The organism is Fibrella aestuarina BUZ 2 (genome assembly GCF_000331105.1).
Lineage (GTDB): Bacteria > Bacteroidota > Bacteroidia > Cytophagales > Spirosomataceae > Fibrella > Fibrella aestuarina.
The window spans coordinates 6,220,245-6,270,814 of sequence record NC_020054.1; the positions used below are offsets into that span (position 1 = coordinate 6,220,245).

The 50,570-nt window shown below is 56.5% G+C and carries 39 protein-coding genes and 2 rRNA genes (2 of these 41 cut by a window edge); 17 read left to right on the forward strand and 24 right to left on the reverse strand.

Going from position 1 to position 50,570, the window contains the following annotated elements; genetic code table 11:
- Window positions 1-45, forward strand: partial view of an ImmA/IrrE family metallo-endopeptidase gene (locus tag FAES_RS25765; protein ID WP_041258406.1) — the end only. Its footprint begins 255 nt before the window's first position; the window shows 45 of its 300 coding nt (coding positions 256-300); the start codon falls outside the window, past its left edge; the stop codon is at window positions 43-45.
- 45 nt (window positions 46-90) lie between these two features.
- Here FAES_RS25765 and FAES_RS25770 read toward each other — a convergent pair whose 3' ends face one another.
- Window positions 91-1,248, reverse strand: coding sequence for an ROK family transcriptional regulator (locus FAES_RS25770; protein ID WP_015334139.1), 1,158 nt, complete (start codon window positions 1,246-1,248; stop codon window positions 91-93).
- Between the two features lie 183 nt (window positions 1,249-1,431).
- Here FAES_RS25770 and FAES_RS25775 point away from each other — a divergent pair, with 183 nt between their 5' ends.
- The 3 genes from FAES_RS25775 to FAES_RS25785 all read left to right on the forward strand — a co-directional run bounded on the left by FAES_RS25775 (window position 1,432) and on the right by FAES_RS25785 (window position 3,935).
- Window positions 1,432-2,247: an alpha/beta hydrolase gene (locus tag FAES_RS25775; protein ID WP_015334140.1), complete on the forward strand. Its 816-nt coding sequence runs from the start codon at window positions 1,432-1,434 to the stop codon at window positions 2,245-2,247.
- A gap of 235 nt (window positions 2,248-2,482) precedes the next feature.
- Window positions 2,483-3,337, forward strand: coding sequence for a class I SAM-dependent methyltransferase (locus tag FAES_RS25780; protein WP_148289452.1), 855 nt, complete (start codon window positions 2,483-2,485; stop codon window positions 3,335-3,337).
- 154 nt (window positions 3,338-3,491) lie between these two features.
- The gene (locus tag FAES_RS25785) at window positions 3,492-3,935 is read left to right on the forward strand and encodes a hypothetical protein (protein WP_229364537.1); all 444 of its coding nucleotides are present in this window, start codon (window positions 3,492-3,494) and stop codon (window positions 3,933-3,935) included.
- Between the two features lie 117 nt (window positions 3,936-4,052).
- Here FAES_RS25785 and metG read toward each other — a convergent pair whose 3' ends face one another.
- On the reverse strand, window positions 4,053-6,197 hold the full coding sequence (gene metG / locus FAES_RS25790) for a methionine--tRNA ligase (RefSeq protein ID WP_015334143.1): 2,145 nt from the start codon (window positions 6,195-6,197) through the stop codon (window positions 4,053-4,055).
- Between the two features lie 365 nt (window positions 6,198-6,562).
- On the opposite strand from metG, the gene FAES_RS25795 reads away from it, so the two are divergent.
- The 3 genes from FAES_RS25795 to FAES_RS25805 are packed head-to-tail and all read left to right on the forward strand — an operon-like array spanning window position 6,563 to window position 10,711.
- Window positions 6,563-7,222, forward strand: a complete 660-nt coding sequence (locus FAES_RS25795) for a response regulator (protein WP_015334145.1) — start codon at window positions 6,563-6,565, stop codon at window positions 7,220-7,222.
- Window positions 7,223-7,247: 25 nt separating this feature from the next.
- A complete protein-coding gene (locus tag FAES_RS30245; RefSeq protein ID WP_148289453.1) occupies window positions 7,248-7,757 on the forward strand; it encodes a hypothetical protein in 510 nt (169 codons plus the stop codon).
- 29 nt (window positions 7,758-7,786) lie between these two features.
- The gene (locus FAES_RS25805) at window positions 7,787-10,711 is read left to right on the forward strand and encodes a T3SS effector HopA1 family protein (RefSeq protein ID WP_015334147.1); all 2,925 of its coding nucleotides are present in this window, start codon (window positions 7,787-7,789) and stop codon (window positions 10,709-10,711) included.
- A gap of 9 nt (window positions 10,712-10,720) precedes the next feature.
- On the opposite strand, the gene FAES_RS29335 is transcribed toward FAES_RS25805, so the two are convergent.
- The 7 genes from FAES_RS29335 to FAES_RS29340 all read right to left on the reverse strand — a co-directional run bounded on the left by FAES_RS29335 (window position 10,721) and on the right by FAES_RS29340 (window position 22,146).
- Window positions 10,721-12,610: a tetratricopeptide repeat-containing sensor histidine kinase gene (locus FAES_RS29335; protein ID WP_015334148.1), complete on the reverse strand. Its 1,890-nt coding sequence runs from the start codon at window positions 12,608-12,610 to the stop codon at window positions 10,721-10,723.
- Between the two features lie 137 nt (window positions 12,611-12,747).
- The gene (locus FAES_RS25815) at window positions 12,748-14,256 is read right to left on the reverse strand and encodes a S41 family peptidase (protein WP_015334149.1); all 1,509 of its coding nucleotides are present in this window, start codon (window positions 14,254-14,256) and stop codon (window positions 12,748-12,750) included.
- Between the two features lie 51 nt (window positions 14,257-14,307).
- The gene (locus tag FAES_RS25820) at window positions 14,308-15,459 is read right to left on the reverse strand and encodes a helix-turn-helix transcriptional regulator (RefSeq protein ID WP_015334150.1); all 1,152 of its coding nucleotides are present in this window, start codon (window positions 15,457-15,459) and stop codon (window positions 14,308-14,310) included.
- 8 nt (window positions 15,460-15,467) lie between these two features.
- Window positions 15,468-16,607: a 5-(carboxyamino)imidazole ribonucleotide synthase gene (locus FAES_RS25825; RefSeq protein WP_148289454.1), complete on the reverse strand. Its 1,140-nt coding sequence runs from the start codon at window positions 16,605-16,607 to the stop codon at window positions 15,468-15,470.
- Window positions 16,608-16,868: 261 nt separating this feature from the next.
- The gene (gene nadB, locus FAES_RS25830) at window positions 16,869-18,452 is read right to left on the reverse strand and encodes an L-aspartate oxidase (RefSeq protein WP_015334152.1); all 1,584 of its coding nucleotides are present in this window, start codon (window positions 18,450-18,452) and stop codon (window positions 16,869-16,871) included.
- Between the two features lie 135 nt (window positions 18,453-18,587).
- Window positions 18,588-21,014, reverse strand: a complete 2,427-nt coding sequence (locus FAES_RS25835) for a TonB-dependent receptor (protein WP_015334153.1) — start codon at window positions 21,012-21,014, stop codon at window positions 18,588-18,590.
- Between the two features lie 154 nt (window positions 21,015-21,168).
- Entirely contained in the window at window positions 21,169-22,146 is a 978-nt protein-coding gene (locus tag FAES_RS29340) for a T9SS type A sorting domain-containing protein (RefSeq protein WP_015334154.1), read from the reverse strand.
- A gap of 202 nt (window positions 22,147-22,348) precedes the next feature.
- Between FAES_RS29340 and FAES_RS25845 the strand changes: the two genes are divergently transcribed.
- The 9 genes from FAES_RS25845 (at window position 22,349) to FAES_RS25885 (ending at window position 33,876) form a co-directional block, all read left to right on the forward strand.
- A complete protein-coding gene (locus FAES_RS25845) occupies window positions 22,349-23,827 on the forward strand; it encodes a DASH family cryptochrome (RefSeq protein WP_041258409.1) in 1,479 nt (492 codons plus the stop codon).
- Between the two features lie 123 nt (window positions 23,828-23,950).
- Window positions 23,951-24,637, forward strand: coding sequence for a TIGR04283 family arsenosugar biosynthesis glycosyltransferase (locus tag FAES_RS25850; protein WP_041258410.1), 687 nt, complete (start codon window positions 23,951-23,953; stop codon window positions 24,635-24,637).
- A 146-nt stretch (window positions 24,638-24,783) separates the two neighbouring features.
- Window positions 24,784-27,897: a SusC/RagA family TonB-linked outer membrane protein gene (locus FAES_RS25855; protein ID WP_015334157.1), complete on the forward strand. Its 3,114-nt coding sequence runs from the start codon at window positions 24,784-24,786 to the stop codon at window positions 27,895-27,897.
- A 131-nt stretch (window positions 27,898-28,028) separates the two neighbouring features.
- Window positions 28,029-29,576, forward strand: a complete 1,548-nt coding sequence (locus FAES_RS25860; protein WP_015334158.1) for a SusD/RagB family nutrient-binding outer membrane lipoprotein — start codon at window positions 28,029-28,031, stop codon at window positions 29,574-29,576.
- Window positions 29,577-29,666: 90 nt separating this feature from the next.
- On the forward strand, window positions 29,667-30,437 hold the full coding sequence (locus FAES_RS25865) for a DUF4397 domain-containing protein (protein WP_015334159.1): 771 nt from the start codon (window positions 29,667-29,669) through the stop codon (window positions 30,435-30,437).
- 123 nt (window positions 30,438-30,560) lie between these two features.
- Entirely contained in the window at window positions 30,561-31,664 is a 1,104-nt protein-coding gene (locus FAES_RS25870) for a BamA/TamA family outer membrane protein (RefSeq protein WP_041258411.1), read from the forward strand.
- Window positions 31,665-31,855: 191 nt separating this feature from the next.
- A complete protein-coding gene (locus FAES_RS25875) occupies window positions 31,856-32,446 on the forward strand; it encodes a LemA family protein (RefSeq protein ID WP_015334161.1) in 591 nt (196 codons plus the stop codon).
- A 106-nt stretch (window positions 32,447-32,552) separates the two neighbouring features.
- The gene (locus FAES_RS25880) at window positions 32,553-32,978 is read left to right on the forward strand and encodes a TPM domain-containing protein (RefSeq protein ID WP_015334162.1); all 426 of its coding nucleotides are present in this window, start codon (window positions 32,553-32,555) and stop codon (window positions 32,976-32,978) included.
- Window positions 32,979-33,081: 103 nt separating this feature from the next.
- On the forward strand, window positions 33,082-33,876 hold the full coding sequence (locus tag FAES_RS25885; RefSeq protein WP_015334163.1) for a TPM domain-containing protein: 795 nt from the start codon (window positions 33,082-33,084) through the stop codon (window positions 33,874-33,876).
- Between the two features lie 10 nt (window positions 33,877-33,886).
- Here the strand turns inward: FAES_RS25885 and FAES_RS25890 are convergent, their stop codons facing one another.
- The 10 genes from FAES_RS25890 to FAES_RS25935 form a co-directional block, all read right to left on the reverse strand.
- Window positions 33,887-34,459, reverse strand: coding sequence for a hypothetical protein (locus FAES_RS25890; protein WP_015334164.1), 573 nt, complete (start codon window positions 34,457-34,459; stop codon window positions 33,887-33,889).
- Window positions 34,460-34,555: 96 nt separating this feature from the next.
- Entirely contained in the window at window positions 34,556-36,271 is a 1,716-nt protein-coding gene (locus FAES_RS25895; RefSeq protein ID WP_015334165.1) for a long-chain-fatty-acid--CoA ligase, read from the reverse strand.
- Between the two features lie 112 nt (window positions 36,272-36,383).
- A complete protein-coding gene (locus FAES_RS25900; protein WP_015334166.1) occupies window positions 36,384-37,067 on the reverse strand; it encodes a pirin family protein in 684 nt (227 codons plus the stop codon).
- Window positions 37,068-37,070: 3 nt separating this feature from the next.
- Window positions 37,071-37,598, reverse strand: coding sequence for a hypothetical protein (locus tag FAES_RS25905; protein ID WP_015334167.1), 528 nt, complete (start codon window positions 37,596-37,598; stop codon window positions 37,071-37,073).
- A 61-nt stretch (window positions 37,599-37,659) separates the two neighbouring features.
- On the reverse strand, window positions 37,660-38,661 hold the full coding sequence (gene nadA / locus FAES_RS25910) for a quinolinate synthase NadA (RefSeq protein WP_015334168.1): 1,002 nt from the start codon (window positions 38,659-38,661) through the stop codon (window positions 37,660-37,662).
- Between the two features lie 62 nt (window positions 38,662-38,723).
- Entirely contained in the window at window positions 38,724-39,383 is a 660-nt protein-coding gene (locus FAES_RS25915; protein ID WP_041258413.1) for a Uma2 family endonuclease, read from the reverse strand.
- 105 nt (window positions 39,384-39,488) lie between these two features.
- Window positions 39,489-40,322: a carboxylating nicotinate-nucleotide diphosphorylase gene (gene nadC / locus FAES_RS25920; protein WP_015334170.1), complete on the reverse strand. Its 834-nt coding sequence runs from the start codon at window positions 40,320-40,322 to the stop codon at window positions 39,489-39,491.
- Window positions 40,323-40,439: 117 nt separating this feature from the next.
- Window positions 40,440-41,486, reverse strand: coding sequence for a galactitol-1-phosphate 5-dehydrogenase (locus FAES_RS25925; protein WP_015334171.1), 1,047 nt, complete (start codon window positions 41,484-41,486; stop codon window positions 40,440-40,442).
- Between the two features lie 39 nt (window positions 41,487-41,525).
- Entirely contained in the window at window positions 41,526-42,479 is a 954-nt protein-coding gene (locus tag FAES_RS25930; RefSeq protein ID WP_015334172.1) for a D-2-hydroxyacid dehydrogenase, read from the reverse strand.
- A 112-nt stretch (window positions 42,480-42,591) separates the two neighbouring features.
- A complete protein-coding gene (locus FAES_RS25935; protein ID WP_015334173.1) occupies window positions 42,592-43,110 on the reverse strand; it encodes an NADH-quinone oxidoreductase subunit B in 519 nt (172 codons plus the stop codon).
- A 737-nt stretch (window positions 43,111-43,847) separates the two neighbouring features.
- On the opposite strand from FAES_RS25935, the gene FAES_RS25945 reads away from it, so the two are divergent.
- Window positions 43,848-44,084: a hypothetical protein gene (locus tag FAES_RS25945; protein ID WP_015334174.1), complete on the forward strand. Its 237-nt coding sequence runs from the start codon at window positions 43,848-43,850 to the stop codon at window positions 44,082-44,084.
- Window positions 44,085-44,204: 120 nt separating this feature from the next.
- On the opposite strand, the gene FAES_RS25950 is transcribed toward FAES_RS25945, so the two are convergent.
- The 5 genes from FAES_RS25950 to FAES_RS25970 form a co-directional block, all read right to left on the reverse strand.
- A complete protein-coding gene (locus FAES_RS25950; protein WP_015334175.1) occupies window positions 44,205-45,863 on the reverse strand; it encodes a GMC family oxidoreductase in 1,659 nt (552 codons plus the stop codon).
- Between the two features lie 48 nt (window positions 45,864-45,911).
- On the reverse strand, window positions 45,912-47,411 hold the full coding sequence (glpK, locus tag FAES_RS25955; protein WP_015334176.1) for a glycerol kinase GlpK: 1,500 nt from the start codon (window positions 47,409-47,411) through the stop codon (window positions 45,912-45,914).
- A 7-nt stretch (window positions 47,412-47,418) separates the two neighbouring features.
- A complete protein-coding gene (locus FAES_RS25960) occupies window positions 47,419-48,204 on the reverse strand; it encodes an outer membrane beta-barrel protein (protein ID WP_015334177.1) in 786 nt (261 codons plus the stop codon).
- A 150-nt stretch (window positions 48,205-48,354) separates the two neighbouring features.
- A 5S ribosomal RNA gene (rrf, locus tag FAES_RS25965) occupies window positions 48,355-48,465 on the reverse strand.
- A gap of 119 nt (window positions 48,466-48,584) precedes the next feature.
- Window positions 48,585-50,570, reverse strand: a 23S ribosomal RNA gene (locus tag FAES_RS25970); it runs 866 nt beyond the window's last position.

The window sequence follows — 50,570 nt, forward strand, 5'->3', positions numbered from 1 at the left end:
GAAGCGATGGCCGACGCTTTCGCCGAAACCCTGCTGAACGCCTGACGCCAACGCCCCGATCGGGCATACACTGTGACGCACGCCAATGCATTAAGGCGCAAACACCTTATCGATTACCAGTGCGTAGGCACCGAGCATTTCGGCTTTTTCGCCCAGCGGCGAGACCTGAAATTCGCAGTCGGCCAGGAGCTGAGGCAGGCTATGCAGGCTCAGGCCGCGGATAATCGGATACTTCAGGTATTCGCCCACGTCGATAAACCGGCCACCCAGAATGAGCAGTTCGGGGTTAAACACCTGAATGAGCATGGCCAGGGCTTTGCCCAGTTGTTCGCCCATCTCCGACAGCAGCTCGATCACGAGCCGGTCGCCTTGTTTAGACAGGGCGAGCAAGTCGCGATACGGCAGGTAGCGACCCGTTTTTTCGGCGTAACTTTCTTCCAGTGCCGCCCCCGACACCACCGTCGACAGGCAGCCTTTTTTGCCGCAGATGCACAGTTTATCATTGTCGAAAAACGTAACGTGCCCAAATTCACCCGCGAAGTAGGAATGACCATTGTGGATCTGCCCGTTCGAGATCAGGCCCACCGCCAGCCCCCGGCTCAGGTTGACATACACCACATTCTGTTTGTCGCGGGCCAGCCCGAATACCTGCTCGCCCATCGTCATGAAGTGCGTATCGTTGTCGATATACACCGGGTAGGGCCACAGCGTTTCCAGCCGTTCGGTCAGCGGTTCGTCGAAGTTCAGAAACGAGTAGCTAATGCCTTTGGCGTGGCTGACCCGGCCCGTTATGCCGATGCCTACGCCCAGAATCGTTTCTTCAGCAATGCCTTTATTTCGGATAAGCGTCGGCACCGTTCGGGCCACAAAATCAAAGGCTTCGTCGCGCTGGCTGATGTCGAAATTGTCCGTCTCGTAGTCGTAGATTACCTCATGGTGCAAATTGATGATACTCATTCTGAACGACTTAAGCAGCAATTCGACCCCGACGATGTAGCCCTGATCGGGGTTCAGGTTATAGACCGTTGGCCGACGACCACCCGACGATTCTTTTTTGCCCGACTCGATCAGGATATTTTTATCGACCAGTTCGTTGACAAATTTGATCGTGGTTGGCAAGCTAAGCCCGCAGAAATCCCGGATTTCGAGCACCGTTTTCCCTTTTTCTCGCAACAGGTATTGGATGATTTTTCGGGTTTGCAGGCTTTGATTATTGCCAGCGCCCAGATTCTCAAGAAAACGTCTCATTCAGTGTACCAACTAAGCCGAACGTAGTTTCGGTAGCCCAAGCAAAGATAAACTTCAGCCCTAAAAAAAGGCTATCGGTGGCCTTGGCGGGTGGCGCTGCTGCGGGCGTTGGCTCATGGTCACCAGGCCGTTTCCTGTTACCTTGCAAGCCCCACAACATATACGACCAACCCTATACGCACGATGCCGTTCCGCACCCTTCAACGCTCCGACCCGCGCTTCGAGTCCGACGGGTTGATGCAGATCACCGTTAAAACCCCCAACCTGCGCGGGCGCGGCGACATCACCCTCTGGCTACCACCGACCGAGTTGGTTGGCCATCAACCGCTCCCGCTGGTCGTGCTGCTGCACGGCGTCTATGGCAGCCATTGGTCCTGGGCGCAGCAGGGCGGGGCTCACCACACCGCGCACCGGCTCATCGGCGACGGGCAGATCAAACCCGTTGCGCTGGCTATGCCTTCCGATGGGCTTTGGGGTGACGGCAGCGGCTACCTGCCCCACAACACCTACCAGTTTGACCGCTGGATTCTGGACGATGTACCCAACGCCGTTGCCGAAGCCGCCACCGCCCGTGGGTACGTTGTCGATACGAGTGTGCTCTTCCTGGCGGGGCTGTCGATGGGCGGCTATGGCGCGTTGCGGCTGGGCATGGCCCATCCCGACCGTTTCCGGGCCGTGAGCGGGCTTTCGTCCATCACCGATTTGCCCCAACTGGCGCAGTTTGTCGAGGAAGAACTGGCGCAATACGCCCAAACCGACCCGACCGAGCAGAGCGTGCTGGCCCTGGCGCTGAAAAACCGGGCAAGCCTCTGCCCTATCCGTTTCGATTGCGGCGTCGATGATCCACTTATCCAGCCCAACCGCGACCTACATAAGGGCCTGCTGGCGGCAGACATTGACCACCTGTATGAGGAATTTCCCGGCGGACACGAATGGCCCTACTGGGAAAAACACGTGGCGGATACACTGCTCTTTTTCGAAAAAATCAACCAGCAATAAGCGGATTTTCACCAACAATCAATTGGCCCGATCTACACGTAAAAGCTAGTTTTATGTAGTCTATATTTTTCTGTTATCCTTCCCTAATTAGTAAGACGAGAGAACAGAAAAAAGCGTCAAATGGGCAAATTCGTTAGGTACGATAAACTAGCAATCAATCGACCTATTTCTTACTGACCGGCGAGCATTTACCTGTGGATAAATGTAGTTAGTCAACGGTACATCACCCTACCTGATTAGTCCTGACGTTTATGGTGTTCATCTAAAAAACACCGACATGAATCCGAACAAAGCGTTGTGGGAAAAAGGCGATTTTACCCGAATTGCCGAGACTATGCGGGAAAGTGGCGAAGCGCTGGTTGGCAAACTGGGTATCACAAAAGACTTCACTATTCTTGATCTGGGCTGCGGCGACGGCACCACGGCCATCCCCGCCGCCCAACTTGGCGCAACCGTCCTGGGCGTCGATATCGCCCGGAACCTCGTTGATGCCGGTAACAGGCGGGCCGAAGCAGCCGGCCTCGCCAACTGTCGGTTTCAGGAAGGCGACGCCATCGACCTGAGCGGCCTCAACGATCAATCATCCGATCTGGTTATCAGCATCTTTGGTGCCATGTTTGCCCCAGACCCGTTTGCTGTGGCGCGGGAGATGGTCCGCGTGACCCGCCCGGGTGGGCGCATTGTTATGGGGAACTGGATCCCGGGTGACCCCACGGTGGTTGCACAGACCCTAAAGATTAGCTTTGCTTATACGCCTCCCCCGCCCGAGGGGTTTATCAGTCCCATGTTGTGGGGGTCGGAAGAACACGTTGTCGAGCGCTTCGGGGCGGCGGGTATAGCCCGTGAACAGATCACCTTCGAGCGGGATACTTTTACGTTTAATGCCCCGTATCCGCCAGCTGAATTCGTAAACGTTTTCAAAAAATTTTACGGCCCTACCATGAATGCCTTCGAGGCGGCGGAGAAAAATGGCAGAGCCGCAGAATTGCAGCATGAACTGACCGTTTTATTCAACAGTCTCAATAAAAGTAATGAGTATGATACGACATGCCTGTCTGCTACGTACCTGCGCGTAACTATCAATCGATAAACAAGTTGATTATTCTGGCAGTCTATAGTTCGAGTTATGAATAGCCGCGTTTTTTTCTAATCGTTTGGCGGCTAAAATATCAATGCATGGTCAACATCGCTGGGTTCCACAATTGGGATGCATTGGGTACGTAGTCAGGTCACCTCCTGTTGTTTTGGCGTACCTTTGCCACGTACCTGACGCCACGCGCATGACGACCAACACGATCTATACTTTATTAATCGACGCGGCCACGGAGCAGATTCAGGGCGACTGGACGATCTGCCGCCTCACGGTCCATTTTCTGAGCGACCCCGCCAACCATGCCACCGACATCGAGTTTGCCGGCACGTACCTGGACCCAACCGGCGAAGACCACCCACTTACGACCGACTTTGCCGACGAAGTGACGGAGGCCATGCAGCAGCTTTATCAAAACCGGAAACGCGACGGCCATCCCCGCGCCAACGTGCTTCAGGTCGACTTTTCGCCATCGGGCCAATTCACCACGGCCTACTCTTGGGATCAGGAAATGCAGGACGAAGACGAGCATTTCAGCAACGGCGGCACCGCCAAAGAATGGGAGGCTATCCGCGCCGCCAAATACGGGAATCCTTAAACGCAAAGTGCGCCAAGGAAACGCGAAGGGCGCAACGAGTTTTTGGCAGAATAGATGTCTGTCATAAAAACTCGTTGCGCCCTTCGCGTTTCCTTGGCGCGCTTCGCCTTCAGCTACTTACGATACCGTCCCGCCGTTCCAGACCGCTTTGTGCGGCGGCAGCAAGGCCAGGGAGCCGTCGGCGTCTTCGGCCATCAGGATCATCCCCTGCGACTCCTGCCCCATCATCTTGCGGGGAGCCAGGTTGGCCAGGAACGTCACCTGCTGCCCAATCAGCTCTTCGGGCGTGAAATGCTTGGCAATCCCGCTCAGGATCTGCCGGCCGCCCATGCCATCATCTACGCGCAGCTTCAGCAGTTTATCGCTTTTTGGCACACGCTCGGCTTCGGTGATAGTGCCGATGCGGATGTCAAGTTTCACGAAGTCATCATACGTGATGGTGTCTTTCGGGGCAGGAATGGTCGTTTCAGCGGCCTGTTCGAGCGCCTCGGGCGTACCATCGGTGGGGGCGCCCGAAATCGGGGCACCGGCGTTGTCGATTGCGTTCATTGCTTTGGTTTTGTTGAGTTTATCGATCTGAAGTTGAATGAAATCGTCTTCGAGTTTGGCGAAGAGCAATTCGGCCGGGGCCAGCTGGGTGCCCTCCACCAGCAGATCGGCGCGGCCCGCGTTGGTCCAGTCGAGCTTTCGGTCGGGGCTTGCCATCAGGTTAAGCTGAGCGCGGAGCTTTTCGGCCGTAAACGGCAGGAAGGGCTCGCACAGAATCGCCAGGTTGGCCGCAATCTGCAGCGCCCGGTTCAGCACTGTGTTGGCCCGTTGCGGGTCGGTTTTGGCGACCTTCCAGGGTTCGGTTTCGGCAAAATACTTGTTGCCCAGCCGCGCCACGTCGAGCAGCAAGCCCAACGCCTCCCGAAACCGGTACTGCTCGATGGCCTGCCCGATCCGGTCGGGATACTGCGCCAGTTCGTCAAGCAATGCATGGTCCAGCGCCAGTTGGGTTTCGTCGTCAGACACCGATGTACCTGGCACCACGCCCCCGTTGAACTTGTGCGTGAGCACCACCGCCCGGTTGACGAAGTTGCCCAGAATAGCCACCAGTTCCGAATTGTTGCGGGTCTGGAAGTCTTTCCACGTAAACTCCGAATCTTTGGTTTCGGGCGCGTTGGCCGTCAATACGTACCGCAGCACATCCTGTTTGCCGGGCAGGTCGTCGAGGTATTCGTGCAGCCAGACCGCCCAGTTGCGCGACGTGCTAATCTTGTCGCCTTCGAGGTTCATAAACTCGTTGGCAGGTACGTTATCGGCCAGAATCAGGCTCCCTTCGGCCATGAGCATGGCGGGGAAAATGATGCAGTGGAAGACGATGTTATCCTTCCCGATGAAGTGCACCAGCTTGGTATTCTGATCTTTCCAGTACAGCTCCCAGTCGCGGCCCTGCTCGGCGGCCCATTCTTTGGTCATGGAAATGTAGCCGATGGGGGCGTCGAACCACACGTACAGCACCTTGCCGTCGGCATCGGGTAGTGGCACCTTAATGCCCCAATCGAGGTCGCGGGTCATGGCGCGCGGGCGAAGGCCCTCTTTTAGCCACGACTGGCACTGCCCAAACACGTTCGTTTTCCACTCGGTATGGCTGTTTACGTAGGCCTCGATATCGGGCTGCATCCGATCGAGGGGCAGGTTCCAGTTTTTGGTTTGCCGTTTTACGGGTTTCGAGCCGGAAAGCGTCGAGTGGGGCTCAATCAGTTCGTTCGGGCTGAGGGCCGTACCGCAGCGTTCGCACTGATCGCCGTAGGCATTGGGGTTGGCGCAGACGGGGCACGTACCCACGATGTAGCGGTCGGCCAGAAACTGGTTGGCCACTTCGTCGAAATACTGCTCGGTTACTTCCTCGTCGAAATAGCCTTTGTCGTACAGTGTCGTGAAGAACTGCTGCGACGTTTCGTGATGAACCGGGTTTGACGTGCGCGAGTAGATATCGAACGAGATGCCAAACTGCTCAAACGAGTCTTTGATCTGCGTGTAATACTTATCGACCACCTGCTGCGGCGTCATGCCCTCTTTTTTGGCCCGGATGGTGATGGGTACGCCGTGCTCGTCGGTACCGGAGATAAACGCCACATCGCGGCCCGTGCTGCGGAGGTAGCGCACATAGATGTCGGCGGGCAGGTAGCAACCCGCCAAATGACCGATGTGGATCGGCCCGTTGGCGTAGATGAGCGCCGCCGTAACGGTAAATCGTTGTGGATTTTCGAGGGGCATATCAGACCGTTTAACATTCGCGGTGTAGCATTTGGCGCTGTTCGTAAACGAACCCGCGTTAAACACCAGCCAACAAACGTCAAACTCATTTTCGTTGGGCCGCAAAATTAGCCAATTCAGGCGCTAACTGGTTACGTCGCCCCGGCGGATTCACGCCTTTATCCTGATTCGGTAACGTACCAAGACACACCCGACGGTAAAGGCGCGTTGCTGACGTATCCATTTCGAGAAATCGGGATTGATTTTGTCAATACTACTTAAAAATACTGTCCAGACAGTATACGGCTAACTCACTCAGGTTCATACATTTGCTCAGCTACTAACCATGTAGTATACAGTCCCTTCCCTTTGCTCTACCTACTCCAATGGCACCCATCCACATCTTAGTTGCCGACGATCACCCGATTGTTGCCGATGGCCTGCGCATGCTCCTCGAATCAGTCGACGGGTTCGAGGTAGTCGGCACGGTGTATAATGGCTGGCAGGCACTGAACTTCATCACGACCAACCCGGTCGATGTGGTCCTGACCGATTACCAGATGCCCGTGTTATCGGGGTTGGCGATGGCCAGTAAAGCGCGGGAACGCGATCTGAAAACCCGCCTTATCATGCTCACCATGAACGAGGACCCGCAGTGCATCCGCGATGCGCTTGAAGTGGGCATGGCCGGGTACGTGGTGAAAAGCGCCGAAAAGCCTGAGCTCATCAAGGCGATCCGGTCGGTACACGCGGGCGAACGCTACCTCAGCAGCCGCATTCAACGGCAGCTTGCCGAATCAGACAAACCCCGCCCGACGGATGAGCCCACGACCCTCGACGAAGTGGCCGCCCTTACCAGACGGGAGCTGGAAATTCTGAAACTGATTACCGACGGCCTCACCAACATCGAAATTGGCGAACAGCTCTACATCAGCAGCACGACAGTCGAAACCCACCGCCGCAACCTGATGAAAAAGGTGGGCGTCAGCACCGCTATCGGTCTCATGCGCTGGAGCCTCCGCCACGGCCTCGTCAATGGCCTTTAACAACAGCACACTAACGCGTACCTTCATGACACTCACCCAGGTTACCTCTATCGACGAAGTTGTCAAATTCTTCTCTGCTAATCCCCACGACAGGCAACCCGCCCCCGCAGACGTCGTGGAATTAGTAGCCTCTACGAAACCCGTCGAGCCCAATAATACACTTTACTGGGACGTTTGGCGAACCGATTACGCCAACAACACAACCCGATACCCATTTATCAGTGGCCAAGCGCAACTAATGCTGAGCCGACAGATCAAGATTGGCAATGATCCGTTTTCGGCAACCCTCATTTTTCCTTTTGATCTCACCGTCACTATCGCCAAGGTAGTAATCGATCAGCAGAAGGATGAGATGACGATATGGGTGTACAAAAGCGCCCGTTACTGGCAGTACATCCGTAGCCTGGGGCGGTCTGTGGCCCGGGTCTTCGAAGATTTCCGCCCTGATAGCCTGACCATTGGCATTCAACTGTTGGCCCAAATGGATTCGCAGACGCCGAGCCACACCGAAACAGCCGCCGCGCAGCCTGACTAAACACCACTCATCTTCAGCCTGTTTAAACGATGTTATTTTCTGGTTATCAGTTGGGGATTCATTTGCTCAACTCCACCTCTGAGTCGGTTTTGCTCGACCGGGCAGCCGTCGTTAAAGGGGATGAACGGGTTGACGTCTACGAGGCTCGGCTCAATTCGGTTAAGCCTACCCGAAACAGCACCTTTACGGTTGGCGGTCCGGTCGGCAGTACGTCGACCCGCTTTCTGGTCAAGCAACCGCAATTCAACGAAGCCGGGATGCTCTCCAGCCTGCGTAATGAAGTGTACATCCTTCAGTTATTACAGGCCGCCAAGATCAAGCAAGCTGACCTGTTTGTCGGTTTCGATCGGTTTCAATACCTGCTTTTTCAGCAAAGCATTGACGGTATCACCCTCAATGCAAACGCGTTGCCACAAACGGATGTCCTGGTCAGGCTGTGCCGCCAGCTTGGGCCGCTGCTGTCTCAGGTTCACGCCATCAACCTCAAAGCCCTCGAGACACCCAAGCAGAACAGCGAGGATGCAGACAAACCGGCTCAATGGCCTAACCAGTTTGGTTACCGGAAACCGCTTTTCTTCGTATTGGCCATCCGCGACCTGAACGATCTGCTAGCCAATAACCCCAATCTGAACCAACAGGAAGTCATTCACCGGCTGACTAGGGAACGAAAAGAAGATGACCCGGAAAATGGCGAGCAGTATACCACCCTATTGAAGACTATTCAGACATGTACCTGGGAGCAGCACGCCCTGATTCATTACGACTTCAAGCTGGAGCACCTGCTGCTTAGCGATCAAAACGACATTAATGCCCTGATCGACTGGGAAATGGCCGACCTTGGTGATATTCACTGGGATCTGGCAACCGTTTGGTACGAGCTGCTGCGGCCGTTTATGATTACGAGTCGCCCGGTTGATACCGTCTTTCGAGCTAGTCTTGAACCGCTGAATCAATTGCTGGCCACTTACCAGTTTGCCGCCCCTGTCGATGTCTTCAAGCTAAGGCAGTTTCTGGGGATTGTGTTACTTCAGAAGTGTTTTTACAGCGCCCTGGGCGATGACCTCGAACTGGATCGGGGCCGCCAGTGGCTCGACCTCGCCGATACGCTACTGACCACGAAAGGATCGGCCTCACTCCCCGACCCGCTGCCCAGCCAACCAACCCACTTTACCATAAAGCTGGCTGCCCCTCCGCAAAATCGTCCTTCGCGCCACATCAACCCAAACAGCACCCGCGGGTCTTTGGGTGACGTTGATGAGCTGGTGAACACGTTGATCGAGCGACACGACGACATTTTATTGAAGGGACTACCACTACGCGAGTTTATTTACCAATGGTACAACGGGAATCTCGACCGCCCGCTCGAAACGTCGGCCAAAGCGGAGATTGCCAAGCCGCCCCGGGTTGGTAACGAAATTCTGCTCGAAGATTATTGGTGGCGGGTCGAAGGTGTTTCGAGAAGCAACAACCAAGTGATCCGGAAAAGCAGTTGCCGACGGATGGCCACGCCCGGTACGTTTGTTTACCTGAGCCATGACGCCCGCAATCTACAGACGGGGGTAGCTTCCTACGTGAAGCACATCTTCCCCAATTTTGTCGTGCGGCCCAACGACGCCCGCGACGACCGCAACGACCTGTGGGTGAATGGGTTACTGCAACTCCCGCAGGACTTCGCCAACTGGGTTCGCTTTTACTTCAATCTGAAAGGTAATTTCGACGGTATCAACCTCTTCATCGACACCCTGTCGGCCAAACTGAACGAACGGCAGATTCCCTTCCAGTTGAAGTTGCGTAACTCGCTGGCCAGCTACACCCGTTCCGACTCAGCCATCCTGTTTATTCACCGTCAGCACACCAGCGCGGCCCTCGATTCGATCACCTACACGTATCACGTGCTTAGTAAGGCCGGGTTTATTGATGACTCAGCATCGCCCAAGTTCACAAAAACGATCGGTGCGTTTGGCGGATTGTCATATGCCGAGAATCCGCCTCATGCAACCCTGAGTTTCGGCACGTGGCGCGCTCAGTTGATTGCAGAAGCCATCGGAGATGATTTTTTAGCGACGACAATACCCGCCAGCTCGATACCGTCTTTACGGAAGCAGCTCAAGGAGAAAATCACCGACACGCTTCAGCGTGAAGGCTTCAACGTCTTTGAACTGTATCGCAATCCGTTCCCCAGCGAAGGCGAGTTCAAATACCGGATTGATAAGTTTGCTGACAGGCTTGAAACTCCCGCCCTGCTGGATGTGGGCCTGGGTACGTCGATCACGTTTCTACCCCAGCAACGTTTTTTGAAAGCGGCCCGCGACGTTGGCTTTACCCTCTGCCGGGAAGCCGTCTGGTACGGCGACGCCTGTACGTGGTTCTGCTTCCAGAAAGACGAAGCGGGTGCTTACCTATTCGCAACGGCAACACGGGCAGAGCAGCTAGGCATTGCCTTGTTTCTTGCCCAATTGGCGCTACTCTGCCCCCAGGAGCGCATCTTCGTCGAATGCCTGCGGGGCTGTTTTCCCGACTACTCTGAGCCACTTAAGGAATGCATCGAAAAAATCGTAGACGCGATTCGTAACCTGCCCAGCCAGCTTGCCGTTCCCACCACGAATCAGACCGTCGATTACCTGGTATTGCGGGCGGTACTCTATGGATCGCTAGATGCTGCTGAACGTCGGAAAAGTCTCCCGCTCGCCGAAGCCCTGCTCACTAAGTACATAAACCGACGCATGCCCTTTCCCAACGGGTATGTGGTCGATGCCAACAATTTGGTGAGCAGTGAATTTAATCCCACGTTGACTCATGGGCTGGCAGCGTTAGGCTACTTTTTCCTCCTGTTCGTCGAAAATCCAGACGTAACGATCGAAGACCTTGGAAAACTGTACGACACGTCGAGTTTGCATGGTCTGATCAACTGGCGAGACGCCTGGCAGTGGAAGCCGTATGAATATTTGCTATAAGCTAGCCGATCAGGTAGTTACCGGAACCATAATCTCGACACAATTGCCGACGGGGTCAGCCGGGTAGTGATGCAGCGTGGCACCAATGTTTTCGGCCCGACTTAACACGCTGGACAACCCCTTGCCTTTTCCATTGCCCTTGAAATCATACACCTGGCCGTTATCGTGCAGCTCGATCATCGTACCCTCGTTGGTTTGGTTGGTGAACGCGATAATGACCTGCGTGGCTGTCGAGTGCTTCATCAGGTTGGTGGTGAGCTCAAGCAGGATGCAGTACAGCTCAATGTCGGTTTGCTTGTTGAACTGGGGGGTTGCGTCGGCAATGAGCTTGAACTGCATGCGTTTGTTCACGTTCAGATCGGCTACCAGATTCGACAGCGCGGCGTAGAGGCCCTTTGTCTCCAACACAGCGGGTAGCAGGTTGTGCGAGATGTTGCGCACTTCATGGTAGGCATCGCCTAGTAGTTCAAATACGCGCTGATACACCTGCTGTTCCGCCGGATGCAGAACGTCGGTATCAATGGCCTGCATCTGAAACCGAATGCCCGAGATCATGCTGCCAAGATTATCATGGAGCTCAGACGCTACTCGTCGGCGCTCCAGCGTCTGGCCGCGCGTCATAGCCGTTTTGATCTCATCGTAGGCCGCCTGCAACTGCCGGGTACGTTCTTCTACCCGCCCCTCCAGCTCCTGATTGAAGGCTGTCAGCCGGGTGTTAGCCTGCTCAATTTGCTCATTTTGCTGAGCGATTTTGCGGTTTTTCCGGCGCAAAAGCCGTTGGTTAAACACAAAATAGAGCAGAAATAGGCAAGCCGCCGCTACACCTACCATCAGGCTCGTTGTCCGGAAGCGTTCCTTGGTCAGTTCGGCTTCTTTTTTCTCGTTTTCGTAGGCGTAACGAAGCCCATCGATGCTTTTCTTCTTGAGGATTTTGTCGTTGATCAGCTTCAGCGAATCATACCGCTCGAGGTCCCTGATCGACTCACCGAGCAGGCCGTTGGCTTTTTCAGCTCTGTAGGCGGCATCGGCAATGTACGCCCCGAAAAACGGTTGGGCGGCGGGCGTCATCTGCTTGGCCAGATTGGTCAGTTCGAGCGCTTTTACGTTGTTGCCCATACCCAGGTAAGCCAGTGCCTGTTCGCTGATCGCGAAGGCCTTATTGTCAGGCGTACGTTGACCGAAGTAGGCAATCGAGCGCTCCAGGTAGTCGATACTTCGCTGCCAGTGGCTGGCTTTGCGCTCTGCTGATCCCAGGTTTGAGTAGGTCCAGGCAAGGGCCAACGAATCCTTCCGCCGGTGTGCGTCACGAATCACCTCCAAAAACAGAGAACTGGCCTTCCCATAGGCTGCCAAATTCATGTAGCAGAGCCCGATGTTGTTTTTAACTATTACATAATCGCGGGCGGTGGCGATGCGTGGGTTGCCCTGCTCAATAGCCAGCGTCTTTTTATAATGCATCATCGCCAGCCTATATTCTTCGAGCGAGAAATAACAGGTCCCTAGCTGGCTGTGGCAACGGGCGAAAAATGCCATGGGTGCCTCGGTCCGCTCGCCCGTTTTGAGGGCGTCGATACACTGGTCGATGGCCTGATAGATGTAGTTCTTGCGAAAGAGCAGTATACCCTGATACAACTGCTGCCAGGGCTGGGCGGCGGTCCAGCGGTGCGCGGCGATCAGCTGACGGGTACGTTGCAGGTACGTGTCGGCCAGCGTGTCGTTTTTTTCGAGCAGCACCAGTTCCCACAGGGTTTGCAACCGGGCTGTGTCGTTGCGGATCGACGTACCCGGCGCTGGCAATCGGGTCAGGACGGCCCGCAGGCTATCCAACCGATTTGCCGACTGCGCGACGGATGGCGCGCAGCAAACCAATACTAAGAACGCCGCCAGAGCGACTCGCATAGCAGGTACGTCGTTTTGGGTCTGAATATAGCCGAAAACGACGTACCTGCTATGCGAGTCGCTCTGGCGGCGATCTTAACCCTTGGCGTAGCATCAGGCCGATGATGGGGCTGGGTACGTTGCGGGCGGCTACCGGCTCACTTCCCGCCCTTCCGGATCAGTTCCTTTGTGTAGGTCAGCACCGAGTCCGTGTGGTTCAATACATCGTCGAGGGTGAAGCTGACGGCGTGGTCGGGCAATGTACCCCGTCCTTTCTGAAGGGGCTCGGGCACGGCGTTGCGGTACGAAACGAGCGGCGTGGTAACCTGGATACCCGACTGAGGCAGCGTCAGGTGAACGAAACTGCCGCCGTTGCCTCCTTCATACGCCCCGCCTGACTCTTCGCCGATAAACGTTCCGACCCGGTTGGCATGGGCCACGGCCAGAAACTCCGACGTCGTTGACGCGCTCGCTCCGTCCATCAGGATATACACGTTCCCTCGAAATCGGTTGGGTTTAGGCGTGAACCTAGCGCTGCTCCCTTTAAGCGTGAAGGTGCCGTCGGCTTCGCGTTCCAGTTCGTTTTTCACGTTCTTACGATTCGCTTCCGATAAATCAGAGAACTTGATAAACTCCGACTCAATATCGTTGGTGAGGCTGTGTTGCCGGGCACAATACTGGACCGCCGTATCTGCTTTCGCCAGGTACCGGAACAACTCAATCCCCTGACTGTCCCAGCCGCCGGGATTGGCGCGGAGATCAACGATCAAGTGCTGAATCCCCTTTTTAGTCAGCGTAGCCATGAGCTTGTCCATGAAGGCGTTAAACACCGTGACGGCTTCGGCACTGCTGTTTACCCCCCTTCCACCGAAACTATCGATCCGGAGGTGGGCCGTTTGAGGTACGTCGTCGGGAAAAGTGACGCGCCAGGGGTGCCGGGTTGGTTTCGTATTGTACCACGCCAGCATCTGTTTGTTGACCGCCAGCTTTTGCATCTGGCTGAAAGCGGCCGTGAAAGCCATGGCCGGTGCCTCCACGCGCACCGTATCGCCACTCAGGTTCTTGAACGTGAGGCGATACGTATCGGGTTGGTCGATAAACCAGTAATAAAACAGATTAAACAACCAGCCTTTCATCGCCTGGCTTCTGGAGGTCTGGATGAACCCATCGTCCCAGTGGTAGGGCTCCAGTATGGCCTGAATCGCGTTGATAGACTGGCCGTTGATGGTTAGTAGTTCATAGCCAGGTTTTACACGCTCATCAACCGAAAACAGCACGTAAGACTTGTTTTGGGTTGGTACCATGAAGAAAGGCAGTGTTTTCCAGGTGCGTCTGAACAGGTTGTCGAAGTCTTTGTGCGGTAGCGCATGCGTATGCGCACACCGGATACTGGCCAGAAGCCCCTCAATTTTCCCGTAAAATGCGTAGAAAGGGAGTGGGTGTTGTAGCTGACCGGCCAGGCTATCCAGCCGCGCCTGCATAACGGGCCGGGGTACGTAGCGATACAGACCGGGGTGCGTTTCCTGTAGCAGTCGGCGCAGGTAGGCCACGTCGGCCTGCATGGCAGCGGGTGTCAGGCGGCGCGTTCGGAGCGAATCGCTCTGTGGAAAAGCGATGGTGGCATGAATGCCTAAAAGCAGGGCTGTGAGGAGGCGTACCGTTTTCATAGCTGTTGGTCATTTCTGCCAAAGCAAGGCCACGTAGCCACCTCAGACTGCTCAAATCCTGATTTGATTGCTGTTTTTGCCCGATTGCTGGGCGTATTCTTTCGGCGAAAAGCCGGTTAGCTGCTTGAAGACCCGCTGGTAGGTTGCCTGCGAGTTGAAGCCGCACGCAAAGGCAATGCCCGTGAGCGTGAAATGGGCATAGGCGGGGTCGGTCAGGCGCCCTTTCACGGCCTCGACCCGATAGGCATTTACAAAGCCGTTGAAGTTGGTCGCCTGGTGTTGGTTCAGGACGGCCGAAATCAGCTTGGGGTTGAGTTGCGTATGCCGGGCCAGTTTATCGAGGGTCAGTTCGGGATCCAGATAGATCCGGTCGGTTTCCATCGCATGGGTCAGGGTAGCGGCCACCTGCGTTACCGTTTCGGCGGCCAATTCCGCCCCGCTGGTCTTGGTGAGCATTGGCTCGGTTTCTTCACGCGCCCACTGATAACCACGCAGCCCCAGCCAATAAATCAGCACGGTGATGGGTACGTAGACAAGGTGCCAGCCAAGCTGTTCAATCAGCGGGACGCGCCAGCCGGGAATCAGGTACGTTAGCATAAACAAAAGCCAGATCGCCTGCAAGCCGATGATTCCATTCATGAACTGCCGCAGCCAGTTGCGTTTCCGTTGCGTCGCTTCGGTGCCTTGCGCCGACTGCTCGAACCGAACCAGCTTCAGCCGGGTCAGAATCAGGTATGTCGTTAACGAAAGCCAGCGCGGGATGTCGGCATAGGTATCATACGCCTGCATAGCCTGTCCCCAGTCGGGGCCGTTTGCCTTCGGAATCAGGCCCGCCAGCCAGCCGATAGCGAATGTCCAGCCGATGATGGGCTTTCCCCAGTCAAGCAGCACGGCGTAGAAATGCCGCCGTTCGGGCCGGCCCAGCCGGAATGCCGGGTCCAGGACCGACTGCGTATAGAAGTAGATAAGCGGTCCCAACGGCATCACCATGATCCACGGGATCAAATCGAGCGCGGCGCCAATCCAGGGATGTACGATTGGCACGCTCATGGCGAAGCTCATCAGGGCCAGGAAAAACAGCAAGGCTCCCAGCAGCCGATTCGATACGCGACGCCCTTTCCGACTAAACCACAGCAGCCCCGCCAGGATGAACCCCTGTACTGTTCCAAGCAGCAGAATCAGGTCGAGCGGGGCGATGGTCATGGGTCTTGTCAGTGGCTGATTACCCGGATGCTGTCTTTCACGAGCAATGCTTTCTCTTTCAGCGCCGCCACCGACGCATCGAGCACGGTGATGTGGCCCATTTTACGGCCGGGGCGGGTCTGGGCTTTACCGTAGAAGAACGGCGACACACCGGGCATGGCCAGCAACGTACCCAGCCCTTCATACTGCGCCGGGCCGCTGTAGCCAGGATCGCCCAGCAGGTTCACCATCGCGGCGGGGCCGTGGGCGGTGGTGTCACCCAGGGGCAGGTTCAGAATGGCTCGCCAATGTTGCTCAAACTGCGAGGTGCGGTTGGCCCGGATGGTATGGTGACCACTGTTGTGGGGGCGCGGGGCCACTTCGTTGATAAGCACCTTACCCTGCTTATCCAGAAACAGCTCAACGGCCAGCAACCCAACAATGCCGTAGGCCTCGGCAACTTGCCGGGCAATAGCCTGCGCCTGCTCGTCGACGGCGGGTGTAATGTCAGCGGGAGAAAAAAGAAACTCGACCAGGTTCAGTTCGGGGTGAAACGCCATCTCGACCGTTGGGAAGGTACGTACCTCACCATCCGCATTTCGGGCGACGATGACGGCCAGCTCTTTCTCGAAATCGACGGCTTTTTCGAGCACGCCGGGCGCGTCGAACGCTTTGTTAGCGTCGGCAGGCGTAGCAATACGCTGTACGCCGCGCCCATCGTAGCCATCGCGACCCAGCTTATGAAAAGCGGGAAGCAGTTCAGGTACGTCCTGCGCGAGCTGGGCGACGTGGGCCCGATCGTCGGTCAGGATGAAGTCGGCCGTGGGCAGGTTGTGCGCCTGGTAGAACCGCTTTTGGGTACGTTTGTCCTGAATCTGGCGGATGACGTGCGGCTGCGGATACACGCGCTTACCTTCCCGCTCCAGAGCCTCAAGCGCGTCGACGTTCACTTTTTCAATCTCGATGGTCAGTACGTCGACCGCCTGCCCGAACTGGTACACGGTGTCGTAGTCGGTGAGTGCCCCGACGGTAAATTGGGTGCAGAGGTCTTTGCAGGGTGCCTGCGGATCGGGGTCAAGGCAGTGAATGCGCAGGTTCCAGTCGATACCCGCCTGAATAAGCATGAGGCCCAGTTGCCCCCCGCCCAGTATGCCGATGGTTTGATTCATGAATGAGGATGAGTACGTGGATGACGTGGATTTTCGGGATGAGCGCGGATTGGAGGAAAAGCGGGTATGAGAGACTAGTAGACGGCATTTTGTCATCCCGACGTCAGGAGGGATCTTGACGCATCCTTGCTTGTAAGCCAGGGTACATCAAGATCCCTCCTCGCGTCGGGATGACAAAAACAATTACAAACACTCCTCTCAAAAGCCACGCTCATCATACTGATCCACGTCATCCGTACGGTCCGCCGCAGCGGTTCCCAGCTATTTTACGTTGTCGATATTAAAATGCAGCCCCCGGTTGTCGCGGCGCGACATGGCGGCTTTAATGACTAAATAGGCCACTTCGATCATGTTACGCAGTTCGGTGATGGGCACTGAAACCTTCGACTGACGGTACAGTTCTTCGTGTTCAATGTACAGCAGTTCGAGGCGATCCATAGCCCGTTTGAGACGCCGATTGGAGCGCACAATGCCTACGTAGTTCGACATGATGGCTTCCAACTCACGCTTGATCTCCGTCACCAGCACCAGTTCTTCGGGATGGGTGGTGCCGCTATCATCCCAGGCCGGGATCTCCTGGTGAAGCTGCGTTTCCTCAAACTCCTCGACCGACTTCTCGTAGGCGCGGTGCCCGAACACGATCGCCTCCAGCAAGGAGTTAGACGCCAACCGATTGGCCCCATGCAGGCCGGTGCACGCACACTCACCCACGGCGTAGAGGTGGTGGATGTTGGTACGGCCGTACTCATCGACCCGAATGCCGCCACACATGTAGTGCTGCGCCGGCACGACGGGAATAAAATCTTTCCGCAGGTCGAGGCCGAGTTTGTCTTTGCAGTAAGCGGTGATGTTGGGGAAGTGCTCGATGAATTTCTCGTAATCGCAGTGGGTCACGTCGATGTAGACGTGCTGTGAACCCGACTTTTTCATCTCGGAGTCGATGGCGCGGGCCACAATGTCGCGCGGGGCCAGTGAGAGGCGGTCATCGTAGTTTTCCATGAACGTCTCTCCCTTTATATTTTTCAGAATACCGCCGAAACCCCGCACTGCCTCCGAAATGAGGAAGTTGGGTTTCTTGCCGGGTTCGTAAAGCGCCGTGGGGTGAAACTGGATAAACTCCATGTCCTTACAGATCCCTTTGGCGCGGTAGGTCATGGCGATACCGTCGCCAGTCGCAATAACCGGGTTGGTCGTATTCTGGTACACCTGCCCGATTCCGCCCGTGGCGACGAGCGTCGTGCGGGCCAGAAACCGCTCGACCTGCCCGGTGTTGGTGTCGAGCACAAATGCCCCAAAGCACTCGTTGTTGGAGTCGTAGCGGTGTACCGTTTCGCCCAGGTGGTGGCGCGTGATCAGGTCGACGGCGAAGTAGTGGGTAAAGATTTCGATGCTCGGGTACAGCTTGACGGTGTCGAGCAGGGCGCGTTCGATTTCGGCCCCGGTCACGTCCTTGAAGTGCAGAATCCGCTTGTCGGAGTGCCCGCCTTCTTTGGCCAGGTCGTAGTCGCCGTCGGCTTCTTTATCGAAGCGGGTGCCGTAATCGATCAGTTCCTGAATTCGTTGCGGGGCTTCGCGCACCACGATCTCCACGATCTCCGGATCGCTCAGGTAATCGCCCGCCACCATCGTGTCATGGATGTGCTTTTCGAAGGTATCGTCGGGCGACCATACGCCGGCAATCCCGCCCTGCGCGTACTTGGTGTTGGTTTCGTCGGCCTGTACTTTGGTGATCACGCCAATCCGCACGTCGCGCCCTTCCTGCTTATAGTGCCGGGCCAGTTTGGTCGCGTAGCTCAGCCCCGCAATGCCGGAGCCGATGATCAAATAATCGAATGAGTGGGGCATCAGGTTTACCGTTTAGTGCCTCAAAGATCGTTATCCGCCGGTAACTTTATAACCAGTAAGGGCTCCGTTGCGCGATATCCCCCAGATACGGCACAACGGAGCCCTTTTTGTGTGGCGTTTATTTATCGTAGACCCCTACCAGTTCCACGACAGCGTGGCCGATACCTGACGGGGCGCGATGGGGTTAATGCTGTTGTCGTCGTGTACGTTGTAGCTGAGTTGATTCAGCAGGTTGGTCACGTTGGCGCGGATAGCGTAGCGGGCCCGAACGTACCCAACCGAGGCGTTCAACTGCGTGTAGGCGGGCAGTTCGATCAGCCGGTAGGTGTCATTGGCCACGGTCACCCGCGTTGAGCGGCCCGCCTGCCGTTCGCCCACATAGAAGGCCGTGAAGCCCAGTTGCAGGCCCTGCCCGAAGCCGGGGCGTTGCAGCGTGTAGAACAGGCTCGCGTTGGCCGTGTGGTTGGGGTTGTAGCGCAGCAGGCTCCCCACGATGTAGGTGTTGCTTTGCGTGTAGCGCGTTTCGTTGTAGCTATAACCCGCCAGGAACGAGAACCCACGAATGGTCTTGCTTTTCACGTCGACTTCCACGCCCCGGCTGGTGACTTCACCCGCCAGTTCTTTAATGTTGGCGTTGGTGTTGCCGTTTTCGAGGCTCGTCTGGGCCAGGTTGCTGTTCTTGATCTGGTACACCGTGGCGTTAGCCGACAGCAGCCCGTTGAACAGGTCATTCTTGATACCGGCTTCGTACTGGTTGATGAACGAGGGCGGCAGCGCGTTGCCCGCTACATCGACGCCCGTGTTCAGGGCGAATGAGTTGGCGTAGCTCACAAACAGGGCGGTTGTCTCGCGGGGTTGGTACACCAGCCCGAAGCGGGGCGTAAAGGCGTCGTCGAAATTACTGGTTGTGGTAGCCTTGTTGTCGTTCAGCGTCGTGACGGTGCTGCCCGTTTGCTGGTAGCTCCAACGTACCCCGGCCAGTACTTTCAGTTTGTTGGTTAGCGCAATCAGGTCCTGCACATACACCCCGGCCCGGTCGATCGGGGCCTGTGTCAGCTGGCGGGCAGTCAACGTGGGGATGTCAGTACGAAGGCGGTACTTGGCCGGATTAAATACGTTGATGGTGTCGTATTTCGCCAGCGGGTTAAACGCCGTCGTGTTGGTGCGGTAGCTGTCGGCGTCGGCCCCGATCAGCAGCGTGTGTTTGATGGTGCCCGTGCTGAATTGCCCCGTCAGGTCGATTTGGCCGATATAGTATTTTTCATCGACCTGGGTACGTTGGATACCGCGCTGCCAGTCGCCGTTGGTTTTGATAAACTGGCTGCTGGCGTTGGGGCGCGTGGTGCCAAATTGGTCACTGCTGAAATCCTGCAAGCCGCCCGTGGCACGTACCTGCCATTGGTCGGTCAGGCGGTGGGTCAGCGTGGCGGTTACCCCCGTCTGGTTTACCTGGTTGTAGCCCCAGGCAGTGCCCAGAAAACGGTTCCGGGGTACGTCGGGAATGGCATAGTTGATCGCGCCGATACCGAAGTCGAGCGTCCGTTTGTCGCGGAGGTAATCAGCTTCGACCAACAGTTCGGTACGGGTACCGATTTTGGCCAGGATCGACGGGTTCAGGTAGATTCGCTCGCCGCGCACATCGTCGCGGAAGCTGCGGCTGTTTTCGTAGGTACCGTTTAGGCGTACGGCAATGTTCTGCGTCAGGCCCGTGTACACGTCGAACGAGGGCTTGTAGAACCCAAAGCTACCAACCCGCATCGCTACCTGCCCGCCCGACTCAAAGCGCGGTTTTTTGGTCACCAGGTTCAGTATACCACCGGCGGCTACGTTACCAAACAAAATGGCCGACGAGCCTTTGAGTACCTCAACCCGCTCCAGCGATGATACTTCGGGCATAACGCCGTTGTTGAACCGAACGCCGTTTTTGAAGGTATTGCTGCTGCCGAAGGCAAAGCCCCGGGCCGAGATTTCTTCCTGAAAACCGCCCGTGCTGCCCGAGATATAGACCCCGTTGGTATTGGCCAGCACATCGCTGAGGCGCAGGGTCTGCTGCCGGTCGAGCACGTCGCGCTCCACCACGGCCACACTTTGGGGCAAATCCATTGGCTTAATCGCCACTTTGCCCACCGTTACCGGCACCTGATTGGTCGATTTGTAGCCCTTCACCAGTACCTCGCCGAGTTGACGAGCCGTTTCGGTCAGCGTCAGGTCGAGTTGCGCGTTTTGCCCGGCCGTTACGGTGATGGTCTGCTCCTGCGTTTGCAAGCCCACAAACGACACCACCAGCGTGTGCTCGCCGGGGGCCAGGTGGCGCAGGTGGTAGCTCCCATCGTCGGCGGTGGTAGTGCCTTTAGCGGTGCCTTTCACCGTAATGGACACGTAAGCGGCGGGTTGGCCGTCCTGCGTGACGATGCGGCCGTGTACGCTACCACGCTGGTTATCGTCATCGTCGTTAGCCAGGATATAGGTTGGCACCGACCGGCTAATGGCGTGACAGGGATTGAGTACAGGTAATAAAAGAGAAAGGAATATGGTGGCGTTGGTACGTATCGAAATCGTCATGCGCTAATCAATACTTCTATTTAGACTTAGTATTGATAGTGCAAAGGTTGACTCTATTTAGATTCAATCAAAACAATTGAGGAAAAATTATAGAATTTGTCTAAATAGTAGAAATCATAGGCCCAGCCTGCGTCTTTATGGCTGCGTATAAACCCTATTTAACCAAAATGCGCTTAGCTACGACCCCGCCGGGATGACGAGCTGTCAGCAGATAAATGCCTACAGTTGGCGCGGGTAAGATCAGGGTTATTTCACCGGTTGGGGCCAGCTGGGCGCCAACGGCAATAGCACGCCCCTGAATATCTGTTAACTGGTAAGTGGCCCCGTCGAGGCCTTGCGGAATCAGACGCACCTCATTTCCCTGCACCGGGTTTTCCAGGACCATTAGTGCCGGTTGAGCCTCGTCGCGCTGAACAGCCACGGGCCGCCAAACCGTAGACCGCCCATCGTGGTCAAGCTGGCGTAGACGGTAGTAGCTAGTGCCACCCAGCGGCTGCGTGTCCAGCAAGCCATATTGCCGACGTACCTGACTAGTGCCACTAGCCTCTACGGCGCCAACAGGCAAAAATTCACCCAGGTCACGACTCCGTTCAACCACAAACCGGGCGGCGTTCTGCTCGCTGGCCGTTTGCCACGATAGCGACACGTAGCGGCCCTCCGGCGTAGCCCGAAAGTATGTTAGTTCAACGGGTAGCGCACCAGACAGCCCGCGGTTAGTCATCACATCCGGGCCATCAATTGCCGCGGCCCCGTTCATCCGGTACGAATAACTAGTTGGGGCCGTCCCGATGGTGATAAGCGAATTGGCATTCTGGCCCCTCACCGTCGACCCCGCCCCTACAATGACCGTCGACTGATTATTTGACAACAGCAACGTGTTATTGCCCCGAACGTCTAGCGTGGTGTTGTTGCGAACGATAATCGTTACGTTTCCACTGATCGTAATCGCGCTGGTAATGGTCAGGTCGTGCTGAATAATGATTGTACCCGAAAACGTCCCGGACGGCGCCGCGCCGCAGCTCCAGACAGCGTTGGTTGCCCAGTCACCCGCACTGGTGGTTGAGCAGACTTGTGCTTTGGCGGTAGTTAGCAGCCAGATACTGAACAGACTGATCAATAGACCTTGTTTCATGGTAGCACTGGTTATGGTGGAGCACAAGATATACTTAAGTAAAACCAATAAACACGCCACATAAAGCGATTGTTAGTTTCCGTATACATAATTAGTAGCGGGTGGCGTCATGGGCATTGCTTCGCCGGTTCCTTGTCGATGACCGTTAACTTTTGAGAGCAGGCAGCAGTTGAGAATGTATCGATTCATTCAACAACTCAGTATGACCTCGCACAACCGGATTCTCTATTGGTTTCGTAACGATCTGCGCCTGCACGACAATGAGGGCTTTGCGGCGGCCTGTATGCAGGCTCGGCAAGTACTGCCCGTTTATGTGTTCGACCCGGCAGCCTTTCGTTTGCTACCCACGCTCAACTTGAAAAAGACGGGGCTGCTACGGACCAATTTCCTGCTCGAAGCTGTCGCCGATCTGCGAAGCAGCCTCCGCGCCCGAGGCGGTGATCTGATTGTGCGGGTGGGTGATCCGGCCCGCGTGCTGGCCGATCTGGCCGAAGAGATTGAGGCCGACGCCATCTACGCCAGTAAAGAAGTGACCTCGGAAGAGACCGACGTGGAGTCGGCCCTGTCGAAGCGGTTGAAACCCCTTAACATCGACATCGAATTTTTCTGGACCAGTACGCTCTACCACGTCCGTGACCTGCCTTTCAATGTGGTCAAGCTGCCCGATGTATTCACGGCCTTCCGTCAGCAGGTCGAAAAGCACGTTCAGGTACGTTCCCTCGTCGCGACGCCCGACCGGATTAACCTCGCGGGCCATATTGAAGCGGGGTCGCTTCCTACGCCCGATACGTTTGGGTTCGACGCTGAGACGCAGGCAGTGGCGGCGAGGCCCGATAACCGCGCTGCCGTGCCGTTCAAGGGGGGTGAATCGGTAGCGCTGGCCCGGCTGAACGCGTATATCTGGGGACGCGAGCTACTCAAAACCTACAAAGAGACCCGGAATGGCCTGTTGGGCGAGGATTATTCGAGTAAGTTCTCGGCCTGGCTGGCGCACGGTTGCCTGTCGCCCCGGCAGCTTTACCACGAGATCAAACGCTACGAACAGGAGCGAGTAGCCAACGAGTCGACGTACTGGCTCATTTTTGAGTTGATCTGGCGGGATTTCTTCCGCTTTGTCGCCCTCAAATTCGGCACGCGCATCTTCAAACCATCGGGCATTCGGTACGACATCACCAAAAAGTGGGACCATGATCTGGCTCTGTTTCACCAGTGGACCGAGGGCCAGACGGGCATTCCCTTCATCGACGCCAACATGCGGGAACTGCGTCGGACGGGGTTTATGAGCAATCGGGGACGCCAGAACGTAGCCAGCTTTCTGGTCAAAGACCTCGGCATCGACTGGACCTGGGGCGCTATGTGGTTCGAGAGTCAGCTAGTCGATTACGACCCGTGTAGTAACTGGGGCAACTGGAATTACCAGGCCGGTGTCGGCAACGATCCCCGCTCGGGCAACGGCAATCAACCCCGCTATTTCAACATACTCGGTCAGGCTAGCCGCTACGACGAGCAGGGCGCCTACGTGAAGCACTGGCTCCCCGAACTCAGCAATGTACCGGCCGACAAGGTCCATCAGGTATCGACCCTCACTCCCGCCGAACAAACGGCCTACGGAGTAACACTGGGCAACCAGTACCCGCTGCCCATCGTCGACCCCGCTAAGTGGCAGGCGGAAGCACGGTGACTGTATAATGTACCATGTATGATGTACGATGCACAATGGGCTCACGCGCTACCATTGTTCATTGTGCATCATACATTGTACATTCGCCAATCCCTACCGCACCGCATTACCGTACATACCTACATGAAGCTCAGTGTCATTATTCCGGCTCTGAATGAAGAGGCAACCATTGCGCAGGTGGTTACTGATGCCATTACGTTCTCCGACAACCAATTGGTCGAGGTGATCGTCGTCGATGGAGGTAGCCGTGACCAGACGGTTGAGCAGGCTCGCCGCGCTGGCGCTACCGTGCTGACCTCGCCCCGACCGGGCCGCGCCGCCCAGATGAACCACGGTGCCGCCCATGCCACCGGTGACGTCCTTTATTTTGTGCATGCCGACGTTCGGCTCCATCCCGATTTCCTGACTGACATCCGGCAGGCTATTGCCGATGGGTTTCCGGCAGGTCGCTACCGTTTTCGCTTCGATTCGGACCACCTGCTGCTCCGGCTCAACAGTTATGCCACGCGCTTTGGTGGGGTGGCGAGCCGGGGTGGCGATCAAACGCTGTTTTTACAGCGCGATCTGTTCGATAAACTGGGCGGGTTCGATGAGCGATTCGTCATTATGGAGGATTTTGACATCATCACGCGGCTGGAACAAATGGCCCGCTTTGCCATTATTCCGAAGAATGTGGTTGTGTCGGCCCGGAAATACGAGCGAAACTCCTGGCTACGCGTGCAACTGGCTAATCTGATGGCCGTCGTGCTCTTCAGGTGCCATGTATCACCCAATCGGATTGCGAAGACGTATAAACAACTGTTACACTAGGTTACAAACTGATTCATATACTTAACTACTTATAACTAGTTCATAAATTTTAATACAGGCAACTACTTAGCATCCTTTTAATCCTGTCAGCCTATAGACAAATTTGTTGCTGACAAGCATTATCATTTCATTAATCTTCCTCAACTATGGAGCAATCGCTACGTCGATTCCTGCTGCTTGTGGTGGTGTTTGGCCTTTCGCTAGGAATGGCCATTGCACAGAACCGCGAGATCAGGGGCAAAATCACATCGGCCGAAGACAATTCACCCGTTCCTGGCGCCAGCGTTGTTGTGCTGGGTACGTCGCGCGGCACCACCGCCGACGCCGACGGTAATTTCCGCATTCAGGCCAACGCCGGCCAAACCCTTCGCATCAGCTTCATCGGCAACAAGTCACGCGACGTAGTCGTTGGTACGACCGACGTCATCAACGTTTCGCTGGCCCCCGAAGCCGGCAATCTTAACGAGGTCGTGGTTACGGCCCTGGGGATCAAACGGGAAAAACGGCAGCTAGGGTACGCCACTGCCGAAGTGAAAGGCGACGAACTGGCCGCGTCGCAGCGCGACAACTACATCAACGCCCTTCAGGGCCGTGTAGCTGGTTTGCAGGTGGCTACGTCGAGCGGCATGCCTGGTTCGTCGTCGACGGTGCTCATTCGCGGTGTCAACTCGATCAGCGGCAACAACCAGCCCCTGTACGTAATCGACGGGATGCCCATCAGCAACAACACCGCCGCCAGCAACAGCTTCGTAGCCTCGAAAAACTCGGCTACCTCGTTTGAAAACCGCACCGTCGACTTCTCGAACCGGGCGCAGGACATCAACCCGAACGACATCGAGTCGATCACGGTGCTGAAGGGTCCCGAGGCGGCCGCGCTCTATGGCGTTGATGCGGCCAACGGGGCCATCATCATCACGACCAAGAAAGGTCGGGCGGGTCAGGGCCGGATCTCGTACAGTTCGACGTTTACCTGGCAGCAGCCGGGTCCGCTGCCGCAGGTGCAGCGCGTATATGGGCAAGGGAACAACGGCCTGTCGCAAAACTCCAGCTTCGCCGCGTTTGGTCCCCGCTACACGGAAGCCGACACGCTCTACAACAACAGCGAAGGTTTCCTGCGCACGGGCCTGGGGCAGCGCCACAACCTCGCGTTCGACGGCGGTACCGACCGCTACACCTACCGATTCTCGGCGGGTTATCTGAGCAGCCAGGGGGTTATTCCGACCACCAACCTCAAGCGTTTGAACCTGACGCTGGGCGGCACGGCCAAAATCACCGACAAGCTCTCGCTCGAATCGACGATTCAGTACATCAACACCGACAACGTGAAGGTGTCGAAAGGGGCCAACAGCTTTTTGCTGGGTCTGCTATCGTGGCCGGCCAACGACGACATTCGGGAATACATCGACCCAACGACCGGTCTGCGCAAACGCGTGACGACAGCCAACACGGAGGTCGAGAACCCGTATTTCGACGTCAACAAAAACCTGCTTCGTGACCGCATCAACCGGGCGATCACCAACGTTGGTCTGAACTACACCTTCACTGACTGGCTGACCTTTACGGGCCGCGTCGGGCTGGACGTGTATTCGGGCAACTACCTCATCAAATACCACCCGCAGTCGAACCGCGCTGGCGGTGTGATCGCGGGCTCGCTCGATCAGGCCACCGACAACGGCCGGGTCTTTACGGGCCAGTATTTCCTGACGGCCAAGAAGCAATTTGGCAAGGTGAGTACGTCGTTGCGCGTGGGTCAGGCGATCTACGACAACGAATCCAACACGCTGGCAACCCGGGGCGAGAAGTTCCTGAACCCTGAGTTTACGTCGATCAACAACACCGACCCGCTCACGCAGAAATCGCTGTCGACGCTGGCCCAACGGCGGCTGATCGGTGCTTTTGCGGATGCCACCATCGGCTATGACGATTACCTGTTCCTGACCGTAACGGGCCGTAACGACTGGAGCAGCACGTTCCCGGCCGCCAACCGCTCATTCTTCTACCCCTCGGCTTCGTTGAGCTTCGTGTTCACCGATGTGCTGCCCGACGGCGGTTTCCGCAAGGCGCTGAGTTCGGGTAAATTCCGGGTGTCACTGGCGCAGGTAGGTAAAGAGGCGCCCGCTTACAGCACCAACCAGGCTTACGAAAGCCAGACCACCACGGGCGGCGGCTTCAGCTACGGCTTCACCGCACCCAACCCCTTCCTGCGCCCCGAGAAGGTCAATTCGTTTGAAACCGGTTTTGCGCTTCAATTCTTCAACGGCCGGCTGGGTCTCGACGCGGCTTACTACCGCACCACGAGCCGCGACCAGATCATCCGCGATCTGCGCATCAGCTACGGTACGGGCTTCGTCCTGAAAACCATCAACGGCGGTAGCCTCTTTAACGAAGGGGTCGAACTGTCACTGACGGCCGAGCCCATCCGCCAGCCCAACTTCTCGTGGTTCTCGACGCTGAACTTTACGAAAACCAATAGCCGTTTGCAAACCCTGCCCAACGACCTGACGGAGTTCTATAACTCAGACACCTGGGTAGCCTACAACATCCGGAATGGTGCCCGGCCGGGTGGCCCGCTGACCACGTTGACGGGTAACTCATACCTGCGTAATGATCGGGGCGACATTCTGATCAACCCAGCAACGGGTCTGCCCATCACCGAAACCGTTTGGCGCGTCGTGGGCGACCGGAACCCTCATTTCACCATGGGTTTCCTGAACACATTCCGCTACAAAAACCTGTCGCTCAACCTGCTGCTCGACATCCGCAAGGGGGGCGACGTGTTTAATGGCACCGAAGATTATCTGTACCGCAACGGATTGAGCACCAAAACGCTGGACCGCGAAACCCCGCGCGTTATTCAGGGTGTGCTGAAGGATGGGCTGGAAAACACGGCCAACCCGACGCCGAACAATATCCAAGTGATTCCCTACTACAGCAACGGCTTCTACGGCTCAGCCAACACGACCACAGCTACTCTGGCCGACGAGACCTTCATCGAGCGGAACGTAAACTGGCTGCGGGTGAAAGAAGTGACGCTGCGCTATGCCCTGCCACCTACGGTACTGGCCAACTCGCGGGTGTTCAAATCGGTGAGCGTGTTTGCCACCGGCACCGACCTGCTGCTGCTGACCAACTACACGGGTGGTGACCCCGGTGTGAACGCCAGCAACAGCGTGACGGGGGGCTCGGGTGGTTATGGCATCGACTACGGCAACATTCCGCTGCCACGCGCCTACAACGTCGGTATCAGCGTCGGATTCTAGACAAACTAGTCCTCGGTTCACGATTCACTGTATTCTGTTTACTGTCCTCTGTTAGCTGGCGCAAGCCTACTCCAGCGTTAGCCAACAGAAGACGGTGAACACCGAACCGAAGACAGCAACCCTCTTTAATTATGAAATTCAAATCATACATCGCTATCCTGTTTGTCGGGATGGCCCTGCTGTTGAGTAGTTGCGAAGACTACCTCGACATCAACCAGAACCCCAACAACCCCACGGATGTGGAAGCGGCTCTGTTGCTCGCTCCCATCCAGAACCAGTATGCGCTGGGGATTCAATTCGACGCCCGCTACATCGGCCGGTACGTGCAGAACTGGCAAAATGCGGCCCTGGTCAATGACCCCTGGGATCTGCACGGGTACGTTCCGGCCAGCGATGCTGGTGGCGAACTGTGGCGGAACGTCTACTGGCGCGGCGGGCGTAACCTGCTCAACCTGATCTCCGACGCGCAGGCGAATCAGAAATGGGATTACGCGGGCGTTGGGCTGGTATTGCAGGCCTGGGGCTGGCAGATGCTAACCGACGTCCATGGCGAAATCATCCTCGACGAAGCCTATGACCTCGATCCCAACAAGAACATCTTCAACTACAACACGCAGCCGGAGGTATATGCCAAAGTGCAGCAACTGCTGACCGACGCCATTCAGAACCTGAACCGGGCCGATGGCAACGTGTCGTCGGTGCAGCTGGCGCGGGGTGACCAGATTTACAAAGGCGACCGGATCAAGTGGAAACGCTTTGCCTACGGGCTGCTGGCGATCAACGCACACCACCTCTCGAACAAGAAAGGGACATACAACCCCGACAAGGTGATGCAGTACGTCGATAGCTCGCTGGTGAGCAACGCCGACGATGCCGTGATGAACTTCAACGGCCTCAGCACCGCCGATGCCAGCTTTTTTGGTCCCATCCGCCAGAACATGAACTCGTTTGTGCAGTCGAACTACGTGCTACGGCTGCTCGATGGCACGGTGACCACGGTAAAAGATCCGCGCCTGCCGATCATGCTCGTTCCCAGCGTCGACGGCGTGTACCGCGGCCTGAATCCGGGGCAGGGGCAGTCAACGGCGGCGTCGGCACCCGTGGCCTCGCGGACGGTGAACGTGTGGGGCCTGCCCGTCAACGTAAACCCACCCGTGGGTACGTTGGGCCGGTTCCTGTTTACCGACAAAGGGCCAATGCCACTGATGACCTACGCGCAGTTGCAGTTCATCAAAGCCGAAGCAGCCTTCATCAAGGGCGACAAGGCAACGGCGCTGGCCGCGTACAAAAAAGGCATCGACGCGCACATGAGCGCCTCGTATGTGAACGTACCTGCCGCCGACCGCACGGCCTTCCTCAACAACCCACTGGTGGTGCCAACCGTAGCCGCCAACCTGACGCTCGGCCAGATCATGTCGCAGAAATACATTGCGCAGTGGGGCTGGGGCTTCCTGGAGCAGTGGGCCGACCTGCGCCGTTATAATTACGGCGTAGGCACCGACGCTTTCCCGACGTTTGCGCTGCCTAACACCTTCTACGGCGACAACGGCGGCAAGCCGGTACAACGGCTGCGCCCGCGCTACAACTCCGAGTATGTCTGGAACATCCCGGCGCTGACCAAGATCGGCGGTTTCGATCTTGATTTCCACACCAAACCCGTGTGGTTCACTCAACCTTAATTCGTTTGATGTCCAGGGTTTACGGTTTGACGTTGGCTGTGCAAGCGCACAAACGTCAAACCGTAAACCCCAACCGTTAAACCTCTTTCTATGAAACACCTTCTGTATCTCGTCGCGTCGGTAGGGTTGCTATTGGCTTCCTGCGAGAAAAACGCGTTGTCTATTCCGGCCGATGTGGTTACCTCGGGAGCCCGGCTGAAGCTCATCAACGCCGCACCCGATCTGCCGGGTGGTATCGAACTGGCCATCAACGGCAAAAAATTCAGTGCCAACGCGCCGAGCGGTGCCACGGCTACCAGCCCCGGCTTTGCCGTCGGCCTGCCGTTCAACAGCACCTACCCCGGCACGGGCAGCAACTACGCCATCGTGTCGCCCGGTTCGGTATCGCTTAGCCTGACGTCGCCCGCCACCACGACGGTAGCCAGCGCCACGGCCATTGGCGCCACCACCGCCACCCTCGACGACAACGCATATTATTCGCTGTTTGTGGTGGGCGCCGGTGCCCAGCCCGAAACCGTCCTGCTGAAAGACGAGCTGGCCCCACTGAACCCGACGACCAGTTTTTACGTCCGGTTTGTCAACCTGATTCCGGGGACCACCACCTACGATGTGCTGCTGGCAGATGGCACGACAGTCGTTGCCCGGCAGGTAGCGTATAAAGCCGCTTCGTCGTTCATAACGGTTCCGGCCATCGGTAGCCAGTCGTTTTTACTGCGCGCTACGGGTTCGGCCACCAACATCGGCACGACCTATGCCTTCAATAGCGCCAACGATGGCCGTGTGCTTACCCTGTTTGCCCGCGGCGTAACCGGCCGGACGGGCACCGCAGCACCGGCCCTCAACGGCTACGTGAACCGGTAGCACCAGTTATACACCTACTGATCAGAACGGCCAGCCCCTCCAACGGGCTGGCCGTTTCTTGTTTGGCCCCTACCTGTAGGTGGGCGCCAAAACCTTCGGGGGGCGTTCGGCGTATAGATGAGTATGTATGCGTCGCTCCTGCTCACCACACTCCTATCCTGCACCCCACCCGACTCGACGGCCCCGCCGAAACGGTTTAGTCTGTTACCACTGCCGGTTGTTTATTATACGCCTGAAACCCGGCTGGGTTATGGCGTAGCCGCTACGGCCACCTTTCGGTTCCGGGGCGATACGGCGCGCTATGTGCGCCCCTCGCAGGTTACGCTGGGGGCGGTCTACACGCAGAATAAACAACTACTCTTTTACCTGCCCTTCCAGATCTTCTACAAAAACAATCTGTACTTCGCCAACGGCGAGTTGGGCTACTACAAATACAATTACTTTTTCTTCGGCGTGGGTCAACGCGACGTACCCAACGAACTCTACGGCGTCAATTTTCCGCGTGTTCGGGTGAATGTGTTCCGGCGTATTTCGAAGCCAGATGCCAGCAGGCCGGGGCGGGGCCTGTATGCGGGACTGCGCTACCAATACGAACACTACGCCATCACCAGCGTCACGCCCGATGGGCTCCTGGCCACAGGCAACGTACCTGGCGGCCTGGGCAGCGTGCTGTCGGGCGTGGGGACGGGCCTTTTCTTCGACTCACGCAACAACGTCTTCTACCCAAGCCAGGGTCTCGTTGCCGACCTGTCGTTTCTGAGCCAGGGTAAAGCCGTGGGCAGTGGGGTACGTTTCGACCGTTGGGTAGCCGACGTGTCGTCGTACCATTCGTTAACCCGTCGGACGACGCTGGCGTTCAACTATGTGCTTAGCGTCACGACGGGCGGAGTAGCGCCGTTCAACGCCTTATCGCTGCTGGGTGGCACCAAACGAGGACGAGGCTACTACGAAGGCCGCTACCGGGATGATAACCTGGCTTTGTTGCAAGGCGAACTGCGCCTGAACGTGTGGCGGCGACTGGGTGCCGTTGCCTTCGGGTCGGTAGGTACGTTGGGAAATCAACGCGATTTCCTGCGACTCGACGACCCCAAAGCGGCTTACGGCGTAGGCCTGCGTGTTCGGGTTAACCGGGACTTACTCAACGTCCGGCTCGACTACGGGCGGGGCGTTCCCTACACCGGCACCGGGTCCAGCGGCGTGTACCTGACTATTGGTGAAGCCTTCTAAAACGCATGAGTAAACCGTTCACTGAGTAACCTTACTCAAGCTCAAAAGTAGGTCCCGTTTGTCCGTGCGTAGGCCCGTTTGGCATTGGCTAGCACCTACCCTTGATAAATGCTTATCGATAATTCATAACTGTTACTAGCTTTGGCGCGTTTACTGGACCGAAACCATTTCAAGCAAACCACGCAAACACCATGTCAAGAGGATTAATTATTTTCGTCGTTGTGGCTGCCCTGTTGGGTATGTATGGCTGTAGCTCATACAACGGCTTAGTTGATAAAGACACGCAGGTCGACAAGTCCTGGGCCAACGTGCAGACACAGTACCAACGCCGCGCCGACCTGATCCCGAATCTGGTAAAGACGGTTCAGGGAGCCGCTAATTTTGAGAAAAGCACCCTGCAAAGCGTCATTCAGGCCCGCGCCAACGCTACTGGCATCAACCTGAGCGCCGACCAGCTCACGCCCGAGAATATCCAGAAATTCCAGGCCGCGCAAGATCAGCTCAGTGGCTCACTCTCGCGCCTGTTGGCCGTTGCCGAAAGCTACCCACAGTTGAAAGCCACGCAGAACTTCTCGGAATTGCAGGCCCAACTGGAAGGCACCGAAAACCGGATTTCAGTGGCCCGCAACGATTTCAACGGCGTCGCTACCGAATACAACCGGTCGGTACGGTCTTTCCCGAACAACATTTTCGCGGGTATCTTCGGGTTCAGCCGCAAGGGCTTATTCGAAGCCAGTCAGGCCGCCCAAACTGCCCCCACGGTTGATTTCGACACGAAATAAAAAGCATCTTATAATGTACAATGCATAATGTACAATGGGTGGGACAGCAGACCGCTAGCGCGAAGCCATTGTTAATTGTGCATTGTACATTATACATTAATCACCTATGACCCTCTCTCCAGATCAGCAGGCGCAGTTGATGGCCGCCATTCGGCAGGCTGAGCGCGACACCTCGGGCGAAATTCGGGTGCATTTGGAAGAGCAATGCCCGGACGGTGACCCCGTCAAGCGCGCCATCGCCGTATTCAAGCACCTCGGCATGCACCAGACGAAGGAGCAAAACGGGGTGCTGTTCTACGTGGCATATGGCGACCGCAAATTTGCCGTCGTGGGCGATACGGGCATTGACGCCAAAGTGCCCGCGGGCTTCTGGGATGGTACCAAAAGCCTCATGCGGCAGCACTTCGCGGCTAATGATCTGGTGACAGGCCTGAGTCTGGGCGTCGAGCAGGCGGGGCAGCAACTGAAGCAGTACTTCCCCTGCGCCCCCGACGACGTCAACGAGCTCCCCGACGATATCTCGTTCGGCTAAGCACACCGAGCCGAAGCGCCAGCTTTGGCCCTACTGAAACCACCTGTTTGTAAACTACTGAAGCTGGCGCTTCGACACGACACGCCTTGTGAACGCACCTACTTTGCATACACGTCCCCTTTTGCTGCTTATCTGGGCGATCGGCCTGCTGGTTGCACCGCACCTGTGGGCGCAGCAGGTTCCCGATGATAAATTACCCGCCCGCCCGGCACCACCCCGTTTGGTCAACGATCTGGTGGGGATGCTATCCCCCGGTGAGCAGGTGCAGCTGGAGCAAAAGCTAGTGACCTACAACGACTCGACCTCGTCGCAGGTGACCATCGTGATTGTCAAATCGACGCAGCCCTACGAACCCGCCGACTATGCCTTCTCAATCGGGCGGAAGTGGGGTGTGGGCCAGAAAGGTAAAAACAACGGCCTGGTGCTGCTTTGGGCCACCGGCGACCGGAAGATCTATATCGCCACCGGCCGGGGGCTGGAAGGTGCCATTCCCGACGCCATTGCCAAGCGCATTGTCAGCCAGATTATTGCCCCCAATTTCAAGCAGCAACAGTATTACCAGGGCCTCGACGAAGCCACGACCGAGATATTCCGGCGGGCCAGCGGCGAGTATAAGGCCGACCCGGCCGATACCGAAGAAGGCAGTCCGGTGGGTACGTTCCTGATCATCGCGTTCATTATTTTCTTCCTCTACATCTTCATCAAATCGCGCGGTGGTGGCCGGGGCGGCACCGGCTATCGCGGGGGTGGCGGTCCCGTTTTCTTCCCCTACAGCACCTTCTCAGGCTGGGGCAATTCCTCGGGCAACTGGGGCGGTGGCGGCAGCAGCGGCGGCGGTGGCTTTGGTGGATTCGGCGGCGGCGACTTTGGAGGCGGCGGCGCGGGCGGCGACTATTAAGGTTGCGCGCTTATTGCACCGTTCCTTCTACGTCGAACGCTTTTTTATCGGCGATGACCAGGTGCTGAAAACCGCTCAGGCGGTAATGCTGAATGGCCCATTGGTCGGCCTGATTCAAGCCGCTTTCCAGCACGATTCGCCGCTCCGAATTGTAGAGCGGGTTTTGGGTAGCCAACGTAGCCTCGATGCGTCGGGGTTGGTGCGTGGCCGAATCCAGTTGTACCATCAACCGACGAACGGTCAGGTTTTTCTCCGTCGGTTTCAGCGTGTACAGGTACGTTAGCGAATCGGGGCGGGCCGTGGCGTAGCTTTGCCGCAGGGCAGGCTTGTTGATATCGGCCTGCTTGAACAACTCCAGTTCGCGGCTCCAGTTGAGGGTTTTCAACGTCAGATGTTGCGTATTGCCCGCCATCTGAGCACGTTTGATCACCGTTGGCTTTACTTTCGATAAGGCGGCAATTTGCTTATCAACGTACCCAGCCACATCATAATAGGCCGGAACAGCCTGTTGCTGCGTCGATTTCTCACAAGCCGATGCGCCCAGAAGAGCAGCGAAGGCAGCCACGTATTTCACACAAACCATACTGATTGATAACGCATTAAGCAAAAACGAATAGAGCCGGTCGATGACCGGCTCTATTCGTTACATTTTCGGCTCAGAAACAATTCCCGATAAGCCTTACTTCGTTGGGGTCTTGGCCAGTTCTTCGTCGCGCAGGGGCTTCCGCAGAATCTTGCCTACGTTCGATTTGGGCAGTTCAGTACGGAATTCAACGAGCTTGGGCACCTTATAACCCGTCAGGTTTTCTTTGCAATAGCCTCGCACCTGCTCTTCGCTCAGGGCCGGGTCTTTTTTCACGACAAATACCTTCACGGTCTCGCCTGACTTCTCGTTGGGAACGCCAATGCAGGCGACTTCGAGCACGCCGGGGCACTGCGACACCACCTCTTCAATTTCGTTGGGATACACGTTGAAACCCGACACCAGAATCATGTCTTTCTTGCGGTCCACGATCTTGAAGAAACCGTCGGCATCCTGAACGCCCACGTCGCCGGTCTTAAACCACTCGCCTTCCATCACCTTGGCGGTTTCGTCGGGTCGATTGTAGTAGCCTTTGAACACCTGCGGCCCGCGCGCCCAGATTTCGCCGGGCTGGCCAAGCGGGGCCTCAGTCCCGTCGTCCTGCACGCATTTCATGTCAGTGCTCGGCCAGGGAACGCCGATCGTGCCCACACGCGAGGTGCCATCGACGGGGTTGGAACTCAGTACCGGCGACGTTTCCGACAGGCCGTACCCTTCGGCAGGTACGTTGCCGGTCATCTTTTGCCAGCGATCCGCCACCGACGTTTGCAGGGCCATGCCCCCCGCCGACGTTACTTTCAACTGGCTCCAGTCGACCTCGTTGATGCGCGGGTGGTTGAGCAAGCCGTTGTACAGGGTATTCAGACCGGTAAAGGCGGTTACCTTATATTTTTTCAGATCGTCGATAAAGGCGTTGAGGTCGCGCGGATTCGTGATAAGCAGGTTCATGCTCCCGCTTTTCAGCGCGGCCAGCGCATTGGTTGTCAGCGCGTATACGTGATAAAGCGGCAGCGCGGCAACAATAATACCCTCACCCGCCGGGATCCCCGCCGGTGCCATCCAGGCGTCCTGCGCCTCCACGTTGGCGATGATGTTCCGGTGCGTCAGCGCGGCCCCTTTTGAGACGCCCGTGGTGCCGCCCGTATACTGCACAAAGGCCAGATCGGTGTTTTTGATGCTGACCGGTTGCATCGGCTGCCGACTGCCGCGGCTCAGGGCGTCGTTGAACGAAATGGCGCCGGGCAGGCTGTAGGCCGGCACCAGCTTCTTCACATACTTCACGACGGCGTTGACGATCTGCTTCTTGGGAAAGCCCAGCCGGTCGCCAATCTCCGTGACGACCACGTGCTCAATGTCGGTTTGGGCGATGATCTTTTCCAGGTTACTGGCAAAGTTGGCCAGAATGACAATCGCCTTCGCGCCCGAATCCTTAAACTGATGCTGCATTTCGCGGGGCGTATACAGCGGGTTGGTGTTCACGACGGTCATACCCGCGCGCAGAATCCCGAACATGGCGATGGGGTATTGCAGCAGATTGGGCATCTGCACCACCACGCGGTCGCCCGGTTTCAGGCCCAGTTCATGTTGCAGAAACGACGCAAATTGCTTCGACTGTGCTTCGAGCTCGGCAAAGGTGATCTGCTTGCCCATGCAGGCATAAGCGGGCCGGTCGGCATACCGACGGCACCCATCTTCGATCAGCGCAGCCAGCGAGGGGTAAGCGTCGGGGTTGATTTCAGTAGGTACGCCCTTCGGATAGAACTTGGTCCAGGGTCGGGCGCGGTCCAACGTATTGATGGTTGTCGATTCCATGTAGGTGCTTGGGGCAGTTGTAGATTATCTATCAAAAATACGATTAAAGCCAGAAAGGTTTTGACCGTACTGACAAATAAGCCATTAGAAGCCAATTAGTCTCGTTTGTCGCTTATAACGTTAGCAGAACCAGCACGGCGTTATTGGAGAGCGCTTCAAACTCCAGCACGTCGGCCTGCCGGTAGTGCAACGACAGTCCATCGCCCGACTGTAGCAGCCGGTTGGCCACCTCGAACGCGCCCTGCACGATATAGACGAATACACGCTGCTCCGCCGTATCGATGGCTATCGAGGCATCATGGCGCCCATCGAACCGGCCAATGTAACCGGCCTGCTTACCCGCTTGCCAGAATGGCAGCAGTTGATTAGGCACCGATAGATCGAACGTCGTTGGGGCGGAAGCGACCGTCGAACCCGGCTTTACGTGCAGGCCAAGGTGCAGAAACTGAATCGTCTCGGTTTCGTACGGATTGATCAGGGTGTAGGGTTGGCCGGGAGCCAGCGGCAACGTACCTGCCTGTCCCGGTTCCAGAAACTGCGTGCTTCCGCCAAGCTGGTATTCCAACCCACCCACAAGAGGCAGCAAAACGACCGTAGCAACCTCCTCAGCCGACGAAACCAAACTGGCAGCGGGGGCTAGTCGCTCGTCGTTCAACCAGACCAACGGGCCAAACGGCTCGCGCCCTTCGGCCGTATAGCCAACGACGTTGAAGGTGAATAGCCGTTGCGCGCCGTTGGCCTCGGTATAGCCGCGCTGATCGGCCACAAAAATCTGCGCTTCGGTGCGGGTATCCATCAATCAGTGGAGCTCGGGACGGTAGGGTTGAAACGACCAGATACTAGTGGTCGGCGGCAGGGCAATTAGTTCGGTGCTGATGTCGCTGCCCGCCTGCCAGTCGGCGCGTTTGTCGCCAATGGCGAGCAGCAGTTGGTCGGCCACGGTATCAAACCAGGTGAGCGGATCACTATAAAAGTAAATAGCGATCTGGTGCGCCTCTTTCTGCGTCACATGCGAGGCTACGATCTCGAATTTGAAGTTCGTAAACGGCAGGCACGGCTTTCCGAAAGCGTTGACTACGTCGGGCATGATTTGCTCCAACTGGCGCAGGTAACCCACTGCCACCCGGCTCGTCAGGTAATGCAGTTGCTCGGCGTTGGGTACGTTGGCCAGCAACTCTCGGAACGTGGGATATTGCCCCGCCGGGTCATACTGCTGCGCCTGCATGTAGAACTCCTGGTGCGTGTCGTCGAACACCGCCTTATCCCACGGCTTTGTCGACGCCGCGTCGATCCGTTTCTGGTAGCACAGCCGAATGAGTCCTTTCATACAGTCAACTAGAAAACCTATAAGGTTTCTAAAACCTTATAGGTTTGGGGTAAGCTATAGCTCACTTACTCATTTCCAACATGCGCAGCACCGAGGCTTCGGCTTTTACGCGCACCTCTTCCGGTACGTGGATTTCGGGCAGTTCGTAGTACAGCGTGTTGTACAGCTTTTCGAGCGTGTTCATCTTCATGTACGGGCACTCCGAGCAGGCGCAGGTGTTATTTTCATTGGCCGGGGCCGGGATGATCTTCTTGTTCGGAACCGCCTGCCGCATCTTGTGCAGAATACCGGCTTCGGTACCCACGATAAACTCCGTTTCAGGCTGCTCGACTACATAGTTCAGCAGTGCCGTGGTCGAGCCCACAAAGTCGGCGTGGATCAGGATGTGCTCCTGGCACTCGGGGTGGGCGATGAACTTGGCGTTGGGATACTTAGCCCGCAGGTCGTTCAATTTTTCCAGCGAAATGTCGATGTGCACGATGCAGGCGCCATCCCACAGCACCATATCGCGACCCGTCTTCTTCGATACAAACCGACCCAGGTTGGCGTCGGGTGCGAAGATGATTTTCTGATCGGCAGGCAGACTCTGCACGATTTTCAGCGCGTTGGACGACGTAACGATGATGTCGGACAGCGCCTTGATCTCGGCCGAACAGTTGATGTACGACAGCACGATATGGTCAGGGTACTGCGCTTTGAAGGCGGCAAACTTATCGGCGGGAGCCGAGTCGGCCAGCGAGCAGCCCGCGTTCATGTCGGGGATGATCACTTTCTTGTCGGGCGACAGAATCTTGGCGGTTTCGCCCATGAAGTGTACCCCGCAAAACACGATAATGTCGGCGTCGGTCGCGGCTGCCTGCTGACTCAGGCCCAGGCTATCCCCGACGAAATCGGCCAGGTCCTGAATGTCTTCGTCGACGTAATAGTGCGCCAGAATGACGGCGTTTTTTTCCTGCTTCATCCGCCGGATACCGTCCATCAGTTCCTGTTTATCTCTCGGTGCCGACCGGCTAACGTACCCGATCTGGCGAACTTCCTCTTCAATAGTGAGTGGCATTGTCATGGTGCTGACGACTATAAAATGAATATTGTATGATGAACAATGACGAGCGGCAGCTGTTGGCTTCAGCTCAACAACGCACGTAACGCCATTACATTGGCGGTGTTATCAAAAAGTGACTTGACCGGAATGGCGAATTCCGACAACACGGCACTGCTTACCGACTGACTCACCCGGAACGTACCCGTAGCGGCGTAGGCTTCCGTATCGGCGTCGATCGAGAAGGTTTCGACCGTCTGCCGTGTTGGGTCGATGATCCAATACTCCGCTACGCCGTGGGCTGCGTAATCTTCAAACTTTACTTCCCGGTCGTTCTTTTTCTTGCTTTCCGACAGCACTTCCACAACCAGATCGGGAGCTGGGTAATACAGCGAGTCGGGGGCTATAGACGCCGCCTTTTCTGGGCCGAAATAGCAGATGTCGGGCTCATAACTATTACGACTTAGCTCGACTAAAGCCTTCTCAACCCGGACTGCGCCAAGGTTATGCGCACTGACAAACACATTTAGCAACGTACCCAGATGCATAACAACCAGATTGTGCTTATCTAACGCCGGTGAATGCACAACGATTTCGCCGTTGATAAACTCGGTTTTCATATCCTCGTCCATCCATTCGTAGAACGCCCGTCGGCGGTTCTGTTCTTCGTGCAAAATCGCCTGCACCTGCTGAATAATCTTGGGTGCCTGCGATGATTCCAGTAATTGAGCAGCCAGTTCGGTCATGGTGGCACTTGGTGTTAATGTATACTGAACAATGTACAATGAATAATGGCTCCGCTCAGCCATGCTCTATCACTTATTGTACATCGTGCATTGTTCAGTATACATTCAAAAAGCTTTCAGGCTCAGGTCCAGGCTTTTGACGTGGTGGGTCAGGGCACCCGACGAGATATAGTCGACGCCGGTTTCAGCGTAGGCGCGTAGGTTGTCCATGTTGATGCCGCCCGACGCCTCGGTGATCACACGCCCGTTGATGAGGCGTACCATATCGCGCAAATCGGCCGGGGCGAAGTTATCCAGCAGCATGCGGGTCAGGTGCCCTACGGCGAGGGCTTCCTCCACTTCGGCGCGGTTGCGCACTTCTACCTCGATAGGCAGGTTACGGCCCGTATCGGCCAGATATTGCACCGCCTGCTGTACGGCTTTGGTCAGGCTTCCGGCATAATCGACGTGGTTGTCTTTGATCAGGATCATGTCGTAGAGCCCGAAGCGGTGATTGACCCCACCACCGATTTTCACGGCCATCTTTTCGCAGATGCGGAAATTGGGCGTGGTTTTGCGGGTGTCGAGCAGTTTGCAGCGGGTGCCTTCCAGCACATTGACCATCTGCCTCGTGTGGGTGGCGATGCCGCTCATGCGTTGCATGCAGTTGAGTACCAGCCGTTCGGCGGTCAGAATGTTGCGGGCGTTGCCAGCCACCGTCAGCACGATATCGCCGGGTTTGATGGGTGAGCCGTCGGTCATCAGCACATCGACCTGAAACGCCGGGTCGACTTCATGGAAGATGGCCTGCGCGACCTCCACGCCCGCCAGGATACCGGCTTCTTTCACCAGCAGGCGGGCGCGTTTCTGCGCATCGGCCGGAATGGTACTGAGTGAGGTGTGGTCGCCGTCGCCGACATCTTCTGCCAGCGCCAGGCGGATAAATTCAGTGAGTGTCATGGAATGAAAGAGTGAACGAGATAAAGAGCGAACGAGTGAGCGTTGCTACAGAACGTACCCAGGCCAAGCCTTCACTCTTTCGCTCTTTATCTTTTTCACTCTTTGGTTTCCCCAAATCTACGGCTTTAACACCACCTTTATCAACCCCTTCTCTTTGTCGTACAGGCGCCGAAACCAGTCGGCACCTTCGGCGAGCGGCGCTTCGGCACTGAGAATGGCCATCACGTCGATGCGGCCACTGGCGATCAGATCGAGCGCGGCTTCGTATTCACCGTTGATGGCACAGGAGCCCTGCAAGCGTATCTGCCCCGTCACGATGGTCTGTAACGGAATCTCGATGGTTGGACTGAGGTTGCCAACGAGCGTGACCGTGCCGCCCCGCCGAACGCAGGCAATGGCCGTTTGCACCGCCGGACTAATACCCACGACCTCAAACGAGATATCGGCCCCGCGACCGTGCGTGAGCCCGCGTACCTGATCGGGTACGTTGCCCGCATCGGCACGAAGCGTGTGCGTGGCACCCAGTTTCTGGGCCAGTTCGAGACGTTCGTCGGCGAGGTCGATGGCGATGATCTGCCCGCAACCGGCCAGCTTCAGCGCCTGAATCACAAACAGCCCGATCATCCCCGCGCCGACCACCACCGCCGTGTCATTGACCTGAATGGGCGTTACGCTGAGGGCGTGCAGGGCCACCGCCACCGGCTCAACCAGCGCGGCCTGCGTGAAGCTCACCCCCTCGGGAATGGCATACAGAATATGCTGCGGCACCACCACGTATTCGGCAAAGGCACCGTTTCGCTTAAAACCGGGCCGGTCCGGCGTTCCGGTCGACACGCCCACCACCTCGCGACCATCGGAGAGATTATACATCCCCCGGCGGCTGTACCAGTCGTCGAGTTTATACACCGTCGAATCGAAGGTGACACGGTCGCCAACCGACCAGCCACGTACCTGCGGACCCACTTCCGCGATAATGCCTGATGCTTCGTGACCCATCACGATGGGCGGCACCCGTCGGCCCGTGCTACCGTCCATACCGTGCACGTCGGAGCCACAGATACCAACCGCCTGCACCCGAATCAGCACCTCGTCGGGGCCGGGTTGCGGGCGGGGCAAGTCTTGCAGATCAAATTCGTTGTATTGGGTTAATACGAGGGCTTTCATAAGCGTCTGTGTTGTAAAACCTATAAGGTCTTGGAGACCTTATAGGTTTAGAAATTCACGTATGTTTTCGGCCACCCCATCCATCAACCGCTGGCGGGCTTCCAAGCTACTCCAGGCGATGTGCGGGGCCAGCACCAGCCGTTCGGGGTGGGTCATTGTCAGGTACGGATGGTTGGCGGCGGGCGGTTCCTGCCCGAACACGTCCATCCCCGCCCCGGCCAGTTTGCCTTCATCGAGGGCGCGGGCCAGGTCGGCTTCGTTAATCATGCCGCCCCGGCTCAGCCCCAGCAACAGCGCCGACGGCTTCATCTTGCTCAGTTGGGCGTACGTCAGCAGGTTATTGGTCTTGTCGGTCAAGGGCGCGTGTACCGACAAGACATCCGACGTACCCAGCAGTTCGTCGAGCGATACGGCCTGATACGGTACGTCGTCATACGTCTGGCCCGAAGCTGAGAAGTACACCACCTCGCCGCCAAACGCCACGGCAATCTGCGCGACCTGCCGCCCGATCGCCCCCAGCCCGATGATGCCAAACCGTTTCCCGGCCAACTCCCAGAATGGGCGGCCCAGGTGCGTGAAGATGGTCTCGCGGCTGTATTCGCCCGATTTCACGTACTGATCGTAGTAATGCGGCGAATTGAGCAGCGACAGCAGCAGCGTGAACGTCACCTGCGCGACGCTGTGGGTCGAATAGCCCGCGACGTTTTTCACCGGAATCTGCCGTTCCTGCGCCGCCGCCATGTCGACGTTGTTGGTACCCGTGGCGGCCACACAGATCAGCTTGAGGCGAGGGCAGGCGTCCATCACCTCGCGGGTGATCCGCACTTTGTTGGTAATCACCACCTCGGCGTCGCGGAGGCGTTCGGCGGTTTGGTCGGGGGCCGTTTCCGGGTACGTTACAAACGTGCCGTCGGTGGAAGCGGCCAATTGGTTGAACTGGCTCAGATCGGGTTCGGGCCCTACCGTGCGGGCGTCGAGAAACACAATGGTCATAGGGTACGAAGAAACAGGCAAGGCGAGGTCTACTCACCTCAGCGCCCGCCCTGATGGAGCGGTCCGCTGTCCAGCATAACGCCGCCGGCTACCTTACCCGATCGACAGCCCGTTAACCGTTATCAGGCGGTGAAACGGCCGGGCGGTTTAGTTGTTCGTGCTTTATCTTCTCCTGTAGCTTGATAAACCCGTCGATCAGCGCCTCGGGGCGGGGCGGGCAACCGGGTACGTATACATCCACCGGAATGATGCGGTCAACGCCTTTCACGACGTGGTACCCGTGTTGCCAGTAGGGACCACCGCAGTTAGCGCACGACCCCATCGAAATCACATAACGGGGTTCGGCCATCTGCTCGTAGAGACGCCGAATCCGGTCGGCCATTTTGTAAGTGACCGTACCCGATACGATCATAATGTCGGCTTGCCGGGGACTGGGGCGCGGAAAAATACCGAATCGCTCCAGATCATAACTGGCCGACATCGCCTGCATCATTTCGATGGCGCAACAGGCCAAACCGAAGGTAAGTGGCCATAAAGACGACGCCCTCGACCAGTTGAGCAGTTCTTCGCTGGTCAGGAACATCACGCCGGGATCGGCAGCTTTTTGGGTAGAGGGCGCTGGGGCATTCATATCAGAGCAACAGTTAGTGCTGGGTAGCAGTTCGGAGCGAAGCCCGCTGAATTTGGTGTCTGATGGAATAGCGATCGAGCCTGGCCGCCGCTTGCCTAAAGCGCTTTTTGCTGCCCCATATCGGCTTGCGTACGGGCGGAAGCAAGCCCTGTGCGATTGAACCGACGGCCAGTAACGGAGCGACTACACCACCAATTATCAGTTTGCCGAACAGAGCGCCAAACGTGGGCGTCGGGTTATACCAGGTCAACAGAAACAATAGCGTCGCCACCCCTACACCGGGCCCGGCAACATATGCGAAGTACCCTCTCCGCCGTAAAGCGATTCGTTTAATGGCCGTTGCCCGGACCGTATCCGGTACAGGTTGAACCCCCGACCTATAGGCTAACCGCTCTGCCCGGGTGTTGGCAATGTAGAGCAATGTTGAATCGGTTACTGCCCATAGAAGGCCCTCTCGTTTCTTGCCAGACAGCAACCTGATTGTAACCCGATACCGCTTCAGGCTGTCGGTTGCTACGTCTATCTGCGGCAGCTCAGTCTGGGCGTAAGCCGGCACAAAAAGGGCCACGAACAGGCCAATCAAACTAAGTATCCTCATCGATTTTTGCTATCAAACTATACTGATTAAAAGCGCCGCAGCAGTACAAAAATTACCAATAGCAAACCTGATTTATATGCAATTAAAAAGGCACTCTTTTTGTTAATTAATTAAGCAGTAAACAACAAACAACTACCTAATGAAATCGATTAATCTGTTTGATCCGGCTGTGCACAGCACCACGCCGCTGGGGGCGCCTGCCAGGCGGCACAAAGCAGACGGAATGGCTACAGCGGCCATGCTGATTCAGATAGCCAGTGAAATGCTTGAGACGTCGCCCACGCTGAGAAAGCGCATGCACATCACGCTGAGCGATCTGGCCGCCGCCGATAAGGTGCGCAAGGAACTCGTCAGGAAGACATTATCGGTGCATTGACATCAGTATTTACCAGGCTGTTCAGCACAAAAAAAATGGTCCTGTATTTTATTGATTTCATACCATAATCAATGGGTGTAAAATCAATAAAATACAGGACCATTTACGTAGCACCTCCTATTACGAAACAGGTGTCGTTAGGTGTTGTCTTTTCTGAGCAGGTACGTTGCCTAAAATTAAGTCAGCCGCTTTTTCGGCAATCATAATAACCGGCGCGTTGGTATTACCCGATACGATTGTCGGCATCACCGATGCATCGACGACGCGCAGCCCCTCGATCCCCCGCACGCGCAGTTGCGCATCCACTACGGCGCCTTCGTCGGTTCCCATTCGGCACGTACTGACAGGGTGGTAGACGGTCTCGACAATTCGGCGGATGTGGCTCATCAGTTCTTCGTCAGACGCATTTTCGGCCGGAATCAATGTCCGCTTGCGCCAGGGCCCAAACGCCGCAGCCTGATTGATCTCCAGCGCCTTCTTCACCCCCGTCAGCAGTAGTTGCTGATCGGCGGCGGTCGATAAGAAATTGGGTTGAATGACGGGCTCGTCCATCGGGTTGGCCGACCGTAGGCCAACGTACCCACGGCTAGTTGGGTGGAGCAGCGTGGGGAGAATCGACCAGCCATCCTCCGCCTTTGGGTACGTTGCTGAGTCGTAAAAATCGGGTTTGTAACCATCGCCGATATGAACTGGCGCAAAATGCAGCTGCAAATCGGGTATAGCTTGGTCAGGCGTTGTCCGCAAGAAAGCGTTAGCTTCGAGGGGGCTGATGGTAAATGGCCCTTTGCCGGCCGTCAGGTACTGCCAAAAGCCACGTACCTGATTGAGCGGACTCAGCCAGTGATTGGTTCCTACCAGTTGATTAGCCAAGGCGCTAACGCCCACAAACAGATGGTCGCATAGGTTTTGGCCCACGCCCGGCAAATCGTGCCGTACGTCGATACCATGCCGACGCAGCTCATCACGCGGCCCAACACCCGACAGCATCAGCAACTGCGGCGAATTAAACGATCCCGCCGCCAGTAGCACTTCCCGGTTGGCCATGATCGTTTCGGTGTTGCTACGCCCCGTCGTTACCTCGACGCCTACCGCCCGGCCATCGCGTATGATGACCCGTTGCGTATGCGCCTGCGTCCGAACAGTCAGGTTGGGTCGATTCAGGACAGGCTTCAGAAAAGCGGCGGCAGTGCTGTGCCGTTTCCCGTCTTTGATGGTAAACTGAAACAACCCTGCCCCTTCCTGCTCGGCGCCATTAAAGTCGTGATTTTCAGGAAGACCCGTTTGTTTACAAGCTGCTACGAAGGCATCGGCCAGGGGCGTTTTAAACCGAGTGGCGTAGGTCACATTCAGCGGCCCGTCACCACCGTGGTAGCGGGCATCCAACTGACTAAGCTGTTCGTTGGCTTCTGATCGGATAAAGTAAGGCAATACGTCCTCATAAGCCCATCCCTCGTTACCAGCGGCGGCCCAGGCGTCGTAATCAGCCCGGTTGCCCCGAACATACGCCATCGCGTTGGTCGAGCTGCTGCCCCCCAGCGTTTTGCCACGCGGCAGAAACATGCGCCGGTTGTCGACGTTGGCTTGTGGCTCGCTCCAATACGCCCAATCGACCGATGACCGATTGAGTTTGCTGTAGGCCGCCGGTATGTGGATCTCCATTTTTCGGTCGGGGGCTCCTGCTTCGAGCAACAATACCGAAATAGCCGGATCTACCGACAACCGGTTGGCCAGTACACAGCCCGCCGACCCTGCACCAATGATGATGTAATCGAAGCCCATATCGTTCCTGAATTTGTGCTATTCTTTCAGGAATTTACCAAAAAAACGTCAGTCGGCCCAATCGAGCGAACGTTGTACGGCTTTAGCCCATTGGTGAAGCAGTTTACTTCGCTTTTCGGCAGCCATCGCGGGTTTGAACGTCGCCTCGATGCCCCAGTTGGCCGACAAATCATCGATCGACGCCCAATAGCCGACGGCCAAACCGGCTGCATAGGCTGCTCCGACGGCAGTGGTTTCGGTCACGCTGGGCCTCACCACAGGTACGTTGTTAACATCTGCCTGGAACTGCATGAGCAGATCGTTTACCACCATACCGCCATCGACCCGCAATGACACTAACTCGACGGCGGCATCTTTCTGCATAGCCGCCAGCAAGTCGTAGGTCTGGAAGGCCGTGGCTTCCAGCACGGCCCGGGCAATATGCTGTTTGGTAACGAAGCGCGTCAGGCCAACGATCACGCCGCGTGCATCGGCCCGCCAATAGGGGGCGTACAGGCCCGAAAAAGCAGGGACAATGTAAGCACCGCCGTTATCAGGCACTTCAGCCGCCAGCGTTTGCACATCGGCACTCGTTTTGATCAGACCCAGGTTATCGCGCAGCCATTGCACCAGCGCTCCCGATATAGCTACGCCGCCTTCCAGCGCATAACGCGGCGCTTCGTTGCCAAACTGGTAGGCAACGGTTGTGAGCAAGCCGCAAGTCGACGGGCGAATCTGTGTGCCTGTATTCATCAGCAAGAAGCAGCCCGTGCCATACGTATTCTTGGCCTGTCCCGGCTCAAAGCAGGTTTGGCCAACCAATGCCGCCTGCTGATCGCCCAGCACGCCGGTGATAGGCACGCCCGGCATTACTTCAGACGTAATCGTGCCGAACAGACCGCTGCTCGGGCGAATGCCGGGCATCATGGTCGCAGGTACGTTGAATGCGGCTAACAGCTCCTCGTCCCAAGCGAGGGTTTCCAGGTTCATCAGCTGCGTACGGCTGGCGTTCGTCACGTCGGTCACGTGTTGGCCACCTTTTGCGCCGCCCGTCAGATTCCAGATCAGAAAGCTATCGATATTGCCAAACAGCGCATTTCCCTGCTCGGCCTCCTGCCGTAGTCCAGGTACGTTGTCCAGCAGCCAACGGATCTTAAGGCCACTGAAATAGGTCGCCAACGGTAGACCCGTCTTGGCCCGGAATCGATCGAGTCCGCTATCGCCGGCCATTTCGGCAATCATGTCTTCCGTCCGCACGTCTTGCCAGACCAGGGCATTATGATAAGGCTTGCCGGTATGCTTGTTCCAGACAACCGTGGTCTCACGCTGATTGGTAATGCCGACTGCCACAACGTCTTTAGTCGTCAGCCCGAGTTTAATCCGCGCCTTGGCAATGACTTCGAGTGTGTTCCGCCATATTTCCGTTGGGTCATGTTCCACCCAACCAGGCTTCGGGTAGATTTGGGCGTGTTCTTTTTGCGCAACCGAGACAATCTCGCCTTTTCGGTTTACGATTATACAGCGGGTACTCGATGTACCCTGATCAATAGCGACGACGTACGAAGCCATAAGTGGTTTAGGGAGTTGATCGCTTCACTGCGTACTGAAGCGTGAGCGCAAAATAACCATCATTACGTAACGGATTACCACGTTGCCCACCAACTGCGTTTGGCGTCAGCCCATACTCACGACGACGATCAGCCAGAACCTGATCCAAAGCGGGGCTACCACTCTTGTCTGCGTATGTACCGCTCACGTCGTCTACGTAATCGCTCAGTATATACGTATAGCGTGCCTCCAGCCTCAGCTGTGATTTTTTGTTCAGGGTAAAAGGCATGCCGCCTCCTAGTACAAACTGACCTGCAATGCGATTGTAAGCTACTTTTTCCGTTTGCAAAGCTGGCAAGCTGTAGGTTGTACCGTTGTAATCTGCTCTGGGATTTAGATAAGTAGCGCCTGCACCAACCCAGAAGTGGGGTATGTTGTGTTGATTGTACTCGATAGATCGTACGTTCCACTGCAAGCCAGCTATAACCGATGGGTTTGTCGTGGTAAAACGCAGGTAGTTGGTCCTGTTTTTTGTGTATTGCTGATCGCCCCGTAAGCTGTAAAAGCCAATATCCGTGCGTACACAAAACCTTTCGCTAACGCGATACCGAAGATGGCCTTCAGCTGCCCATCCTAACTGCAGGTGATTGAAGCCATACCGTTCGCTCAAATCGCCGCAGTACCGGGTTGTCGACAAATTAACACCGATGTGCCAGTCGCCAATAGCTTCTTTCCATTTAAAAGCTAGCCCTTGGCCATCAACTACAGATATATTACATAAAGAAAGTAGAAACAGTATGTATAAACTCTTCATTTTCAGCTTATCAATATTGGTTAGAGTAGCTGAAAAATACTGATTGTAACGTAAGTAGTACTATCTATCTATGAATTGATCGCTGTAGGGGTATTGTGCATATATGCAAAAAGCCGTGCTCCTGGTGGAACACGGCTCTCGCTGTTTCAGAGGTGGCGACCGCCTACTCTCCCGGATTCGACTCCAGTACCATCGGCAGTGCGGGGCTTAACGGCTCTGTTCGGAATGGGAAAAGGTGTTCACCCGCCCGTCGTTACCAACCTCCTTACTCGTCTGATCCCACCAATTTATTGGCGCGATCAATATCGTTTCGTTCGTTCACCAATCGAGAAGAGAGTTTACACACAATGTGCTGGCAAGCATTGATCTACAACTGATCAGCGGTCAACCTTTCAGGCTCATTAGTACGGCTCGGCTCCATGTGTCTCCACACCTCCACCTGCCGCCTATCCACGTGGTCGTCTCCCACAGCCTTTATTAACAGATGACTCATCTTGAGGTCGGTTTCGCACTTAGATGCCTTCAGCGCTTATCCGTTCCGCACGTAGCTACTCGGCCGTGCCGCGGGCACGACAACCGATCCGCCAGCGGTGCGTCCAACCCGGTCCTCTCGTACTAAGGTCAGATCCCCGCAATCATCCCACGCCCACCACAGATAGGGACCGAACTGTCTCACGACGTTCTGAACCCAGCTCGCGTGCCACTTTAATCGGCGAACAGCCGAACCCTTGGAACCTTCTCCAGCCCCAGGATGTGACGAGCCGACATCGAGGTGCCAAACCTCCCCGTCGATGTGAGCTCTTGGGGGAGATCAGCCTGTTATCCCCGGCGTACCTTTTATCCTTTGAGCGATGGCCCACCCATGCAGTACCACCGGATCACTATACCCTGCTTTCGCACCAGATCGGCCTGTTTGCCTCACTGTCAAGCTTGCTTCTGCTATTGCACTCCCCGACCGATTACCGTCCGGCCTGAGCAAACCTTGGGAAGCCTCCGTTACCCTTTCGGAGGCGACCACCCCAGTCAAACTACCCACCAAACACTGTCCCCCGATTAGGGGTTAGACCGCCAGTCTGAAAAGGGCGGTATTTCAAGGGTGGCTCCACGATGCCTGGCGACACCGATTCAACGCCTCCCGCCTATCCTACACATGCCAGACCAGCGATCCATGTTAAGCTATAGTAAAGGTGCACGGGGTCTTTCCGTCCCGTGGCGGGTAAGCGGCATCTTCACCGCTACTACAATTTCACCGAGCTCATGGCTGAGACAGTGCCCAGATCGTTACACCATTCGTGCAGGTCGGAACTTACCCGACAAGGAATTTCGCTACCTTAGGACCGTTATAGTTACGGCCGCCGTTTACTGGGGCTTCAGTTCAATGCGTCGGGTTGCCCCTAACATCCCCCCTTAACCTTCCAGCACCGGGCAGGTGTCAGACCCTATGCGTCATCTCTCGATTTGGCAGAGTCCTGTGTTTTTGGTAAACAGTCGCCTGGGCCTTTGCTCTGCAACCTCCCTCTTGCGAGGGTAGGCCCCCCTTCTCCCGAAGTTACAGGGTTATCTTGCCGAGTTCCTTGGCCATGATTCTCTCGTGCGCCTTAGGTTATTCACCCCAACCACCTGTGTCGGTTTGCGGTACGGGTACCCACTGACTGACGCTTCACCACCTTTTCTTGAAACCAACTTCGCCCCCTCGCTTTGGCCGAAGCCGCCGCTGTGACGCCCTATTCCCGCAGGACGTGTGGACTCCATCAATTTGTCAGTGATTGGCATCAGCGGGTAGTACTGGACTATTAACCAGTTGTCCATCTGACCTTCGCTGTCGCTAAGCCATTAGGTCCCGACTAACTCCGGGTTGACTGCCGTCGCCCGGAAACCCTTGGTCTTTCGGCGGACAGGGTTCCCACCTGTCTTCTCGTTACTTATGCCTACATTTGCTCTACGACACCCTCCACCAGGGCTCACGCCCCAACTTCGCCGGTTGTCGTATGCTCTCCTACCATCAGACACTACACGTGTGTAGTATCGATCCACCGCTTCGGTGATGTGCTTGATGCCCGTTTATTATCGATGCCCGCCCCGCTCGACCAGTGAGCTGTTACGCACTCTTTAAAGGAATAGCTGCTTCCAAGCTAACCTCCTGGCTGTCTCGGCAGCCGGACCACCTTTGTTCAACTTAGCACACACTTGGGGACCTTAGCGGATGGTCTGGGTTGTTCCCCTCTCGGAGCAGGACCTTAGCACCCTGCCCCTCACTGCCCTGCACCCTCGCCAGCATTCGGAGTTCGACTCAAGTTGGTAGGCTATGACACCCCCGCATCCAATCGGTAGCTCTACCTCTGGCGAGGTAACACAAGACGCTGTTC

Excerpts from the sequence above, each read along its gene's own strand:
- FAES_RS30245 (WP_148289453.1), top strand. The coding sequence starts at position 7,248 with ATGACACTCACCCAGGTTACCTCTATCGACGAAGTTGTCAAATTCTTC.
- FAES_RS25880 (WP_015334162.1), top strand. The coding sequence starts at position 32,553 with ATGACCCTCTCTCCAGATCAGCAGGCGCAGTTGATGGCCGCCATTCGG.
- FAES_RS25870 (WP_041258411.1), top strand. The coding sequence starts at position 30,561 with ATGTATGCGTCGCTCCTGCTCACCACACTCCTATCCTGCACCCCACCC.
- FAES_RS25930 (WP_015334172.1), bottom strand. The coding sequence starts at position 42,479 with ATGACCATTGTGTTTCTCGACGCCCGCACGGTAGGGCCCGAACCCGAT.
- FAES_RS25960 (WP_015334177.1), bottom strand. The coding sequence starts at position 48,204 with ATGAAGAGTTTATACATACTGTTTCTACTTTCTTTATGTAATATATCT.
- FAES_RS25860 (WP_015334158.1), top strand. The coding sequence starts at position 28,029 with ATGAAATTCAAATCATACATCGCTATCCTGTTTGTCGGGATGGCCCTG.
- FAES_RS29335 (WP_015334148.1), bottom strand. The coding sequence starts at position 12,610 with ATGCGAGTCGCTCTGGCGGCGTTCTTAGTATTGGTTTGCTGCGCGCCA.
- FAES_RS25835 (WP_015334153.1), bottom strand. The coding sequence starts at position 21,014 with ATGACGATTTCGATACGTACCAACGCCACCATATTCCTTTCTCTTTTA.
- FAES_RS25865 (WP_015334159.1), top strand. The coding sequence starts at position 29,667 with ATGAAACACCTTCTGTATCTCGTCGCGTCGGTAGGGTTGCTATTGGCT.
- FAES_RS25895 (WP_015334165.1), bottom strand. The coding sequence starts at position 36,271 with ATGGAATCGACAACCATCAATACGTTGGACCGCGCCCGACCCTGGACC.
- nadB (WP_015334152.1), bottom strand. The coding sequence starts at position 18,452 with ATGCCCCACTCATTCGATTATTTGATCATCGGCTCCGGCATTGCGGGG.
- FAES_RS29340 (WP_015334154.1), bottom strand. The coding sequence starts at position 22,146 with ATGAAACAAGGTCTATTGATCAGTCTGTTCAGTATCTGGCTGCTAACT.
- FAES_RS25825 (WP_148289454.1), bottom strand. The coding sequence starts at position 16,607 with ATGAATCAAACCATCGGCATACTGGGCGGGGGGCAACTGGGCCTCATG.
- FAES_RS25925 (WP_015334171.1), bottom strand. The coding sequence starts at position 41,486 with ATGAAAGCCCTCGTATTAACCCAATACAACGAATTTGATCTGCAAGAC.
- FAES_RS25875 (WP_015334161.1), top strand. The coding sequence starts at position 31,856 with ATGTCAAGAGGATTAATTATTTTCGTCGTTGTGGCTGCCCTGTTGGGT.
- FAES_RS25775 (WP_015334140.1), top strand. The coding sequence starts at position 1,432 with ATGCCGTTCCGCACCCTTCAACGCTCCGACCCGCGCTTCGAGTCCGAC.
- FAES_RS25820 (WP_015334150.1), bottom strand. The coding sequence starts at position 15,459 with ATGACCATCGCCCCGCTCGACCTGATTCTGCTGCTTGGAACAGTACAG.
- FAES_RS25850 (WP_041258410.1), top strand. The coding sequence starts at position 23,951 with ATGAAGCTCAGTGTCATTATTCCGGCTCTGAATGAAGAGGCAACCATT.
- FAES_RS25770 (WP_015334139.1), bottom strand. The coding sequence starts at position 1,248 with ATGAGACGTTTTCTTGAGAATCTGGGCGCTGGCAATAATCAAAGCCTG.
- FAES_RS25845 (WP_041258409.1), top strand. The coding sequence starts at position 22,349 with ATGACCTCGCACAACCGGATTCTCTATTGGTTTCGTAACGATCTGCGC.
- FAES_RS25950 (WP_015334175.1), bottom strand. The coding sequence starts at position 45,863 with ATGGGCTTCGATTACATCATCATTGGTGCAGGGTCGGCGGGCTGTGTA.
- FAES_RS25945 (WP_015334174.1), top strand. The coding sequence starts at position 43,848 with ATGAAATCGATTAATCTGTTTGATCCGGCTGTGCACAGCACCACGCCG.
- FAES_RS25935 (WP_015334173.1), bottom strand. The coding sequence starts at position 43,110 with ATGAATGCCCCAGCGCCCTCTACCCAAAAAGCTGCCGATCCCGGCGTG.
- FAES_RS25795 (WP_015334145.1), top strand. The coding sequence starts at position 6,563 with ATGGCACCCATCCACATCTTAGTTGCCGACGATCACCCGATTGTTGCC.
- FAES_RS25805 (WP_015334147.1), top strand. The coding sequence starts at position 7,787 with ATGTTATTTTCTGGTTATCAGTTGGGGATTCATTTGCTCAACTCCACC.
- FAES_RS25905 (WP_015334167.1), bottom strand. The coding sequence starts at position 37,598 with ATGAAAGGACTCATTCGGCTGTGCTACCAGAAACGGATCGACGCGGCG.
- FAES_RS25815 (WP_015334149.1), bottom strand. The coding sequence starts at position 14,256 with ATGAAAACGGTACGCCTCCTCACAGCCCTGCTTTTAGGCATTCATGCC.
- glpK (WP_015334176.1), bottom strand. The coding sequence starts at position 47,411 with ATGGCTTCGTACGTCGTCGCTATTGATCAGGGTACATCGAGTACCCGC.
- FAES_RS25915 (WP_041258413.1), bottom strand. The coding sequence starts at position 39,383 with ATGACCGAACTGGCTGCTCAATTACTGGAATCATCGCAGGCACCCAAG.
- FAES_RS25900 (WP_015334166.1), bottom strand. The coding sequence starts at position 37,067 with ATGGATACCCGCACCGAAGCGCAGATTTTTGTGGCCGATCAGCGCGGC.
- nadA (WP_015334168.1), bottom strand. The coding sequence starts at position 38,661 with ATGACAATGCCACTCACTATTGAAGAGGAAGTTCGCCAGATCGGGTAC.
- FAES_RS25855 (WP_015334157.1), top strand. The coding sequence starts at position 24,784 with ATGGAGCAATCGCTACGTCGATTCCTGCTGCTTGTGGTGGTGTTTGGC.
- nadC (WP_015334170.1), bottom strand. The coding sequence starts at position 40,322 with ATGACACTCACTGAATTTATCCGCCTGGCGCTGGCAGAAGATGTCGGC.
- metG (WP_015334143.1), bottom strand. The coding sequence starts at position 6,197 with ATGCCCCTCGAAAATCCACAACGATTTACCGTTACGGCGGCGCTCATC.
- FAES_RS25890 (WP_015334164.1), bottom strand. The coding sequence starts at position 34,459 with ATGGTTTGTGTGAAATACGTGGCTGCCTTCGCTGCTCTTCTGGGCGCA.